This window comes from Psychromonas sp. L1A2 (assembly GCF_009828855.1).
Classification (GTDB): domain Bacteria; phylum Pseudomonadota; class Gammaproteobacteria; order Enterobacterales; family Psychromonadaceae; genus Psychromonas.
In genome coordinates this window covers 1,903,157-1,960,827 of record NZ_WUAG01000001.1, presented here as the reverse complement: position 1 = coordinate 1,960,827, position 57,671 = coordinate 1,903,157, and the positions used below count along the sequence as shown (strand labels likewise).

Annotated in this window: 51 protein-coding genes and 1 other annotated feature (1 of these 52 cut by a window edge); of the genes, 40 read left to right on the top strand and 11 right to left on the bottom strand. The window is 34.1% G+C overall.

Features of this window, described 5'->3' with window-relative positions; all coding sequences use genetic code 11:
• The 8 genes from GQR59_RS08410 to GQR59_RS08375 form a co-directional block, all read left to right on the top strand.
• Positions 1 to 1,139: the 3' portion of a DUF711 family protein gene (locus GQR59_RS08410; protein ID WP_160061584.1), read on the top strand. Its footprint begins 130 nt before the window's first position; 1,139 of the gene's 1,269 nt are visible here — the last part of the coding sequence; its start codon lies beyond the left edge, outside the window; it ends in the stop codon at positions 1,137 to 1,139.
• Between the two features lie 14 nt (positions 1,140 to 1,153).
• The gene (locus GQR59_RS08405) at positions 1,154 to 1,750 is read left to right on the top strand and encodes a glutathione S-transferase family protein (RefSeq protein ID WP_160062512.1); all 597 of its coding nucleotides are present in this window, start codon (positions 1,154 to 1,156) and stop codon (positions 1,748 to 1,750) included.
• Positions 1,751 to 2,209: 459 nt separating this feature from the next.
• Positions 2,210 to 2,968 carry an amino acid ABC transporter substrate-binding protein gene (locus tag GQR59_RS08400; protein WP_160061582.1) on the top strand — a complete coding sequence of 253 codons (759 nt, stop codon included), beginning with the start codon at positions 2,210 to 2,212 and terminating at the stop codon, positions 2,966 to 2,968.
• Between the two features lie 25 nt (positions 2,969 to 2,993).
• Positions 2,994 to 3,665: an amino acid ABC transporter permease gene (locus GQR59_RS08395; protein WP_160061580.1), complete on the top strand. Its 672-nt coding sequence runs from the start codon at positions 2,994 to 2,996 to the stop codon at positions 3,663 to 3,665.
• A gap of 2 nt (positions 3,666 to 3,667) precedes the next feature.
• Complete coding sequence (locus tag GQR59_RS08390) at positions 3,668 to 4,408, top strand: amino acid ABC transporter ATP-binding protein (RefSeq protein WP_160061578.1); 741 nt, start codon at positions 3,668 to 3,670, stop codon at positions 4,406 to 4,408.
• A 132-nt stretch (positions 4,409 to 4,540) separates the two neighbouring features.
• Complete coding sequence (locus GQR59_RS08385; protein ID WP_160061576.1) at positions 4,541 to 5,152, top strand: hypothetical protein; 612 nt, start codon at positions 4,541 to 4,543, stop codon at positions 5,150 to 5,152.
• A gap of 376 nt (positions 5,153 to 5,528) precedes the next feature.
• Positions 5,529 to 6,089: a heme-binding beta-barrel domain-containing protein gene (locus GQR59_RS08380; RefSeq protein ID WP_160061574.1), complete on the top strand. Its 561-nt coding sequence runs from the start codon at positions 5,529 to 5,531 to the stop codon at positions 6,087 to 6,089.
• A gap of 252 nt (positions 6,090 to 6,341) precedes the next feature.
• Positions 6,342 to 7,319, top strand: a complete 978-nt coding sequence (locus tag GQR59_RS08375; RefSeq protein WP_160061572.1) for a collagen-binding domain-containing protein — start codon at positions 6,342 to 6,344, stop codon at positions 7,317 to 7,319.
• Between the two features lie 663 nt (positions 7,320 to 7,982).
• Here the strand turns inward: GQR59_RS08375 and hisIE are convergent.
• Together hisIE and hisF are read right to left on the bottom strand one after the other, a co-directional pair.
• A complete protein-coding gene (gene hisIE, locus GQR59_RS08370) occupies positions 7,983 to 8,621 on the bottom strand; it encodes a bifunctional phosphoribosyl-AMP cyclohydrolase/phosphoribosyl-ATP diphosphatase HisIE (protein WP_025565566.1) in 639 nt (212 codons plus the stop codon).
• Positions 8,618 to 9,391: an imidazole glycerol phosphate synthase subunit HisF gene (gene hisF / locus GQR59_RS08365; RefSeq protein WP_025565565.1), complete on the bottom strand. Its 774-nt coding sequence runs from the start codon at positions 9,389 to 9,391 to the stop codon at positions 8,618 to 8,620. The genes hisIE and hisF overlap by 4 nt, the downstream gene beginning before the upstream one ends.
• A gap of 413 nt (positions 9,392 to 9,804) precedes the next feature.
• On the opposite strand from hisF, the gene GQR59_RS08360 reads away from it, so the two are divergent.
• The 14 genes from GQR59_RS08360 (at position 9,805) to msrA (ending at position 21,861) form a co-directional block, all read left to right on the top strand.
• Entirely contained in the window at positions 9,805 to 10,299 is a 495-nt protein-coding gene (locus tag GQR59_RS08360) for a DUF2878 domain-containing protein (RefSeq protein ID WP_160061570.1), read from the top strand.
• Positions 10,292 to 10,912 carry a chalcone isomerase family protein gene (locus tag GQR59_RS08355; RefSeq protein ID WP_160061568.1) on the top strand — a complete coding sequence of 207 codons (621 nt, stop codon included), beginning with the start codon at positions 10,292 to 10,294 and terminating at the stop codon, positions 10,910 to 10,912. The genes GQR59_RS08360 and GQR59_RS08355 overlap by 8 nt, the downstream gene beginning before the upstream one ends.
• Before the next feature lie 78 nt (positions 10,913 to 10,990).
• On the top strand, positions 10,991 to 11,551 hold the full coding sequence (locus GQR59_RS08350; RefSeq protein ID WP_160061566.1) for a DUF3833 domain-containing protein: 561 nt from the start codon (positions 10,991 to 10,993) through the stop codon (positions 11,549 to 11,551).
• A 267-nt stretch (positions 11,552 to 11,818) separates the two neighbouring features.
• Positions 11,819 to 12,391, top strand: coding sequence for an LON peptidase substrate-binding domain-containing protein (locus tag GQR59_RS08345; RefSeq protein WP_160061564.1), 573 nt, complete (start codon positions 11,819 to 11,821; stop codon positions 12,389 to 12,391).
• 96 nt (positions 12,392 to 12,487) lie between these two features.
• Positions 12,488 to 13,114: a sigma-70 family RNA polymerase sigma factor gene (locus GQR59_RS08340; RefSeq protein WP_160061562.1), complete on the top strand. Its 627-nt coding sequence runs from the start codon at positions 12,488 to 12,490 to the stop codon at positions 13,112 to 13,114.
• Positions 13,107 to 13,811: a ChrR family anti-sigma-E factor gene (locus GQR59_RS08335; protein WP_160061560.1), complete on the top strand. Its 705-nt coding sequence runs from the start codon at positions 13,107 to 13,109 to the stop codon at positions 13,809 to 13,811. Before GQR59_RS08340 ends, GQR59_RS08335 begins: the two co-directional genes overlap by 8 nt.
• 57 nt (positions 13,812 to 13,868) lie before the next feature.
• On the top strand, positions 13,869 to 14,828 hold the full coding sequence (locus GQR59_RS08330) for a YbgA family protein (protein ID WP_160061558.1): 960 nt from the start codon (positions 13,869 to 13,871) through the stop codon (positions 14,826 to 14,828).
• A gap of 88 nt (positions 14,829 to 14,916) precedes the next feature.
• Complete coding sequence (gene phrB, locus GQR59_RS08325) at positions 14,917 to 16,305, top strand: deoxyribodipyrimidine photo-lyase (protein WP_160061556.1); 1,389 nt, start codon at positions 14,917 to 14,919, stop codon at positions 16,303 to 16,305.
• A gap of 90 nt (positions 16,306 to 16,395) precedes the next feature.
• Positions 16,396 to 16,848, top strand: a complete 453-nt coding sequence (locus tag GQR59_RS08320; protein WP_160061554.1) for a nuclear transport factor 2 family protein — start codon at positions 16,396 to 16,398, stop codon at positions 16,846 to 16,848.
• A complete protein-coding gene (locus tag GQR59_RS08315) occupies positions 16,848 to 17,564 on the top strand; it encodes an SDR family NAD(P)-dependent oxidoreductase (RefSeq protein WP_160061552.1) in 717 nt (238 codons plus the stop codon). Before GQR59_RS08320 ends, GQR59_RS08315 begins: the two co-directional genes overlap by 1 nt.
• 5 nt (positions 17,565 to 17,569) lie before the next feature.
• Complete coding sequence (locus GQR59_RS08310) at positions 17,570 to 18,844, top strand: NAD(P)/FAD-dependent oxidoreductase (protein WP_160061550.1); 1,275 nt, start codon at positions 17,570 to 17,572, stop codon at positions 18,842 to 18,844.
• A 5-nt stretch (positions 18,845 to 18,849) separates the two neighbouring features.
• A complete protein-coding gene (locus GQR59_RS08305) occupies positions 18,850 to 19,644 on the top strand; it encodes a DUF1365 domain-containing protein (RefSeq protein WP_160061548.1) in 795 nt (264 codons plus the stop codon).
• Between the two features lie 33 nt (positions 19,645 to 19,677).
• Entirely contained in the window at positions 19,678 to 20,916 is a 1,239-nt protein-coding gene (locus GQR59_RS08300; RefSeq protein ID WP_160061546.1) for an SAM-dependent methyltransferase, read from the top strand.
• Positions 20,917 to 21,360: 444 nt separating this feature from the next.
• On the top strand, positions 21,361 to 21,861 hold the full coding sequence (gene msrA, locus GQR59_RS08295) for a peptide-methionine (S)-S-oxide reductase MsrA (RefSeq protein WP_160061544.1): 501 nt from the start codon (positions 21,361 to 21,363) through the stop codon (positions 21,859 to 21,861).
• Positions 21,862 to 21,970: 109 nt separating this feature from the next.
• On the opposite strand, the gene hisA is transcribed toward msrA, so the two are convergent.
• From hisA to GQR59_RS08260, 7 genes are all read right to left on the bottom strand, one after another.
• Positions 21,971 to 22,708: a 1-(5-phosphoribosyl)-5-[(5-phosphoribosylamino)methylideneamino]imidazole-4-carboxamide isomerase gene (gene hisA, locus GQR59_RS08290; protein WP_160061542.1), complete on the bottom strand. Its 738-nt coding sequence runs from the start codon at positions 22,706 to 22,708 to the stop codon at positions 21,971 to 21,973.
• A 4-nt stretch (positions 22,709 to 22,712) separates the two neighbouring features.
• Positions 22,713 to 23,336: an imidazole glycerol phosphate synthase subunit HisH gene (hisH, locus tag GQR59_RS08285; protein ID WP_160061540.1), complete on the bottom strand. Its 624-nt coding sequence runs from the start codon at positions 23,334 to 23,336 to the stop codon at positions 22,713 to 22,715.
• Positions 23,333 to 24,403, bottom strand: coding sequence for a bifunctional histidinol-phosphatase/imidazoleglycerol-phosphate dehydratase HisB (gene hisB, locus GQR59_RS08280; RefSeq protein WP_160061538.1), 1,071 nt, complete (start codon positions 24,401 to 24,403; stop codon positions 23,333 to 23,335). The genes hisH and hisB overlap by 4 nt, the downstream gene beginning before the upstream one ends.
• Before the next feature lie 9 nt (positions 24,404 to 24,412).
• Positions 24,413 to 25,483 carry a histidinol-phosphate transaminase gene (hisC, locus tag GQR59_RS08275; protein WP_160061536.1) on the bottom strand — a complete coding sequence of 357 codons (1,071 nt, stop codon included), beginning with the start codon at positions 25,481 to 25,483 and terminating at the stop codon, positions 24,413 to 24,415.
• 96 nt (positions 25,484 to 25,579) lie between these two features.
• Entirely contained in the window at positions 25,580 to 26,878 is a 1,299-nt protein-coding gene (gene hisD, locus GQR59_RS08270) for a histidinol dehydrogenase (RefSeq protein WP_160061534.1), read from the bottom strand.
• A 14-nt stretch (positions 26,879 to 26,892) separates the two neighbouring features.
• Positions 26,893 to 27,789, bottom strand: a complete 897-nt coding sequence (gene hisG, locus GQR59_RS08265) for an ATP phosphoribosyltransferase (RefSeq protein ID WP_160061532.1) — start codon at positions 27,787 to 27,789, stop codon at positions 26,893 to 26,895.
• Positions 27,790 to 27,811: 22 nt separating this feature from the next.
• Positions 27,812 to 27,930: a sequence feature (His leader region), on the bottom strand.
• Positions 27,931 to 28,379: 449 nt separating this feature from the next.
• On the bottom strand, positions 28,380 to 28,550 hold the full coding sequence (locus GQR59_RS08260; RefSeq protein WP_160061530.1) for a DUF2986 domain-containing protein: 171 nt from the start codon (positions 28,548 to 28,550) through the stop codon (positions 28,380 to 28,382).
• A gap of 430 nt (positions 28,551 to 28,980) precedes the next feature.
• Here GQR59_RS08260 and GQR59_RS08255 point away from each other — a divergent pair, with 430 nt between their 5' ends.
• The gene (locus tag GQR59_RS08255) at positions 28,981 to 29,226 is read left to right on the top strand and encodes a hypothetical protein (protein ID WP_160061528.1); all 246 of its coding nucleotides are present in this window, start codon (positions 28,981 to 28,983) and stop codon (positions 29,224 to 29,226) included.
• On the opposite strand, the gene GQR59_RS08250 is transcribed toward GQR59_RS08255, so the two are convergent.
• Positions 29,219 to 29,620 carry a nitrous oxide-stimulated promoter family protein gene (locus GQR59_RS08250; protein ID WP_160061526.1) on the bottom strand — a complete coding sequence of 134 codons (402 nt, stop codon included), beginning with the start codon at positions 29,618 to 29,620 and terminating at the stop codon, positions 29,219 to 29,221. The two genes, GQR59_RS08255 and GQR59_RS08250, sit on opposite strands and share 8 nt — an antisense overlap.
• Positions 29,621 to 29,867: 247 nt before the next feature.
• Here GQR59_RS08250 and GQR59_RS08245 point away from each other — a divergent pair, with 247 nt between their 5' ends.
• The 6 genes from GQR59_RS08245 (at position 29,868) to GQR59_RS08220 (ending at position 36,188) form a co-directional block, all read left to right on the top strand.
• Complete coding sequence (locus GQR59_RS08245) at positions 29,868 to 31,790, top strand: ATP-dependent DNA helicase (protein ID WP_160061524.1); 1,923 nt, start codon at positions 29,868 to 29,870, stop codon at positions 31,788 to 31,790.
• Positions 31,791 to 31,888: 98 nt separating this feature from the next.
• On the top strand, positions 31,889 to 32,608 hold the full coding sequence (gene tsaB, locus GQR59_RS08240) for a tRNA (adenosine(37)-N6)-threonylcarbamoyltransferase complex dimerization subunit type 1 TsaB (RefSeq protein ID WP_160061522.1): 720 nt from the start codon (positions 31,889 to 31,891) through the stop codon (positions 32,606 to 32,608).
• 53 nt (positions 32,609 to 32,661) lie between these two features.
• Positions 32,662 to 32,964 carry a hypothetical protein gene (locus tag GQR59_RS08235; RefSeq protein WP_160061520.1) on the top strand — a complete coding sequence of 101 codons (303 nt, stop codon included), beginning with the start codon at positions 32,662 to 32,664 and terminating at the stop codon, positions 32,962 to 32,964.
• A gap of 60 nt (positions 32,965 to 33,024) precedes the next feature.
• Entirely contained in the window at positions 33,025 to 33,831 is an 807-nt protein-coding gene (locus GQR59_RS08230; RefSeq protein WP_236546692.1) for a hypothetical protein, read from the top strand.
• Between the two features lie 638 nt (positions 33,832 to 34,469).
• The gene (gene pyrD, locus GQR59_RS08225) at positions 34,470 to 35,480 is read left to right on the top strand and encodes a quinone-dependent dihydroorotate dehydrogenase (protein ID WP_160061518.1); all 1,011 of its coding nucleotides are present in this window, start codon (positions 34,470 to 34,472) and stop codon (positions 35,478 to 35,480) included.
• Between the two features lie 153 nt (positions 35,481 to 35,633).
• The gene (locus GQR59_RS08220; protein WP_160061516.1) at positions 35,634 to 36,188 is read left to right on the top strand and encodes a cell division protein ZapC domain-containing protein; all 555 of its coding nucleotides are present in this window, start codon (positions 35,634 to 35,636) and stop codon (positions 36,186 to 36,188) included.
• 392 nt (positions 36,189 to 36,580) lie between these two features.
• On the opposite strand, the gene GQR59_RS08215 is transcribed toward GQR59_RS08220, so the two are convergent.
• Positions 36,581 to 36,862 carry a peptidylprolyl isomerase gene (locus GQR59_RS08215; RefSeq protein ID WP_160061514.1) on the bottom strand — a complete coding sequence of 94 codons (282 nt, stop codon included), beginning with the start codon at positions 36,860 to 36,862 and terminating at the stop codon, positions 36,581 to 36,583.
• 161 nt (positions 36,863 to 37,023) lie between these two features.
• On the opposite strand from GQR59_RS08215, the gene htpX reads away from it, so the two are divergent.
• The 11 genes from htpX (at position 37,024) to GQR59_RS08170 (ending at position 57,576) form a co-directional block, all read left to right on the top strand.
• Positions 37,024 to 37,899: a protease HtpX gene (gene htpX / locus GQR59_RS08210; RefSeq protein ID WP_160062508.1), complete on the top strand. Its 876-nt coding sequence runs from the start codon at positions 37,024 to 37,026 to the stop codon at positions 37,897 to 37,899.
• Positions 37,900 to 38,024: 125 nt separating this feature from the next.
• Complete coding sequence (locus GQR59_RS08205) at positions 38,025 to 39,002, top strand: ABC transporter substrate-binding protein (RefSeq protein WP_160061512.1); 978 nt, start codon at positions 38,025 to 38,027, stop codon at positions 39,000 to 39,002.
• Positions 38,995 to 41,469 (top strand): bifunctional diguanylate cyclase/phosphodiesterase, encoded by a 2,475-nt coding sequence (locus GQR59_RS08200; RefSeq protein ID WP_160061510.1) that lies wholly within the window; start codon positions 38,995 to 38,997, stop codon positions 41,467 to 41,469. Before GQR59_RS08205 ends, GQR59_RS08200 begins: the two co-directional genes overlap by 8 nt.
• Before the next feature lie 7 nt (positions 41,470 to 41,476).
• Positions 41,477 to 43,195, top strand: coding sequence for an autotransporter assembly complex protein TamA (locus GQR59_RS08195; RefSeq protein WP_160061508.1), 1,719 nt, complete (start codon positions 41,477 to 41,479; stop codon positions 43,193 to 43,195).
• A complete protein-coding gene (locus tag GQR59_RS08190; protein ID WP_160061506.1) occupies positions 43,192 to 47,124 on the top strand; it encodes a translocation/assembly module TamB domain-containing protein in 3,933 nt (1,310 codons plus the stop codon). The genes GQR59_RS08195 and GQR59_RS08190 overlap by 4 nt, the downstream gene beginning before the upstream one ends.
• A gap of 168 nt (positions 47,125 to 47,292) precedes the next feature.
• The gene (locus GQR59_RS18630) at positions 47,293 to 47,718 is read left to right on the top strand and encodes a helix-turn-helix domain-containing protein (protein ID WP_236546691.1); all 426 of its coding nucleotides are present in this window, start codon (positions 47,293 to 47,295) and stop codon (positions 47,716 to 47,718) included.
• The gene (locus GQR59_RS18625) at positions 47,660 to 48,265 is read left to right on the top strand and encodes an IS30 family transposase (protein ID WP_236546690.1); all 606 of its coding nucleotides are present in this window, start codon (positions 47,660 to 47,662) and stop codon (positions 48,263 to 48,265) included. Before GQR59_RS18630 ends, GQR59_RS18625 begins: the two co-directional genes overlap by 59 nt.
• Before the next feature lie 347 nt (positions 48,266 to 48,612).
• On the top strand, positions 48,613 to 52,941 hold the full coding sequence (locus GQR59_RS08180; protein WP_160061504.1) for a DUF3883 domain-containing protein: 4,329 nt from the start codon (positions 48,613 to 48,615) through the stop codon (positions 52,939 to 52,941).
• A 907-nt stretch (positions 52,942 to 53,848) separates the two neighbouring features.
• Positions 53,849 to 54,805: an ATP-dependent nuclease gene (locus GQR59_RS18470; RefSeq protein ID WP_201288039.1), complete on the top strand. Its 957-nt coding sequence runs from the start codon at positions 53,849 to 53,851 to the stop codon at positions 54,803 to 54,805.
• On the top strand, positions 54,765 to 55,664 hold the full coding sequence (locus GQR59_RS18465) for an ATP-dependent nuclease (protein WP_201288038.1): 900 nt from the start codon (positions 54,765 to 54,767) through the stop codon (positions 55,662 to 55,664). Before GQR59_RS18470 ends, GQR59_RS18465 begins: the two co-directional genes overlap by 41 nt.
• Positions 55,665 to 55,806: 142 nt before the next feature.
• Positions 55,807 to 57,576: an ATP-dependent helicase gene (locus GQR59_RS08170; RefSeq protein ID WP_201288037.1), complete on the top strand. Its 1,770-nt coding sequence runs from the start codon at positions 55,807 to 55,809 to the stop codon at positions 57,574 to 57,576.
• Positions 57,577 to 57,671 lie beyond the last annotated feature (95 nt).

Sequence of the window (57,671 nt, the reverse complement as noted above, 5' to 3'; positions counted from 1 at the left end):
CGTTAGCAGATGATTTCAAAGAAAAGGGCTATACCGTGCAATCTATTCGGATTGTGACTAATGCTTTTGCTGAATATATCGACACAACTAACTTACAAACAGCTCAACAAGATTTACGAACGTTAAATACATTACTCAGCAATAGCCAACAATCAGGTTTAAGACTTCGATTTGCTATTGGCGAAGCGACTACTGCGCATCAACTCAGTCTCATTCCTGAATTAATCCAAGAATTCGGTGATTTATGTAATGTTTGTGTGAATATTCCAATGGATGAACACTTTCTATTGGATAATCAGTTAATTGAAAGTGCAACGAAAGCGGTTAATCGAATTAGTCAAATTACTCCACGTGGAGAAGGTAATTTTAATTTTACGGTTAACTTCAACTGTAAGCCATTAATTCCTTATTTCCCTGCGAGCTATTCTGACAAAACTACTAATAATCATTTTGTTATTGGGTTGGAAACACCTGATCTGTTAGTCGCAACATTAAAAGCATTTAATGCGCAAAACTCAGTGTTAGATCATCAGCAAGCTTTTGATGGTTATTACCAATCTTTAACTCAACAAATACAACTTCACGTTGATCAGTTAAAAACAATCATTGAAGATCGCAGCCTTAACCAACACGTTAATACAGGGTTTAAAAAAGATTTTAAGTTTGCAGGTATAGATAGCTCTGCGGCCCCCTCAAAAAATTGTGCGAGTATGACAGAAGTCTATGAATTAATGGGTGTTGAGTACTTTGGTGCATCTGGAACCGTTGAAGTTTCCTCATTATTAACGCGGGTATTCAAATCAATAAAAAATATGCCGCTGGTGGGCTTTTCAGGGCTAATGTTAGCATTAACTGAAGACAGAGGACTTGCAGCTGGTAGCCAACAAGCACATTTCGATATTCGTGCTTTATTAACCTATAGCTCAGTATGTGGAATCGGTTTAGATACGGTGCCTATTCCCGGTGATACACCGATTGATAAAATTTCAGCCTTAATGCGTGATACTGGTACGATGGCGTTCAGATTAAACAAACCATTAACGGTACGCGTATTTCCAATACCTGGTTTAAAAGCAGGTGATTCAACGTCATTTGAAAGTGACGACTTATGTAACTGTACTGTATTAGCAGTACCTTAAGGAAAAATATGTCGATAATAATTTATGGCGATAGCTTGTCAGGAAACTGTTATAAAATTAAATTGTTATGTTCATTATTACAAATTGAACATCAATGGATTGAAGTGAATATTTTAGAAGGAGAAACTCGCTCTAGTGAGTTTTTGGCAATGAACCCGAATGCTAAAATTCCACTGTTAGTGACAGAAGATAAACAGTTCATTGCTGAATCTAATGCTATTTTGTATTACCTCTCTCAGCAAACCTCATTTTTCCCCACTGATCTATTACAACAATCGATTTGTTTGCAATGGATGTTCTTTGAGCAATATAGCCACGAACCTTATATTGCTGTCGCTCGTTTCATCAATAAATACCTTGGTAGTCCAGCAGACAGACTGGCAGAATTAGAAAGTAAACAAGAAGGAGGGCTTAAAGCATTAGCAGTAATGGAAATTCAATTACAAAAAACAGCTTATTTATTAGGTGATACGATCAGTATTGCTGACCTTTGTTTATTTGCTTATACCCATGTCGCTTATGAAGGTGGATTTGATTTGAATAACTTCCCTGCAATTTTGGGCTGGATTTCTCGAATCGAAAAACAATCAAACTTTATCCATATTGAATAGGTTTTGAACGAATTAATTAATAATTATACGGAATATAATAGATTGGTTTTTATGACACTAATATATAACGTTAAGTTATAAAATCATTAAGGACAGACGCGTTACTTAATGTTTTAATGCGCCTTAATAGAGGATTGAGTTTTTATTATAACTACAATTAAATCAGTGATTTTAGATTATTTAATCATTCATTTTCATGTAGAATTTAACTGTTCTCCTGATAGAAAATAATTTAATTAAATATTGTGCCATTGTGTTTACCATAATTTTTAATGTGAAACTTGATTTGTTATCTTTTTAATAGCTAAAAGGTCCACTTTAATTATTTACAAAACAATTTATTAGCACTGACGTTAAATAATTGAAAAATTATTTGAACATAACAATCTCATCATCAGGTATTTATACAGACTTTGATGACAATTTAATTACACGTCAAACAATTTATATAGGAATAATATGAAAATTCTTTTTAAAAAAGCATTAATTGCATTAGTCGCAGTGAGTAGTTTATTAACTGTACCGGCATTTGCTCAGCAAACCGTTAAAGTAGGTATGTCTGGCCGTTATTTTCCATTCACTTTTTCTAAAAGAGATGTTCTACAAGGTTTTGAAGTAGATGTTTGGAATGAAATCGCTAAGCGTTCTGATTACAAAGTTGAATATGTAACAGCAAGTTTCTCAGGTTTATTTGGCATGTTAGAAGCGGGACACATTGATACGATTGCTAACCAAATAACAATCACTGAAGCACGTACTGCTAAATATGCATTCTCAGTACCGTATGTTATTGATGGTGTTCAAATAACTGTTCGTAAAGGGCGTGATGATATTCAAGGTCTTGAAGATCTAAAAGGCAAAAAAGTCGCTGTCAACTTAGGCAGTAATTTTGAACAAGTGTTAAGAAAGCATGATGTGAATAATGAAATTAACATTGTTACTTATGATACAGGTATTGAGCAAGATGTTGCTTTAGGACGTGCAGATGCATTTATCATGGATCGCGTTTCATCTGTGCAATTAATCAAAGAAGCAGGTTTACCGTTACAACTGGCTGGCCACCCATTTGAAGAAATTCAAAATGCGATGCCATTCTTAAACAAACCATCTCAATTGGTTATTCGTGATCAAGTTAATACTGCATTAGCAGCAATGCGTGCCGATGGTAAATTATCTGAAATTTCTAACAAGTGGTTTGATACAGACATCACTCAGTAATATTAATCCTTAAAGAGTCATTTTTATGCAAAGTTCTTTTGATCTTCAATACATTATTGAATTAATGCCCATTTTATTTAAATATCTTGGGGTGACAATGGAAATGGCACTTTGGGGGTTCTTATTTGCATTAATACTCGCGCTTGGTTTAGCGTTAGTGCGAGTATTTAAAATTGCTTTTATACAACACCTTGCGTCGCTCTATATTTCATTTTTTCGTGGCACGCCGCTATTGGTACAATTGTTCTTATTGTATTACGGTTTCCCACAATTTATGCCTATTTTTGTTGGTATGGATGCATTTACCGCTGCTATTATTGGACTCTCATTACATTTCTCTGCTTATATGGCGGAAAGTATTCGAGCGGCGATTTTAGGAATCGATAAGTCTCAAATGGAAGCATGTTTAAGCTTAGGTATGACGCGTTTACAAGCAATGAAGCGTGTTATTTTACCGCAAGCATCTCGTGTGGCAACGCCATCATTGATGAATTATTTTATCGATATGATTAAAAGTACTTCATTAGCCTTTACGCTTGGTGTTTCTGAGATCATGGCAAAAGCACAAATGGAAGCCGCTTCAAGCTTTAAATTTTTTGAAAGTTTCTTGGCTGTTGCTGTGATTTATTGGGGGGTAGTTATCTTCTTTACTCAAGTCCAACACCTGCTAGAAAAAAGATTGAATAAGGCATATTAATCATGATCAAAGTATCCAATTTAAGTAAGAGATTTGGTGATTTAGCTGTACTGAAAGATATTAGTTTTGAAGTCGCTAAAGGTGAAATTGTTGTGATTATTGGTCCATCTGGCACAGGTAAATCAACATTATTGCGTTGTTTAAATTATCTTGAAACACCTACAACTGGTCAAATTCATATTGGTAATGCAACGATCGATGCTGTTTCTCATAAACCAAAAGAAGTGACTGCATTACGTCAACAAAGTAGCTTTGTGTTTCAAAACTATTCTTTGTTTGCTAATAAAACGGCTTTACAAAATGTAGCAGAAAGTCTCATTACTGTATGGAAAATACCAACACAAGAAGCGTTAGCAACAGCAAAAGCTATTTTAGTCAAAGTGGGCCTAGAAGATAAACTTAATGTTTATCCTTCACAACTTTCAGGTGGTCAACAACAACGCGTTGGTATTGCTAGAGCAATGGCAGCTAAAGGCGAGGTGATTTTATTTGATGAACCCACTTCCGCATTAGATCCTGAATGGGTTGATGAAGTGTTAGCGGTAATGAAACAGCTTGCTTTTGAAAAGCAAACGATGATTGTTGTTACTCATGAAATGCAATTTGCTAAAGAAGTCGCTGACCGAGTGATATTCATGGAGGATGGTTTTATCGTTGAACAAGGCTCTCCAAAAGATGTATTTGATAACCCTAAACACGAACGAACTAAAGCGTTTGTAAAAAGGGCACTTAAGCAACATTAATATGAACATCACTCGTTAATCTATAAAGCTATCTTATTCTAAGATAGCTTATTTAATCTATTTACATTCTATTTTTTATTACTTTAATTATTATTCTATTTATTAACTTACTCTCCATTTAAAGGTTTTCTTATGTTTATTTTTCGTGCATTCATTTATTTAATTGCTCTAGCTGGCGTTGCTTACTTAATTGGTCTTGAAGGTTATGAGTTTAAAACACTTGCCAAGTACAACGAAAATACCTTAACCGAACACATGCAAGATATTTTAACACTTTCGAGTAGTCTGCTATTTTTATATGCAGCTCGCCTTAACGATAAATTAAAAGTCGCGAGTACTATGCTTGCAGCTTTATTAGCCATGATGTTTGTTAGGGAATCTGATTCTCTGTTAGACCAAAACATATATGATGGTGCCTGGGAAACATTGGTTCTTTGTATTGGCATTGTCTTAGCTTTTTTCTTGCGAGGTAAATTTTCAACGATTTATTCCTCTTTGAAAGCTTATTCTGAAACAGCTTGTTATGGTACTTTTTTAGCCGGTTTAGTGGTACTCCTTGCTTTTTCAAGAGTGATGGGTAGAGGATCTTTTTGGACATCTGTTACGGGTGAAAATTATATGCGCATTGTAAAAAATATAGTTGAAGAAGGTACAGAAACACTTGGTTATACCTTGATTTTAATCTCGGCTATCGAGCTTGTTTTTATTTGTAGGAAAAGCAGACATTTAACCACGTCAGTTTAAGTTTTTATATAACTCCATTCATATATAACTATATGCTAATGTTTTTAAATCATTATTAAATTAATACACAAGCAAGATGAAGTTCTGTTAACCACTGAGCTTCAGCTTGCTGATACTATCATTAATGTTTTAATATACTGCTTTATACAGAAGAGGTGGCAAACAATTAAACTTATATAAAAACAGATCAGATATGACAATAACCTAGTAAAAATCAAACCTGAATTAAACTATATTTATAATCTTTCCTACCAATCTTTAATAAAAATCTATTTATATCCAGTAGGTTGCTCTAATAACTTCTATAACGCTATTGATTTTTATATAATACCGTCATTATAAATATACAAAATCCCCCCAATTTAAAGGAACTAAAATGCAAGCGTTAAACTCATTTGATTATGGCCCATTGGCTGGTCTAATAGGAACTTGGTCGGGAAACAAAGGAAAAGATCTTTCTCCTGAAGCAGATGGCAGTACTGAACATAATGAATATTATGAAACCATCGTATTTACTGCTGCTGGTGAAACATCTAATGCCGAAGAAGAAGTATTAAGTGCGGTTCATTACACACAAAAAGTACAAAGAATAAGTAATGACAAAGTTATTCATCAACAAACTGGATATTGGCTTTGGGAGCAAGGTACAGATAATGTGATACATTCTCTGACGATTCCACGTGGGCTTTGTGTACTAGCTGGCGGTAAAGTTACCATTAAAAATTCTATTGTATTTAATGTTGATGCTAGTTTTGATAGCGACAGTTGGCCAATAACTCAATCAGCATTTTTACAGGACAAAGCAATGACAAAAACCTTCAAACAAAAAATGACCTTATCTGGAGATAAACTACAGTATTCTCAACATATGATGCTAGAAATCTATGGAAACAGTTTTGATCACAATGATCACAGTAGTTTAAGACGTCAGCCGTAAAGTTATTATTTTAAAGCCTTTAAATCGACTGACTTTACTCTCTTATTTTCTGTCTCTTATTATGGGGTGTAAAGTTTTTCTATCCTTTTATGAGTACTCAATGAAATATAGTCGAAATTTTTTACGGTAATTAAATTACCTCTAATTGATTACATTTAAATTCATTTAATTACAATAGGTTATAAAACTGGAATAGTAATTGCTTATCTCTTATTAGATAAAAAAATAAATTTTAATTAAGGGTATATATATATGAAAAAAACACATGTAATAGCTGCATTGCTAGTAGGGCTTTATTCCCAATACAGTTTAGCTGGTCCAATTGAAACACTAAGTGAATACAACCTTATTGTTTTAAATGATCTTGCATCAACAAGTGAAGTTGAAGGTAAGACGTTGATAGGTGGTGATTTATCAGGAACTTCAAATTATGGCATTCGTTTACAACAAAATGATCCAACAAATGGTGATGCGTTAGTTATTGCTGGGGACTTAGTTTCCGGTTCAACAGTTAACGCTAATGGACAAAGTGTTGTTATTGCAGGTAATAATAATGGACAAGTTAATGCTCGCTCAGTTACATCTGATGCGTCTGAATATGATTTTGATTTAATTAAATCAGAATTTGTTAATTTTTCAGGTTATTTATCTGAATTAGCAGTTAACTCTATTTTAACAACGTCTACAAATGGACAGCCTGGTCCTGCATCATTTGAAGTTGGTTCTGATATTGATACTGATGTTGCTGTTTTTAATATTACAGCCGAAGATTTCTTCAGTAATAATTCAATTCAACAATATGATGTTGACTTAAATGGTCAATCACCATCAGCAATTGTTATTAATGTATCTGGTGAAGTGATTAATGATGCTAATTTCAATGGTAATGGTGTCGGTAATATTGTTACTGATGCTTTCCGTGAAAATATTATTTGGAATTTTTTCGAAGCAACAGATATCGATCTTATTAAACAATTGAATGGTAGTTTATTAGCACCTTTTGCTGATTTAAGTAATGCAACACCAATTGAAGGTTCTGTTGTAGTTAATAATTTTGATCAAGGCGGTGAAGTTCATGATGCACTTTTCGCAGGAACAATTAATTACGATGCAGCAGATGACTCTCAAGATTCAGTTGTTGATGTGCCAGCACCTTCATCGATGATTATTTTTGCTTCTGCTTTAATAGGTTTAGGTCTATGGAGACGTAAAACTGTTACAGTAAAATAAATTTTTATTTATTTTTTACGTAATGAAGTGCGTTAATAGAAGGTTACCAATAGGTAACCTTTTTTGTATCTATTCCAATATAAGTGTTATTTGATTTATAACTTTTAATCGAAGTTAGATTATAAAAAGAGAGGTTATTAGCTTTAATTTCTCTAAGCATTAAATTATACCAATCATACTAATTAACTGATCTATTTTACTGCATAAGATAATACCAATCATTCTTGCTGGTTAAAATCATCTCTAACTGCGTTGTGAGTTTTGAAGTGAGAACAACTATCTCCTATAACTCACGCCTTATTAGTGTTAATTTTTCCTGCGCAATATTTGATCACTTATTTAATTCCATTAGTATAACTTATTTCTTCATTGTAAATTTCGTAAAGAGAGTAACCATTAAAGTATTAACATCTTATAGTTAATTCATCGATAGACGATTAACGCATTTAATCTTCTAAAGGTTCAATTTACGCCTTGAATTGAACTGTTTTTCCAGCGCAAAATTTAGATAACATATTTAATGTAATCGGTATTACTCGATAGCCTTGAATATGAGCAATAAAAAAGCCGCTAAGTAGGAAACTACTAGCGGCTTTTTATTTTTACTGAACAAATAGTCAGTCTTTAAAGTGTTAATGTCGACTGATTATTAAGTCAGGTAACTTACTTACTATGACGTTCTTTTAGCTTTGCAGCGACGTCTGAAAGTGCAAGACCTTCGTTCTGTAATAAAACAGTTAAGTGATATATTAAATCAGCACTTTCATTGGTTAACTCATCCATATCTTTTGCCATTGCAGCTAAAGCCACTTCAACACCTTCTTCACCTACTTTTTGAGCAATACGTTTAGTACCACGAGCATATAAACTTGCAGTATAACTACTCTTAGGATCCGCACCTTTACGGCTTTTAACTATTTGTTCTAGGTCTGCAATGAAACTCAAAGCAGGATCTTGTGCGCCCTCGAAGCAAGTTTCGTGACCTAAATGACAAGTTGGACCGATAGGATCAACAATGGCCAATAACGTATCGTTATCGCAATCACTAGTGATTTGAACAACATTTAAAAAATGACCTGACTGCTCACCTTTACACCATAAACGCTGTTTAGTACGACTAAAGAAAGTCATTTTACCAGATGTTAATGTTGCAGCTAATGACTCTTCATTAACATAACCTAGCATTAACACTTTCCCTGAAGTACGGTTTTGCACAACTACTGGCATTAAATTATCTACTTTTGCCCAATCTAATGATTGTATTTGTTCTTGTTTCATTAAACTCGTCGTTACTAAATTCATAGTCGGATCTCTACCTTTTCTGTTTTAAGGTAAGATTTTAACTCACCAATATTAATTATTTGTTTGTGGAATACACTTGCAGCTAATGCACCGTCAACGTCAGCTTGATTAAAAACATCAGCGAAATGGCTCATTTCACCAGCGCCTCCTGAAGCGATTAATGGAATATTGCAAATTGCACGAGCTTGGCTTAATTGTGCTATATCATACCCACAACGAACGCCATCTTGGTTCATTACATTCAAAACAACTTCACCAGCACCGCGCGATTGAACTTCTTTTATCCAATCAAAGGTATTCCATTTAGTGGTTACCGTCGCTTTTTCATTACCGGTGAATTGTTTTACTTGGTGTTGACCCGTTTCTTCATCGAAGTATGAATCAATACCAATAACAATACATTGTGTACCAAATTTTTCTGCTAAGCGATTAATTAAACTTGGATCAGCCAGAGCAGGGCTGTTGATTGACACTTTATCGGCACCAAACTCAAGAATACGTTTGGCATCTTCTTCGGTTTTTATTCCACCTGCAACACAAAATGGAATATCAATAACTTCAGCTACACGACTCACCCAACTTTTATCAACTACGCGATCATCTGAACTGGCAGTAATATCGTAAAATACTAACTCGTCTGCGCCTTCTTCAGCATAACGTTTAGCAAGCGGCACAATATCACCTACGATTTCATGGTTGCGAAATTGTACACCTTTTACAACTTGCCCATCTTTTACATCTAAACAAGGGATAATACGTTTTGCTAACATAAAGCCTCGCTATTCTGTGAATTAATATTTTTAAACATTTTTGCAGGCCTTAAAATGATTTGCTCATGTTTTATTAAAATAAACATAAGTGACTGTAAAGATTATTAATTAATTAAGGGCTCATTATATATTTAATACGGGACAGTTTGTAGGCTTTAATTCTATAAAAAATAATTTTTTATTCACTCTACATGAAGGTTTTAACTAATGATAAATCAACTTAGATAAGGTTTGATTGAACTTAACCTCGTATTTCTACTGTTTTAACCTGCTTATTATATGGATATCTAACCTTTAGCAATGCAATGATAGGAATAAAATCATTTATTGATATTCATTTCTATTTACAGATCTAAAAGTGGTTTAAGAACGTATTTATACCTGTACCAATAACTATCATGGAGAGATACATAATGTTAACGAATATGCTGGGGTTTAATTTAGCGTGGTTTGGGCTTATTTATTGGGGGAACGCTTTTATCCCTGTTGCTATTTCAATGATCGCTTTTCATCTGATTAAATTATCTGACATAAAAAATGAAGCTCGATTAGTTTTACTGATAACGGTCATCGGTAGTTCAATTGATTCGCTATTACATTTTTTTACGTTTTTCATGTTCCCGGGTTCTACATTTATGCCTTTTTGGTTAGTTATCCTATGGGCTTGTTTTGCTTGTACCGTTTGCCACAGTTTAACATTTTTAAGTTCATCCAAGGCATTACAAATAACAATTGGCGCGATATTCGCTCCTTTAAGTTATATCGCAGGAGAAAGATTGGAGGCAGTTAGTTTCGGTAATCCATTACTGACGACTTATTTGATTCTTGCTGCTATTTGGGGTGGGTTGTTCATTTTATTTTTCTTTTTAAAGTCAGTAATGACTAATACAAGGTTAGCGCATGCATAAGTTTATTAAACTTCCAATAGATTGGGACCTATTTTCATTAAAAGGTTCACTAGTATTGATGACAAAAACCATCCTGCTGGCGCTGCTTTTTACTGTGTTTCTTAAAAACAGTGCATTTGCAGATGATAGGGTGGCATCAGGTCAATGGGGAAATACATTAGATGAAGTTGAGAAAGAACAACCTGTAAAGCAAATAGGTAAAGCGGTATTTTCAGTTTTCATTTGGGATGTATATGAAAGTGAATTGTCAACGTCTTCTGGGCAGTATCCTGAAATATCAAAGAATGGCACATTAATTTATAAAATTAATTATTTAAGAAGTATTTCGTCGAAAGAATTAATACAACGTACGATAGAGCAGTGGCAACATCTTGGTATTAAAGAATATGTTTATAGTACTTTCACTCCTAAACTTAAGCAAATTTGGCCTGATGTGAAATCAGGCGATAACTTAACGCTTGTTGTTGAACAAAACAGAAGTGCCTTTTATTTTAATAACCAATTTGCGGGTAGTATCGACGACGCGGATTTTGCGCCTTTATTTTTAGATATCTGGTTATCAGAAAACACCAGTGAGCCTAAATTAAGAACAACATTATTAGGCAATCAATAACACACAGACTGATACCAATCTAAGTAATCATTTATTTATCCAGATTGTTATCACATTGACACATCATAGGGAATTGTCATGATTAAATATAATTACACACCTTTAACAGTCGCCGCATGTTTATTGATATCTAGTTGTTCAGCAAACTTAACTGATTATCAACCACAGGCTATTAATTTCGATATTAAAGAATATTTCAATGGCCCTATAACCGCTTGGGGAACTATTCAAGATAGTAGCAATAAAGTGACAAGACGGTTCTGTGTTGAACTTGATGGAAAGTGGGATGGCAATAATGGTGTATTGGCTGAAAAATTTTATTTTAATGACGGTGAAATAAGCTATCGAAATTGGAATCTTGTTAAACAAGAAGATGGAAGTTATCAAGGCAATGCAGAAGATGTGATTGGCACCGCTATTGGAAAGCATCAAGGCTTTGCATTTCAATTTAACTATACATTAAGACTTCCCGTCGACGGTACAACTTATGATGTGAGTATGGATGATTGGATGTATCAAATTGATCAATATAGAGTAATGAATAAAACCTCTATTTCTAAATTTGGATTTAACGTTGCTAACGTTACTTTGTTTTTCGATAAAGAATCGCCTGTTAAAACATGTGCATCCAATATTTAAGTGAATAGCTTTAAGAATACCCGAAAATGAAACAGTTGAAATCGAATTAAAGTCTGAACGAGCTATTTGAACTTTATTACTCAATGCGACGTATATAACAATGTATATAGCAATCTATATAACAAGGTATATAACTATGATGACCATACATACACATGCATCTCCAACTAAGTATATATGACAGACTCTATATAAAAGAAGCTATACCAAGAACAGATATAAAAATAAAACTGACACTCTACGTAACACAAAATAAGAGGGGCCATAATGACCAACAAAACTATTAATCTTCCCATATTCCCACTAGATATCTTTTTATTACCAGGTGGTATTACGCGCTTAAGGATTTTTGAAGCTAAGTATTTAAAAATGGTTGGTTTATCTTCTACGTTGGGCGGTTTTATTATTTCATCTAACAAACAAGATCAAGGTGATTCATCACGTTGGGGTAGTTGGGTTGAAATAGTTAATTTTGATAACGGTGAAGATGGTGTTTTAGAAATTGATGTTAAATGTAAATCACTAGTTCATTTGTCTATTACTGAATCAGATATAGATAATTTACAGTTTGCAGATGTAAATGAAATAAGCCATTGGTCTGAGAAAAATTCAACTTCAGATCTTATTTTATTATCTGAGTCATTATTATCTGTATTTGAAAACAATGCACTATTAAATAATTTATATCCGAATAAGTTAACAAGTAATCCATATTGGGTCGTATCTAGATGGTTAGAGTTGTTACCAATTCCTTTTGATGTGAAAAATGACTTTGTCTTTAATTCTTCTTATATGGAAGCTAAAAAACTCGTTAATTCAATTATTTCTAAAGAAATGTAATTTTATTAAATTATTTTAATAATTAACTATCCATAAGTGATCTAATCAGATTTTGTTTGCGTATTAGTATCCAGAGTCCAAATTTGGGAATAAATTATGGTAGCTGTACAAACTGAATTGCCAACACGAGTTAGTCATGCTAAATCTAACAACATGACAGATAAAATAGACCACACTAAACTTAGTGCATGGCTTAAAGAAGTTGCAGATGCAAGATGTAAAATTGCATTCACTCACTTATTTAAGTTCTTTGCCCCAAAAATACAACGTATCGCACGTAGTAAATTCCCTAATGAAGCGCAATCTCATGAGGTCGTTCAAGAGACGATGAGTAACGTATGGCGTAAAGCTCATTTGTTTGATTCAGACAAAGGTGCAGCCACAACATGGGTTTATACCGTAATGCGTAACGTTACCTTTGACATACTACGAAAAATTAAAAGCAATAAAGAAGATAACTTAAGTGATGATATTTGGCCAATTGCAGAGAGTGCAGTGTCTGAAGAACAGCCTTATGAAGATCATCTTGAAAATAAACAATTATTACGCGTTATTGAAGCGTTACCAGAAACTCAACAAGAAGTTGTAAAAGGCTTTTATCTGATGGAAATGTCACAGGAACAATTGGCTAACCATCTTAATTTACCACTAGGCACAATTAAATCTAGATTACGTTTGGCGTTAGCTAAATTGAAAGTGCACTTAGGAGAAGATAATGATTAAACATCATCCTAAATTTGAGTTAATTGAAGCATTTGTTAATGGTGATTTACCAGCTTCATTATCTATAGCAATTACAATTCACGCTGACATGTGCCCACTTTGCCAACAAAAAATTGTACAATTGACAGAACAGGTTGCAGAACAAAGTTTCGAAGAAGATGTGATTAGCTTAGATGATTTAGATGACTTTAGCTATTTAGAAGCAACTGTCGATGATGGCTTAGATGCTGATGCAATTTTTGACTCAATGATAAGTAATATTACATTCTCTGAAGCGTTAGACGAAATCGCAAAACCCGTTGATAGAAGCATCACATTTAAAGACAAAACTTATGTACTACCAACTGTTTTAAATAATGTAGGTTTTGGTAAAACGGCAAATGTAGGTAAATTGTCTCGTTCTCGTTTACAGTTGAATGAAGATGAAATTCATTCGAATTTGCTTCACATCAATGCTGGAGGTGGCGTTCCGGCGCACACTCATAAAGGTTTTGAGTTAACGGTGTTATTAGACGGGTCATTTAAAGATCATAAAGGTGAATATCACAAGGGCGATTTCATCATGCTTGATGGCACTTTCACTCATACGCCAATGTCTGAAAAAGGCTGCTTATGCTACACAGTTGCTAATGATGCACTACACTTTACTCAAGGAATTAATAAACTATTAAATCCTATTGGTAATTTTATTTATTAATCGATTAAACGTTTATCTATTGATCGGCAGCTGTTTATTTATTCAAGGGAGCGAATAATGATTTATTCGGTAAAAAAAGAAGATATTAAAATTGGTATTAGTGCTTGTTTAATTGGACAAAAAGTCAGATTTGATTCAAGCAATAAACCTTCTAGATTCTGTATAGATGAATTAGGTGAACATGTTGAGTACGAATCTTTTTGCCCTGAAGTTGCGATAGGTTTACCAATACCCCGTCCAACTATACGCTTAATAAAAAAAGATGACTTAATTACTGTTGCAAGACCCGATGGAAGTGGTGATGTAACAGAAGCCTTACATGCTTATGGTAAAAAAGTAGCAGCAATGACTAAACATTTAAGTGGTTATGTTTTTTGTGCTAAAAGTCCAAGTTGTGGTATGGAAAGGGTTAAGGTTTATTCACCTGAGGGTAATTCTTTAACATCAGAAGGGATAGGCGCTTTTGCTAAAGAAATAATGGAAGCTAACCCTTTGTTACCATGTGAAGAAAATGGACGTCTAAATGACATGCATATTCGTGAAAATTTTGTAGCGCGTATTTACGCTTACAAACATTGGCAAAATGTAAGTGAAACTGGTTTAACAAAACATAAGCTAACTACTTTTCATAGTCATTACAAATATACAGTAATGAGTCACAACTTAGTGGCTTACAAAAAGTTAGGGCAGTTGTTAGCAGATGTTGATTTACCATTAGCAGAAAAAGCTTCACAGTATATTTCTGGTTTAATGGAAGCGCTTAAAATCCCGGCTACACGTAAAAACCATGTTAATACTTTAACCCATATTCAAGGGTATTTTTCTAAGCATTTAGTCGCGGCACAACGTAAAGAGTTATGTGAACAGATTGATGGATATCGTTTAGGGTTATTACCTTTGATTGCACCGTTAACCTTGATAAATCATTATTTGATGCAGTATCCAAAAGACTACTTAAAAGGACAATCTTACTTATCGCCTTATCCAGATGAGTTAAGACTAAGATATGCTTATTAATACTGTTAATTAATACTTAATTTGCAAACGCGACTTAACATTGAGTCGCGTTTGTTTAATAAAATGCGAAAGGAAATATTTTAACCTTATGACACAATTAATTTGGTTTCGTAATGATTTAAGAACAAACGATAATCCTGCCTTACAATTTTTTATCAATCAATCTACCTCAGAAAAACCGGCTAAAGCTATATTCTTTATATCAGAACCTCAATGGATAGATCATGATTGGTCTGCTATAAAAATAGATTTTGTTAAACGTCACGCTCAAGCTTTGGTCGATGAATTAGCAGCATTAAGTATTGAGTTATCTATTGTCGAAGTAGATGATTTCACTGCGCAAATTGACTATCTAAAATCATATTGTGAACAACATGATATAAGTAGCGTAATAGCAAATAGCGAGCTTGAATATAACGAAGTCCAACGTGATCGTACCTGTCTAGAACAGGGTATTCCTTTAACATTGTTTGAAGCTGATGTGATTGTACCGAAAGGTAAGATAGTTAATCAGTCAGGTAAAATGTATAAGGTATTTACACCTTTTAAGAAAGCTTGGTTAACTTATGTTCGCGAATTTGGCTTTAATTATCTGGGTAATATAGAACCAATTAATACCACTGCTTCAGATGAGTCAAAGAAAACAACTCAATCAGACTCACTTTCGAGTAAATGGCCTTTAGTTAATGTAGTGATGGATAAAGCAATACCACAATTTTATCGAGATAAAGTCACTCATTATAAAACGGTACGTGATATTCCTTCGATTAAAGGCACCAGTGGCTTTTCTCCTTATCTCGCTGCGGGTGTATTAAGTCCGGGTTATATTTTCAATACGTTACTAAATAAATTTCCTGACATTTTAATCTCTAGTGATAGTGAAGAGTTTTGTTGGTTAAATGAAATTATATGGCGTGAATTTTATCGCCATTTAATGTTCGACCAACCTCGATTATGTAAACATCAATGCTTTAACGAAAAATATCATCAAGCGATGTGGCCTTATGATGAAAAGCTTTTTACTGCATGGTGTGAAGGCAAGACAGGGTATCCACTAGTAGATGCTGCGATGAGACAACTTAACCAAACTGGATGGATGCATAATCGATTACGTATGGTCGTTGCTAGCTTTTTAACAAAGCATCTTTTAATAGATTGGCGCTTAGGTGAGAAGTATTTTATGCAGCATTTAATTGATGGTGATTTAGCCTCAAATAATGGTGGTTGGCAGTGGGCTTCAAGTACTGGTTGTGATGCTCAACCTTACTTTAGAATTTTTAACCCTATTACACAGAGCGAAAGATTTGATCCTAAAGGGATTTTTATTCGTAAATATATACCGGAGCTAAGTAAAATACCTGACAAACAAATTCACTTTCCACATAAATATATTAAGCAACAACACTTATCTATTTATTGGCCTGCGATTGTTGATCACAAAGAAGCCAGATTAAATGCTTTAGCTTTTTATAAATAGGCGTTTGACACTAAAATATTAATTAAGTCCGTTGTTAATGGTTATATTGATAGTGTCACTTTTAGTTTCTCACTGTATATGGCAGGCAATATGAATAATGAATCTTTACATGATAAGTCACCTGATTGGTTAAATGAGTTTAATTCGGTATATCAAAAACTCAACATTAATAATTTAGACTTATTAGACTCAATTTATCATCAGGAAGTGACTTTTATTGATCCTATTCATGAAATAAATGGGTTAACTGACCTGCAACAATACTTTCAAGGTTTGTACCAGAACCTTAATAGTTGTCAGTTTATTATCAGTAATGTTATTGCTCAACCAGATCAAGCAGCCATATATTGGGAGATGATTTATCAGCACCCTAAACTTAATAAAGGTAATGAAGTTTCTGTGTTTGGCAGCTCTCATTTACGCTCTAAAGACGGAAAGGTGATTTATCATCGTGATTTTTTAGATTTAGGCTCTATGCTATATGAGCAACTACCTGTCTTAGGGAAAGTGATCCGTTTAGTTAAAAGTAAGGCGGCTAAATAATGTCGAATAAAACTATTTTAATTACAGGGGCAACGTCTGGTATTGGTTATTCTTTGTTTGAACAGTATAGCGAACAGGGAGAACAAGTCATTGCTTGTGGAAGAAATCAACAACAGCTCTCTTCGATGGGTAATGTCGCTTTTAAAACCTGTTGCTTTGATATTACAGACCAACAAGCCATTGAAGAAGCCTCAAGAACTATAGAATCATTAGATGTGTTAATTTTAAATGCAGGTAACTGCCGGTATATCGATGATGCCAAACATTTTGATGGTGAGTTATTTGCTGATGTTATTCAAACTAATTTAATTTCACTAGGGTGGTTGTTGCAATATCTTTTACCTAAAGTAAAAAAGGGCGGACAAGTCGTGTTTGTTAGTTCAAGCGCAACATTGTTACCTTTTCAAAGAAGTGAAGCCTACGGGGCCTCTAAAGCTGGTGTCGATTATTTAGCAAAAAGTTTAAAATTAGATTTAATAAAAGAAGAAATTGATGTCACATTAATCCATCCTGGATTCATCAAAACACCTCTTACAGACAAAAATGATTTCTCAATGCCATTCTTACTGTCTAGTGATGAAGCTGCTTCTCGTATTATAACGGCGATTGAAAAACGAAGATCATACGCACACTTCCCCAAACGTTTAACCTTACTACTAAAAGCTATCTCATTATTGCCTGATTTTGTTTGGCAGAAAATTATCGTAAAGGATTAACTTTCATGAAAAATATCGCAATTATTGGTTCAGGCATTTCTGGTCTTACATCTGCTTATTTATTATCTAAAAAACATAATGTTACCGTATTCGAAAAAAATGATTATATTGGAGGGCATACTGCTACTGTCGATATAGAAAAAGATGGAATACCTTACGCAATTGATACCGGCTTTATTGTTTTTAATGATAAAACATACCCTAATTACTTAGCATTACTCGATGAAATCGGCATTGGTAAAAAAGCGACTGAGATGAGTTTTTCAGTTCATAATTGCCACACTGGTTTGGAATATAATGGGCATAATCTAAATACATTGTTTGCACAAAGACGAAACTTACTTAACCCTAAATTTTGGTTATTGGTCAAAGAGATATTACGATTCAATAAATTGTGTAAAGGTATTTTCGAAGCTGACGTTTATTTGCCTGGATTAACACTAGGTGAATTTTTAACGGAGCATAAATTCAGTGATTTCTTTGCTGAACATTATATTTTACCAATGGGCGCTGCTATTTGGTCAAGTTCCCTAGAGCAAATGGAAGATTTTGAGTTTCGCTTTTTTGTTCAGTTTTTTCACAATCATGGACTCCTAAACATAGCTGATAGGCCTCAATGGTATGTAATACCGAATGGTTCAAGAAGCTATTTAGCACCACTTTGCGCGCCATTTAAAGATAAAATTCATCTTAATAGTCAAATTATTGGAATTACGCGTAATGACAACCAAATTCAATTACATTTTGATAATGAAGAAGATAAACAAACATTTGATGAAGTGGTCATTGCTTGCCATTCAGATCAAGCTCTAAAGCTATTAAGTGATGCTACTGTAGATGAAGAAATGTTACTTTCAGACATGCCTTACAGCGAGAACTCTGTGATTCTTCATACTGATGTCAGTTTATTGCCAGACAGAGAAACTGCTTGGGCAAGTTGGAATTATCAATTGAGTCAAGATCGCTCTAAACCTGCCAGTGTTACCTACAATATGAATATATTACAGAAATTTTATAGTGACCATACTTTTTGCGTTACATTGAATCAGAAGCAAGATATTGATCCAGATAAAATATTGAAAGAATATAATTATCATCATCCAATTTTCTCTTCAGCATCTATTAGAGCACAACAACAACGAGATCTTATTTGTGGAAAACAGCATACACATTTTGCCGGTGCATATTGGCATAGTGGTTTTCATGAGGACGGAGTAAGAAGTGCTGTTGAAGTAGCGCAGCGATTCGATTGTTTTCTTGATGCATTTGCGAGTAAATAGCTGTCATGTCTTCTGTTAAATCAACCACTACAGTATTTAGTCAAAGTAATATTTACGTGGGTAACGTTGTCCATAAACGGTTTTTTCCTAAAACTCATCGCTTTAACACGACTTTATTTATGTTGGCATTAGATGTTGATGAGGTTGAACAGGCTGATAAGGGGCAAGGGGTGTTCGGTTTTTCTTGGTATCACCCATTACGTTTTGTTGAGAAAGATTACCTAAGAAGTGAACCTAACTCATTATCACAGCGTATAAAAGATAAAGTTAATCTGCTCAACGGTTTTCCTGATATTGAAAGAATATTAATGTTAGTTCAGGTCAGGTGTTTTGGCATCTACTTCAGTCCGGCTAACTTTTATTTTTGTTATGACAAAGACAATAATTGTACGCAAATGCTAGCAGAAGTAAGCAATACGCCTTGGAATGAACGACATTATTATTTAGTCGATTTATTAGAGCATGATAAACCTAAAACAAGTAAGAAGGTTTTTCAGGTATCACCTTTTATGGATCTTGATATGAGTTACATCTGGCATATCAAGGCACCTGAGGTGAATAGTGATAAATTATTAGTGAAAATAGAAAACAAGCGAACTAATGAAGAAGATGGTGAGGTTACCAAGCTATTTGAAGCCAGTTTAATCTTAAAGAAAAAAGCATTCAGTAAACGAAATTTATTTCATGTTTGGGCGCAAATTCCAATTATGACAGGAAAGATAGTTATCGGTATTTATTGGCAAGCATTAAAGTTATTTATTAAAAGAATACCTTTTATCGGCTATCAAAAAATTAATTAAAGCTTTATAGAGTCTACATTCTAGGAGAATTCAATGGAAGAAATACACAATGTTACAGCAGTAGAAACAACAAATTGGTTTGACAAACGCTGTCGTTCATTAGTCCATTCTGTATTTTTAAAACTGAGTTATGGTCAGTTAGAGGTTGTTGAAGGTTCTGAACATCTTTTTTTTCCAGAAAACACATTACAAGATTCAGATGATACTACGCTTAAGGCAAAAATACATATCCATGATATGAGCCTGTATCGTGATTTTGTGAAAGGGGGAAGCATTGGTGTTGCAGAAGCATTCATTGCAGGAAAGTGGAGCAGTCCTAACTTAACACATGTGATCCGCATTTTTGCTAAAGCACAGCAGCAAACGGATAAATTAGATTCAAATAGATCATTACTTAATAAAATTAAGAATACAATTAGTCACTGGCAGAACCGTAATACCCAATCGGGTTCGAAGCGTAATATACTAGCGCATTATGATCTCGGCAATGAACTTTACACTCGCTTTCTTGATCCTCAAATGATGTATTCTTCGGCTATCTATCCTTCTGAAACAACGTCATTAGAATACGCACAGTTATATAAACTTAAAACTATTTGTGACAGATTAGCATTAACAAAAGACGATCACTTATTAGAAATTGGAACCGGTTGGGGTGGCTTAGCCATTTATGCGGCCCAGCATTACGGTTGTAAAGTGACAACGACAACTATCTCTGATGCGCAATTCGACTATGCACAACAACGAGTTAAAGCATTAAAGTTAGAAGAAAAAATTACTTTATTGAAAAAAGATTATCGAGATTTAACTGGGACTTTTGACAAGGTCGTCTCAATTGAGATGATTGAAGCCGTTGGATATGAGTTTTTACCAAGCTTTTTTGAACAGTGTAATGCACGTTTAAAAGAGGGGGGGAAGCTGCTTATCCAATCGATTACTATTGCAGACCAACGCTTTAATCACTATAAAAATAATGTTGATTTTATACAACGTTATATATTCCCTGGTGGTTTTTTACCGTCGGTAAATATTCTTTCTCAACAGTTAACAACAAGTAGTGACTTAGTGATAGAAGGTTTGCACGATATCGGTTTAGATTACGCTAAGACTTTAGCCGATTGGCGTTCTAACTTCCTTGCTTCTTGGAGTGAGTTAACACGACATGGTTACGATGAAGAGTTTAAACGACTTTGGTTATATTACTTTGCTTATTGTGAAGGCGCTTTTTTAGAACGTTCTATTAGTACGGTTCATTTAGTCGCAAGAAAATAGCGTTAATTGAGCATAATAAGATAGCCATAAAAAGCCGAATATTAATTCGGCTTTTTATTTATAGCAATGGCATAACGATTGAATTTTTATGCTACATATTTTAGTTATTGATATATAGACTTTACCGTTTAAGGTGCTTTGTTCAGTCATTAACTTGAACTCCAATTCAAGGCCCAACATCATTACAATGGTAAGTATTTATTGAAGGTGCCACAAAGTGTAGGTAGGTTCTCAAGCGAACGGCCTAGAAGGCAAGCGATCAAGTAAATATCTTGTTGTTAGAAAGTATCGATTTAATCAGTTAGATCCTTCTCTTTCTACCCGGTATCTGTTCACTTCAACGCATGCTAAATTTTGTACCTTGAATGGTAACGGGTATCATCTAATTTAAAGTTTATGTATATTCATAAACTTAATAATATTCAGCACAATTGAGGAATTATAATGAGTAAAGAAATTGCAGTATTAGCAGGTGGTTGTTTTTGGGGAATGCAGGATTTAATCCGTAAATTACCTGGGGTAGAAACCACTAGGGTTGGTTATACCGGTGGTGACGTTGCTAATGCAACTTATAGAGATCACGGGACACATGCTGAAGGTATTGAAATTACATTTGATAATCATGAAATTAGTTTCAGAAAGTTACTTGAGTTCTTTTTTCAAATACACGATCCCTCTACCAAGTTAAGACAAGGTAATGATCTAGGTGCGTCTTATCGTTCAGCTATTTATTACACTTCGGAAAGTCAGTTACAAGAATCAATAAAAACCATCTCTGATGTTAATGCATCAGGCATATGGCCAGGTGTGGTTGTGACAGAATTAGAACCAGCCGGGGACTTCTGGGAAGCTGAGCCTGAACATCAGGATTATTTACAACGATTACCTAATGGCTACACTTGTCATTTTGCACGCAAAGATTGGGTTTTACCGTCGAGCAGTTAATATTTCGACTATAGATTAAAATAATTACGACCGAATATATAAATATTCAGTCGTAATCATTTATTTAATTTTTATTTAGTTATAAGCTTTTTAGATTAAAACAGGCTTATTAAGCATTCTGCCAGCAGTTAATCGCTTCTTCTACTGTGAACTTGCCTTCAAGTAATGCACGTCCTACGATCATTCCTTGAGCACCTGAACGAGCAACATCTGCAATATCAGCTAACGAGCCGATCCCACCCGACGCTTGCCAAGAAACACTTGGAAAAGCGACTACCATTTCTTTGTATAGATCAACGTTTGAGCCAGTTAATGTGCCGTCTTTAGAAATATCAGTACATAATACGTGTTTTAAACCTACTTTCATGTAGATCTCTAATAGCGACTCAATCGTTTGACCGCTAGCTTCTTGCCAACCTGAAACCGCAACGATTTTGTTACCTTTAGCATCAATATTGATGTCTAAGGCTAACACGATATGCTCTGGGCCGTATTTTTCCATCCAACCTGCAACCATCTCTGGCTCTTTAACCGCCGTTGAACCGATAACAACACGATGAGCACCTGCGTCTAGTAAACCTTTTACGTCAGCTTCTGTACGCACGCCGCCACCAACTTGTACTTTAGCAGGGGTGTTTTTGATTAAACCTTCAATCACGCCTAGTTGGCGTTTTGTAATATCTTTTGCGCCATCTAAATCAACAAGGTGTAACCAGTTAGCGCCTTGTTCATTGTAAATAGTGTATAAGCTTTGTGGATCATCGCTGTAAACTGTTTTTTGATCGTAATCGCCTTGGTATAAACGAACAACTTTACCGTCGATCAAGTCAAGTGCTGGGATAATCATAGTATTAAAGCTCCAAAAAGTTTTTGATTAGCTGCGCGCCGGCTTTGCCTGAACGCTCAGGGTGAAATTGAACCCCGTAAAAGTTGTCTTTATTAACAGCGGCTGTAAAAGGCGTGCCGTATTCACAACTTGCAATAGTATTTTCATTAACGGGTAATGCGTAACTATGTACAAAATAGAAATAGGTGCCTGCAGGAATATCTTTAAATAAAGGTTCATCTAGCTTAGGCGTGATTTGATTCCAGCCCATGTGCGGTGAGCGTAATGGGGCAACGTCCATTTTCTCAACAAACCCATCGACCAAACCTAATGTTTTAATCACTTCACTTTCAGCGTCGTCTGAAGCCGCTTCTTCTGCAAACACTTCTTCACTGCCTTCGGCTAACATTTGCATACCTAAGCAAATACCTAAAACAGGTTGTGTGAGTTTTTTGATTTCTTCAACTAGGTTGCGCTCGATTAAGTTCGCCATCGCTTCTTTAGCTGTACCTACGCCCGGTAAAAACAATTTAGTCGCTTGTTGTAGAATGGCTGGATCTTTACTCACAACCACTTCATAACCTAAACGTTCAATAGCAAAACGTACTGACGATAGGTTAGCGCAACCTGTATCAATAATAACTATCATAAAACACCTTTACTTGAAGGAAGATCCGTTCCGATAATTTGTATACTTTGACGTAATGTACGACCGAATGTTTTAAATAAACCCTCAACCATATGATGTGCATTACCATTTTCAACTTCTAAATGAATCGTGGCACGCATAGCTTGTGCTAATGAATAGAAGAAATGCTCAACCATTTCAGTTGACATAGTGCCAACCAATTCACGTGGAAAGTTAGCTTTAAATTTAAGAAAAGGGCGGCCTGATAAGTCTAAAGTACAACTTGCTTTAGTTTCATCCATTGGTAGTACAAAACCAAAGCGGCCAATACCACGTTTATCACCTAATGCTTTATCTAAGGCATCACCTAGAGCTAACGCAGTATCTTCTACACTATGGTGGTCATCAATGTGTAAATCACCTTTAACACTAACATTTAATTGGAATCCAGCATGTGTTGCGATTTGATCTAACATGTGGTCAAAGAAACCCATACCGGTATCAATTTTATTCTCACCTGTCGTATCTAAATCAACAAATACATTAATATCAGTTTCTTTAGTAGTACGAGTTACTGAAGCGGTACGACCTGAGGTTGTTAACTGCTTCACTATTTGTTTCCAGCCTAGTGATTCTTTATTATATAGAATGCCAGTAATCGCCATATTATCAGCTAAACCAATATCAGTATGACGGTCACCAATCACGTAAGAGTTAGCGTGGTCGATACGGCCAGACTGTAAATATTCTTTCACCATGCCTAAGTGTGGCTTACGACAGCTACAGTTATCTTCTGGGAAATGGGGGCATAATAAGGTTGCTTCGAATTTAACACCTTGTGACGCAAATATTTCCATCATTTTGTTTTGTGGAATATCAAAATCACTTTGCGGGTAGCTTTCTGTGCCTAAACCATCTTGGTTAGATACGATCACTAAGATGAATCCAGCATCTTGTAAGGCTAATAAGCTTGGGATCACGTAAGGTTCAAAAACTAACTTCTCAAGACTATCTACTTGTTTATCACTAATAGGTTCATCGATTAATGTGCCGTCTCGGTCGATGAATAGAAATTTTTGTGTGCTCATTTTAGGTTCCTACAGTGAATTTAAGGTATTTAATGTTCTGTTCATTTCAGCACTGTTACCAATGGTGATACGAACGCAATTTTCTAAACGCGGTTTATTAGCAAAATCTCGCATAATAATACCGTCGTCAGCAAAAGCGTTGAATACTTTCGCTGAATCTTTAAAGCGAACTAATAAGAAGTTGCCCGTTGTTGGGAAGATATCCACAACACACTCTATTTTAGTCAACGCATTAGCTAATACGAGTCGATTATTGTTTAACACAACAACACGGTCACGCATGACTTCTAATCCATCAGCGGATAATGCTTGCTCTGCAATTTGTGCCACAGGTGCTGGTACTGGATAAGGTGCAATCACTTTACTCATCATCTCAATTACAGACGATTGCGCTAGAGTGAAGCCACAACGTATGGATGCAAGTGCAAACGCTTTTGAAAGGGTTCTTGTGATCACTAGATTCTCGTGATCTGCAATTAAATCTGTTTGTGTGAATTCAGGACAAAATTCGATATAAGCTTCATCGGCTACGATTAATGCTTTACCTGCTGTTGCTGTTAATAAATCAGCAAGCTTGTTTTTGTCTAACATATTACCAGTCGGGTTATTTGGCGCACATAAGAAGACGATTTTTATTTTACCATTAGATTCTAATACTGCTTTTTTAACTGCTTCGTAATCTACATCAAAGTTAGCTTGTAACTGTACTTCTTCAATGGCAACACCACAGGTTTCTGCGCTAATTGCGTACATACCATAAGTAGGAGGGCAGATTAAAATACTATCAAGACTAGGTTCGCAAAAAGTTCTAATTAAAATTTCGATACTTTCATCTGCACCACGTGTCGTTAACACTTGGTCTGCGTTTAGTTTTGCATAAGCTGCGTAGGCATTGATAATTTGAGGCGGTTGGAATTCTGGGTAACGGTGTAATTTTGATGAATCAAGTTGATAAGTACTGCAATCGGGAGCTTCATTGGCATTTAACCAAACATCTCCATTACCGCCAATACGGCGCGCGGAAAGATAAGGTGTTAATGCTTGAACTGTTTTTCTAGCCAGCTTTTTGATGTTACTCATCGTGTTTCATCCCTAACGAATGCCTGAGCAACTCAATGCTCAGGTCAATTATTGAACTTATATTTAGTACGACTTTTTAACTATTATTTTTTATTGTTACTTATTTAAGCTTTCAAGTTTTTCCATACGAATAGTCACTGCACGTTTATGAGCCGTTAACCCTTCAGCAGCGGCAAGACAAGTTACAGCTGGCGCAAGGTTTCTTAATCCTTCCTGCGTTAACTCTTGTACCGTATAGCGTTTTACAAAATCAGCTAAACCCAAACTTGAATAGGTTTTTGTGTAACCGTATGTTGGTAACACGTGGTTTGTTCCACTTGCGTAATCGCCTACCGATTCAGGCGTCCAAGCACCTAAAAAGATTGAACCTGCATTTTTAAGCAAAGGTTGTAACAAACGAGGTTGCTCAGTTTGTACAATCAAATGCTCTGGCGCATAACGATTTGAAATCATTATTGCTTGATCAATATCTTTACACACAATGCTTACGCTATTGGCAATGGCTTTTTCGGCAATCTCACGACGCTCTAACACAGCAAGTTGACTTGCTATTTCAAGTGCAGTTTGTTCGGCAACCTTTGCAGAAGGAGTTACTAGTATTGTTTGCGAATCATGGCCATGTTCAGCTTGAGATAATAAGTCTGAGGCAATAAAAGCAGGATCGGCATCTTCATCGGCAATCACTAATACTTCTGAAGGACCAGCAGGCATGTCAATTGCAGCACCAGAAAAATCATTACTGACTTGGCGCTTTGCTTCAGTTACAAATGAGTTACCTGGGCCAAATATTTTATCCACTGATTTAATTGTTTCTGTGCCATAAGCTAGAGCAGCAATAGCTTGTGCACCACCTACAGAATAAATTTCATCCACGCCACATAGTGATGCCGCATATAGAATTTCATCTGCAAGTGGTGGCGGCGAACATAACACTAAACGTGAACAACCTGCTATTTGAGCAGGTGCACCTGTCATTATCACCGTTGATGGTAATGGCGCGCTGCCACCAGGAATGTATAAGCCAACTGATTCAATTGCTTGTGTATGCATTTCACATACAACACCTGGCATTGTTTCTACACGTATAACATCTTGTTGTTGTGCTTTATGAAATTTCACAACCTGTTCATATGCAACTTTAATTGCATCTTTTATATCAGCACCAAGGCGTTTTGTTGCCGCTTCGATATCTGTGTTTGTTAACGTGAAGTTATCACCATCTAATTTATCAAAACGTTTTGTGTATTCAAGTAAGGCTTGATCACCGTTTTCACGAATATTAGTAATAATATCTGAAACTGTCGCAGTAAGACCTGATGAATCGGCCATTGCAGGGCGACTCAACAATTCAGTTTGCTGTTCAGGTGTTAATTGTTCCCAGTTGACTGTTTTCATTCCCATGATCTGGACTACTCCATCATTTTTTCAATTGGTAAAACCAGAATTGAACTTGCACCTAATGCTTTTAATTGTTCCATTGTTTCCCAGAACAGATTTTCTTTACTAACTACATGTAGTGCAACATGGTCATCGCTACCCGCTAAATCCATCACTGTCGGTAAATCAGACCCCGGTAATAGGTTAGTGATTGCAGCTAGGTTTGCTTTTGGTGCATTAAGCATGATGTATTTTGATTCTTTAGCCGTTTGAACACCGTCGATTCGCGTTAAAATGCGGTCAACTAAAGCTTGTTTGTCACCTGTTAATGGTTCGTCACGTTGCATTAATACAGCTGTAGAGCGGTAAATAACTTCCACTTCTTTCAATCCATTTGCTTCTAATGTCGCACCTGTTGACACTAAATCACAAATCGCATCAGCTAAACCAGCACGTGGAGCAACTTCAACTGATCCCGTTAACATACAAGATGTGTAAGGTACTTTAGCTTCAGCCATAAAACGCTTAAGGATATGTACGTATGTTGTTGCAATACGTAGGTTTGCTAGAGATTGTACGCCTTGGTAATCAAAGTCGTTATCAACGGCTAGTGAGAAACGACATTCACCAAATGCTAATTCTTTTACGACTTTATGCGCAGTAGGTTCGTTCGCTACTTTACGCATCATGTTTTCTTCTTCTAATACGTTTTGACCAATAAAACCAAGGTCAACAACACCGTCCATTACTAGACCTGGAATATCGTCATCGCGCACGCGAAGGATATCAATTGGCATATTTTCACTGTGCGCAATTAAACGTTGTGTATTAAGGTTTACCTTAACGCCACAGGCTTTTAGTAGTTTAACTGTATCGTCACTTAAACGACCTTTTTTCTGAATTGCGATTCTTAAACGTTGTTCTGGCATTCTTATTTTCCTTGCATTTAAAACTAAAAAACCCTCGGGAGATTTACTTCCGAGGGTTTATATTTGGGTAACCACTGGAAGCACATAAAAACTCTTCCAAGAAACATCCTGAAAGATTAAGTAATATGATGATGGTAATGTGCTTTCAGGCTTATCTTCTTCATGGTAAATAATACTCTATAATTTAATTGCGTTAAGAATATCAATCTAAACTTTAAATGTGAACTGTTTTTTGTATATATATAAGATGTTTTTAGCATAGATAAATAAGTAGAAAAAAGTGTTCACAATTTTATTTAATTATTTCGTGATTTTTTAATAGGGTATTTTACAAAAACACCTAAATATTATTCACTTCAGTTGATATAGAGAGATTCGTTTACAACAGATTCATATTTTGTGTCGTTTTTTCATTTGCAATAATAGCTATCACTTTATAATACAAGTTCAAATATTTTCTTTTGATTATTATTCATAGAACTTGTTGAAGTATTTACAGTGTTAAATTCATCTAATATCAACTGTTATATCTATAAAATCTAGTAAATAGAAAATTTAATCTAAAGTCCCAAAAAAAAATTTTAGCTTTATTATTTATTTACTATAATTGATTCGTTTAATAATTCTTGTTGCTTTTCTTCAGCTATTTTGGCTCTTTCTGCTTTTGAAATATATTTTTCTTTTGTCCCAGGTGCTACTTTTGCATTTATCTTTTTCAAACGTTTTTGCAAGATACTATTTATTTTCTTTTTACGATTCATGTGAAGCCCTTATTTATATAAGGCGTATTGTAAAGATTAAAGTCATAAATTCAAAGTTGAATTTAGTAAGGTCTGAATTTTTTTATCAACGAATATTATTCGTCCTACAACACAATGAAATAACTTTATACTCATCATCAATCAAGATGCATACATCAGCAAGTCGAAGGATAAACAGATTCTAGGTATAATGATAAATATCTACGGGTTAAATCAAGATGTTATAACAACAAAAGTAATTACCTCAATACTTGCTCTTCGGATCGTCAGCTCAAAACCAATATGCGAGCCATTGTCATCATTTTAAGCATTGTGTTGGTGTCCGAGTTAGCGACTGAATAATGTATTTTGATTGGTAACGGGTATATAATTAAAAGATTAACAATCTGCCATATTACGTTCGTATACTTTAATTTAAAAGGAACTATTTATGAGCCAACACTTAATTAATGACTTTATTCATCGAACTTATTTATTCAAACCTTTTGATAAAAAATTAATAACGGGCAAAACTGTTAAATATCAAAAATCGAATCGTCATAACCATAGTTCACCTGAAGATATTGAAGAAAGTATACATAATTTAAAGCCCATTAAGTCAGTAAGAAACGACGAATCACAAAAAGGTAAATCACAAACAGTACAGCAGGTAAAGCATGTGGATATTACTATTTAATATTTTTACGTTTTTGTTGATTTGATAATCCTACCGGTATTTTATTAGGAAATTTTTTCCTTCCTTTCATTAAATGAATAATTGTTAAAATAGGATGTTTAAAAAGCATCTTAGGGCCTGCATATTTCATAATCACTTTAGTTTGCTCCCTATAAATAGGCTTATAACAATGAATTGGACAATCCTTACAAGCAGGTTTGTCTTGACCGTAAACACATCGATCTAGTTTTTTCTCTGCATGGGAGATTAAAGACTGGCAACCTGTACAGTTCAGATCTTGGTGATGTGTTTGACAATATATCCCAGTCATTAATGTAATTGTTTTTAATTCTGTTGCTAATTTTCCAGAGAGTAAATTTGATTTGTTTTGCAATAATTGGTGTCTGGTATTCATGTTTATGCCTCTCTTTTGGATAACTCTGTAATTATAGAGAACTAACTCATGTCCAGTTTCTATTAATTAACGTAGAATATTAATTATTTATAGCATTTCAATTTTTCATCGATTCTGATGTGGCGCAAATAAAATGATCATTTATTCATATTGCAAATAATTAATATGAGATAAATCTTCAATTTGTGGCAGTAATGAATCAAGCGTTTTATTAAAATGTAATTACCTAACTTAAGAGTTTATTAACTTGATTGCTTCATTCTTTTCCTCAACAGGTGCACTCGCAGAACTCATTCCTCACTTCAGAGGACGAGAAGCACAGGTCAAAATGGCAGAATCCGTTGACTTAGCCATTAAAAAAAAATCATCATTAGTGGTTGAAGCAGAGACCGGGACAGGTAAAACTTTTGCTTATTTGGCTCCAGCGTTGTTAAATTTAGATAAAAGCTTGGGCCAAAAGTTAATTATATCGACAGGAAGTAAAGCACTCCAAGAACAACTTTACTTAAAAGACTTACCTTTATTACTTAAAGCAACAAATTTTACTGGGCTTTGTACGTTATTAAAGGGACGTAGTAATTACCTATGTACTGAACGTTTAAATCGTTACATGTTAGAAACCCGATTTAAACAACCTAATTTACATACTGAATTAGTCACCATTAAAGACTGGTCAGTGAGTACTGCAACAGGTGATATAGCAGAAGTAGATAATTTACCTGAAGATGCTTTGATCATTCCTTCTATTACCAGTACTAACGATAATTGCTTAGGTCGAGAATGTCCTAGTTATGAAGATTGCTTTGTCGTGAAAGCAAGAAATAAAGCCATGGATGCGGATGTTATTGTTATTAATCACCATTTATTTTTTGCCGATCTTGCCGTTAAAGAAACTGGTTTTGGTAAGTTAATTCCAGAGGCTGATACTTATGTATTTGATGAAGCACATCAATTACCCGATATCGCCAGCCAATATTTTGGTGAAGTTTTTTCAAGTAAACAATTAACCGAGTTAGCTAAAGAAATCGATTTTGTGTATCGAACGGAACTAAAAGAAGCTAAACAAATGGCAAAAGCAGCAGAACAACTTAGAGCCGCATCATTAGATTTCAGACTAGCATTTGCGATGGAAAAAGGGTCGGGAAGCTGGCGAGATAAAAGTAAAGATCGTGCGATGCAAATGCATGTAACCCGTCTAAGACAAGTACTGACATTCCTAAAACAAGTAGTAACAGAGCGCCTAGGTAAGAGTGAAGTATTAGATCATGCTTTTGAGAAAATTAACCAATACAGCTTATTATTTGAAAGATTAAATAATGTCCAGGAAAGTGGCTTTAGTTATTGGTACGAATGTACAAAACAACACTTTTCATTGAATATTACCCCATTGAGTGTCGCAACGCGCTTTCAAACTGAATGTCAGAAAAAACAAGCAAGTTGGATATTTACCTCTGCTACTTTATCAGTGAAAGGGGAGTTTAAACATTTTACGCAGCTATTAGGCTTAACTAACTCAGATTGTTTACAACTCAATAGTCCATTTGATTATGCTAAACAAAGCTTATTTGTTGTTCCAAGGTTATTACCTGAACCTGGCACTCCTGGGTTAGCCATTAAATTAGTAGAAGCATTAACCCCAGTAATAAAAGCCAGTAAAGGGCGCTGTTTCTTTCTTTGCACTAGTCATTCAATGATGAATCAACTTGCACAAGCGTTTAGAGAATCATTAACGTTACCTGTTCTTTTACAGGGAGAAAAAAGTAAACAAGCTCTACTTGATGAGTTCATCAGTCACGGTAATGCACTTTTAGTTGCAACAGGTAGCTTTTGGGAAGGTGTTGATGTTAGAGGACAAACCTTGTCCTGTGTCATTATTGATAAAATTCCTTTTACCTCTCCTGAAGAGCCGTTATTAAAAGCACGCATGGAGGATGCTGAGTTAAAAGGAGGTGATCCCTTTTTTGATGTGCAATTACCGCAAGCTGTTATTACGCTTAAACAAGGGGTTGGTCGTTTAATTCGTGCGGAGCAAGATAAAGGCGTACTAATCGTCTGTGATACAAGATTAGTCAGCCGTAAATATGGCAATCTGTTTCTGAATAGTTTACCTTGCATGCCTCGTACACGAGACCTCAATAAAGCCATCGATTTTCTGACTTTAATTGATTAATCAGATCGAATAAAATATTCAGTAAGCATTAATGAAAACACCCAATGACGGTAAATATCATTAATAAAAACTTATAACTCTCATTAAATAGGCGATTTATGTCATCTTCATTAAATATTCTGTGCATTGATTCTTCAACAGAAGCTTGCTCAGTTGCGTTATTAACAAAAGACGCGACTACTTATCAACGTTTTATGTTCGCTCCAAGAGAACATACACAGAAAATCTTACCAACCGTTGATGAGGTCGTTAAAGAAGCTAAGTTAACCTTGGCAGATATTGATGTGATTGCATACGGGCAAGGCCCTGGTAGCTTTACTGGTGTGCGTATAGGAATCAGTATTGCGCAAGGGTTAGCATTTGGTTTAGAAAAAAAGATGGTGGGAATTTCGACTTTACAAGCAATGGCACAACAAGCATTACACAGTGATAAAGACTGTAACAGTGTTTATGCTGCTATCGATGCACGAATGGGAGAAGTTTACTTTGCACATTATATTAATGAAAATGGTGTCATGGTTTTACAGGATAAAGAAGTTGTCATAAAGCCTGAAGAATTAATAGATCAGCAACAAAATAACGGCATTATCATCCAACAAAGTAGTCAACTAGTTGGTACTGGTTGGGCTGCGTACCCTGAATTAATAGCTTTTTATCAAACATGTTCTGTATCTGATATTCTTTATCCAAGTGCCGAATTTATGCTTAATTCAGCATCATTATTAATTGAAAACGATAAAGCAGTAGAGCCTGAATTAGCGATACCTGTTTATTTACGTGACACAGTGACATGGAAAAAGCTTCCAGGAAGAGAATAATTGTCTATAATAAAGACATAATTAATATGTGATTAGGAAAAAACAACTTACAAATGGCCATTTATAATAATATATCGATGACAAATATCCCCATTAATACGGGTAATGTGTCACAGGTTAAAAAGAATGATAATGCGCCACACGTTAGCGAAGTTTCCCCTGTCACGAAAAAAGCGGATAGCACTGAATTTTCTTTAGTGCTTTCATCGCAACAAGAAGAGTCTATAAATGATACGTTAGGTTATGATCAGCCTTCTGCAAAAGGACGCGGAGCACTAGACGCTTATCAACAAGTTGCAACACAAGAAAGGCGTGATCAATTAATTGAAAGTATGAGTTTTCATTTCGTCGTTTAAAATGAACCTTTCAACCTCCTAGACGTCTATTCACTTCATTTGGATGATTCAGGTTTCGCTATGTCACGTATTATTTTTTCAACACTTTCAATAACAACTCTATTATTTTCCCTTCTTTTTAATCATGTTTCTGCGCAGAATTACCCGATTAACCTATCAGATAAACAAACTAATACACTCGCTACTCTTATTTGGCAGAACGAAGGGGCAGGTAAAACTGAATTTCTTACGGTATGGAATAAGAAGGAAGACTTTCCATCATTGGGAATAGGGCATTTTATCTGGTATCCAACGTCAAAAAAAGGCCCTTATATTGAACAATTTCCTCAGTTATTAAACTATCTGATAGAGAATAATATTGACGTTCCACAATGGTTAATAGAAACACAGATTGCTCCATGGAAAAGCAGAGAAATGTTTTATGACGCGTTTGAAAGTGCTCAATTAAAACAGCTAAGAGCACTGCTTCATTCAACTGTTGGTTTACAAGCTAGATTTATTATTAAACGCTTAGAGCGTGGTATACCTGCCATTTTAAAATCCAGTAATGACATTCAAAAAATCAAGATCAACAAAAACTTAAGATTGTTAACGTCAACACCTGAAGGCATCTTTGTATTGTTAGATTATGTTAATTTTAAAGGTGAAGGTATTGCAACTAATGAGCAATATCAGGGTTATGGTTGGGGATTAAAGCAAGTGTTATTAGCGATGCCTGAGCAATCAAATAATGTACTATTAAGTTTTGCTTTAGCCGCTGATGAAATGCTTACTAGACGTGTTAAAAATGCACCAAGAGATGAAATTCAATGGTTAAAAGGGTGGAGAGTTCGTATCCATAAATATCCTTCATTAATTATTGAATAAGAAATTATAAATGCTAAGTACTCAATAGCTAAATAATGAATACACATATAGCAATATAAATAGTCTGTGAACTGGTCAACTGAATTCAGTCGCCCTAGTTAGGTTAATAAATTTTTTAAATCCATGATTTATTTAATTAACCTTATTAACCTTAATTTTTATAGTTCTATTTTAAGAATTTAATACTAATTCTTGAAATATCGCCTTTATTTAACCTATTCAACCTAAGTTCTAGATAAGCAAAGCGATACAACATCGCTATTTTAGCGGGTTTCTGCGTTAAATTATCTCTCAATAACCCGTTATTGCTTCAATAATTCGTCTTGAACTACGCAAAATTAACGGCACTGTATAAGCTGTAATATAACCTTATGAATTTAATTGTAATTCCGCTTTCATTAGCCAAAATAGAGGTTATTTAAATTCTCTTCCTACATCAATCATAATCTGATTAATCAGTTTATAGCGCTAGTCCATTTATCTCGCTTATTTATTACTCTCTATTGTGATGATAATGACAGATAATGATATACTTGGTTTTTTAAGCTTTTGTTATTATTACAGTATTGATTTTTACGCTTTTTCTATACAATAGCGTAAAATTCATTCGGCAATGCCCATTTAAATAAGGTCTTATTATGTTATATCGAATTATGCGTAGTTTTTTATTCAAAATGAATCCAGAAAAAGCGCACGATCTTTCAATCAAGCAGTTGAAATTAACTCACGGTACCGTGTTAGACCTTTTTTACCGTCAAAAAGTACAGCAACGTCCAGTACAGGTGATGGGATTAACTTTTCCTAATTCATTGGGGTTAGCGGCAGGCTTAGATAAGAATGCTGAATGTATTGACGCTTTTGGTGCGATGGGCTTTGGACATATCGAAGTTGGTACCGTAACACCTGTTGGACAACCTGGTAACCCTTCACCACGTATATTTCGTGTATTAGAAGGCGAAGGGATCATTAATAGAATGGGATTCAATAATGATGGTGTTGATAATCTCATTGAAAATGTAAAAAGTAGTAATTTCAAAGGCGTGATTGGTATTAATATTGGTAAAAACATCAATACACCTGTTGAACAAGGTAAAGAAGATTACATCATTTGTATGGAAAAGGTTTACCCTCACGCAGGTTATATAGCCGTCAACATTTCATCGCCAAATACACCTGGATTACGTTCTTTACAGTATGGCGAAGCACTAGATGATTTATTATCTTCATTAAAAGAACGCCAACAAGCACTTGCTAAAAAACACGATAAATATGTTCCTATTGCTTTAAAAGTGGCTCCAGATTTAAGTGATGAAGAAATTGAGTCAATTGCTCAATCTTTACTAAAATATAAAATAGATGGATTAATCGCAACTAATACAACACTTGATCGTGAAATAATTAAAGGCATGTCTCATGCTTCCGAGGCAGGTGGTTTAAGTGGCCGTCCTGTACAGAGTAAAAGCACTGCAGTTATCGCTAAATTTTCACAACATTTGAAAGGTGAAATACCAATTATTGGTGTCGGTGGTATCGATAGTGTGATTGCTGCTAAAGAAAAAATTGCAGCGGGTGCTAGCCTAGTACAAATATACTCTGGTTTTATCTACCAAGGGCCGCCATTAGTAAAAAATATTGTAAATCATATTTAAAATCGACTAACTCGCAACTATTGTAAATAGATGCACGTAAACATAACTAGATTCATGGAAAAATATAACAATATAGTGATTTAAAAAACAATAGTACACAGACAAAACAGTAAAACTGTACACAAATAAAATGATTTTAAACGGGGAAAAGTGATGGATTTTATTCCAAAAGCACAATGGCAATGGGTCTTTGATCATCAACAAGGTAAGTTATCTGTTGTGGGTCTCGAACGCACTATTCCTATCGTATATGAATCAAATATGTTGCGTTTATGTGAGAGTCAAACACTCTCCTTTACTGTTGAAGACGTTACTCGTTATATTGAATTATTTGAAAGTGAATCATTAAGCCATTTCGAAGAGTTTTTACGTTGTAAAATAATATTACACCTCTTAGCAATCGACATTTTTCATAAACCAATTATGCCTAAAAGTTGGTTATTTCAAGCATCAGAAGAGCCTAAAGAGCAATTTGATAATGGCGAATTAGCTATGTTGATAACGACAGGTGACCTTGAGTCTGCAAAATATATGGTGTTAGAGCAACAAGATAACTTTTGTTTATGTATGTTATTTGATGAAAGCCATCTATTTCCAAATAATAAAACCTTTAAACAGTTTCAAATCATCAAAGTAACAGTAGATAAATTGACTCCATGTTTACAGCCTCAACCACAAGAATGGATATCTTTTCAAAATGCAGGGTAACACTAGAACCTCAACTTTCGATAAGTAATTCGATACTGTTTGGTTATTTATAAGTGATATTTATAAGTGATATTGATATCTAAAAGAACTTAAGTTGTAATTGTATCCATTATATTAAATATATGACCTAAATTTTGTATAGGAGAAATGGTTTAGTCTAGAGTATAAGTGGAGGACTTTCGAAGATTAACTTCCTTAATCGTCTGTTGGGTAATTAATCTAAAGATGTTAATACTTAAATGGTGACTCCCTTAACAAAACCTACAACGAAGAATTAATCCGTTTAACAAGTACAATAGAACAGTTAATGAATAGGATTAGTATTACTGTAATTTCTATTTTTAACATAAAAAAACCGCTCTTTGAGCGGTTTTTTAGTTTACGACAAAAAATTAATCGTTACGTTTAGTTACTTCTAGTAAATGATAACCAAATTGAGTTTTTACTGGGCCTTGTACTTCACCAATTGGCGCAGAAAATACGACTTTATCGAACTCAGGAACCATCATTCCTGGACCAAATTCACCTAAATCTCCACCTTGTGCACCAGAAGGGCATGAAGAGTGTTGTTTAGCAACTGATGCAAAATCAGTTCCTGATTCTATGTCGCTTTTTAATGTTAGACATTGTTCTTCTGAACTTACTAAAATGTGACGTGCTTGAGCTAAAGCCATGATAATTCCTTAAATAATAAAAGTCAGGGGATTGTAACGGTAGATTCTCAAGGGTGCAAATTAGACTTATTGAACTGGTAAATTTTATTGATTATTTACTTGCATCTTTACAATAAAGTCATATTATGTCGAAATATTATTATTTATTAGTTGAGGTTTATATGAAACGTATTGCATTATTTCTATTAACTAACCTAGCTGTTGTATTAGTGTTAGGCATTGTCTTAAGTATTGTTTTTTCTGTCACAGGAATGGACTCTAGAAGCATTGGTGGTTTATTAATACTAGCCACTGTTTTTGGTTTTGGTGGTTCATTTATTTCTTTAGCAATATCTAAATGGATGGCGAAAAGAAGTACAGGTGCAGTTGTTATAACGACCCCAAGTAACGCAACTGAACGCTGGTTATTAGAAACAGTTAAAAAACAAGCCGATAAAGTCGGTATAAACATGCCAGAAGTTGCAATTTATCAAGCTCAAGATATGAATGCCTTTGCAACGGGTATGAAAAAGAACAGTGCGCTGGTTGCAGTGAGTACAGGTTTACTTGAACAAATGACACAAGATGAAGCTGAAGCCGTTTTAGCTCATGAAGTTAGCCATATTGCGAATGGTGACATGGTGACACTTGCACTTATACAAGGCGTTGTTAATACATTTGTGATCTTCTTAGCACGTGTTATTGGTGGGTTTATTGATAATGCTATGCGTGGTAATAACGATAATGATTCCGGTCGAGGTTTTTCGTATTTTATTATCGTTTTTGCTTTAGAAATGGTGTTCGGTATTTTAGCGAGTACGATTGTTATGTATTACTCAAGAAAACGTGAGTTTAGTGCCGATTCAGGATCTGCTTCATTGGTCGGTAAAGCGAAAATGATTGCAGCACTGAAACGCCTTCAAATGACATCTGAACCTAAACTTGAAGGGAGCTTGATGGCATTTGGTATTTCGGGGAAAAAGAAAAGTAGCTTATTTATGTCGCATCCACCATTAGAGGATCGTATTAAAGCCTTACAAAATAGCCAAATGATGTAAATTTAAGTCATTTAACTCTCAATAACTCAAAAAATAGCATGTATATTCCTACATGCTATTTTTTTATCTGCTTAACTCTGTAAAATCAATTAACCTCTTATTAACATCTGTATTGCTAGCTAGTTATGAATCTTTGTATTAATAAATTCCTTAAAACGATAACTGCAGTCTCTCTTTTTTTATCTGTAATGAGCTGTACTCCATATCAAAAACCTTTAACTATAGGTGCAGCCCCTTGGCCTAATTTTGAATTTGCTTTTTTAGCGAATGAATTAGGCTATTTAAATAAAGATAACTATTCATTATTAGAGCTCACTTCATCAACAAGTGTTATTCAAGCTTTTCAAACAGCTAAACTAGATGTTGCATTTCTATCATTAGATGAAGTTTTGACGTTAGTGGCGCTAGGAATCGATTTAAAAATAATATCAGTAATCGATCGTTCAAAAGGTGGTGATGCATTAATGGCAAAACCTGAAATTAAGACACTAGAAGACTTAAAGTGGCATTCAATTGGCTATGAAAATAAAGCTTCAGGTGCATTGTTACTTGATGAAGTGTTTACGTTAACGGACTTAAATAATCAAACAGTACAACTGCATGAAGTAAAACAAAATGAAGTAAAAGATGCTTACTTGAAAGGGAATATTGATGCTTTAATTGTTAGAGAGCCTGTAAAACAGCAATTATTAGCATTAGGTGCGCGCGAGTTAATTAACTCAACTGCATTAGGCCTACCTATTATTAATGTATTAGTTGTACGTGGTGATTTATATCTAGAAAAAGAACAACAAATAGCCCATTTTTTAAGGTCATATTACCGAGCCCATCGTTTCTATGAAAAAAATACAGCGGAAGCATTAACCAGTATGTCAGTTCGCTTACAGCTTTATCCCTATTTTCTTGAAAAAGCGATATTAAATTCACAATTTATTAACCCTAAGCAAGCATTGATGCGCTTATCTGGTTCTCCTTCTAATATAGAATTGCAAGCAGAGCAATTAAGCATTCTAATGAGTGAAAAGCGTATGCTGGGTCAAATTCAAACAGACCTATCAAGTCTCATCTCAACACGCATTTTAGAACGGGCTATTTATGAATAAATTACGTCAAACTTCATTAATTGTCCTTTTACCTTCAGTATTGTTTATCGTTTTTATTATATTACAAGGCAGTGTGTTTTTACTCGATTATGACAAAAAACAACACCAACTTTATATTGAATCAGAGCAAGATATAAAGGGCCTAGCAGGGCAGTTACAAACTTCATTATCAAATTCTTTAATGCGTTTAGAGAAAGCAAGAGCTCAAGACTTCGTTTCAACAGCAGCTTTAAATGAAAATGTAAAAACCGTTGCAGTTGTTGATAATAACCAGCAAGTTGTTTTAAGTAATAATTTTCGTGAAAAATATATGTTTGCCAAATTACAGTTAGAAAGATATGAAGGGCAATTATTAGATCGTGTGATTAATCAAAATGAAATCGTCGTTAAATATTTTAAAGACAGTAAAGAGTTAGTTGTCTATGCACCTTTACAAATGATTTCTAAAGGTAACAGTCTCAACCGCAAATTTAATGGTGTTATTTTCATTCGCTATTCTTTAACGAGTGCTTATAGTGAACTGATGCATGATAGTTTATTCATGTTAATTAACTTTTCATTAATTCTTTTAGTTACCATGGCTTTATTTGTTTACTTCATTAACCGTTCATTAGTTTTACCCTTAAAACGCCTCGCTCAGTCAGTTAATATTACCGATATTACTAATCAACCTAAAATACAGCAATCAGGATTAGGTGAGGTTGGTTTATTACAGCGAGCCTTTGCTAACTTAATCTCTGATGTTTCAAATAATATTAATCAACTAGCAGCAAGTGAAGAGCGTTGGTTATATGCCATTAATGCGGCAAGAGATGGAGTATGGGATTGGGATGTTGCAGCGGGTCAAGTTTATTATTCTAATCAATGGAAAGAAATGTTGGGTTACCAACAAGAAAGTATCAGTAATGACATACTGGAATGGGAAAGCCGAATCCACCTTGATGATGTGTTCCAAGTTACAGACGCTCTAGGCTCGCATTTTTCTGGGCGAACTTCTTTTTTTGAAAGTACCCATAGAATTAAATGTAATAACGAAGAATATCTATGGGTATTGAGCCGTGGACAAACGGTATCTTGGGATACGGAAGGAAATCCATTACGTGTCATAGGAACAGTTACAGATGTTTCCTCCTATAAAAAATCGCATGAACAAGCCAAGACTGAGGCACAACTAGACAAAATCACAGAACTACCTAACCAAGTCCAGCTGGTCTCTTATATTTCCAAAGAAATAATTAGGTTACAAAATAAAAAGCTACAAGGTGCGTTAATCACACTTGATTGTGAGCAGTTTAAATTGGCCGGTCAATATCAAAGTGATGAACTTTTGTATTTAATTGCACGCAGATTAGAAAGAAATAAACTCAGCCCAGATTTTGTTTGCCATAAACAAGATGCTGTATTTGTTATTGTTTTACCTGATCTTCATGTATGTCAAGAACAGACAGCAGAGCTTGCATTAACATTTACTAAAAAATTAGATGTAGCATTAACGGCACCATTTGAAATCCATAATAAGGAACTAACATTAAGTTTTGTTTTTGGTATTACTTTGTTTCCAGTAGAAGACATTCAACCAGATGAGTTATTAGAACAATCGTCGAAAGCAATGAAAACTGAAAATAGTCAGTTTGGTAATATAAGTTTTTATTCTAAAAATATAGGAGAAAAACTACATTTAAAACATAGTTTACGAACGAAGATACAAAAAGGTCTTGAAAATGAAGAGTTTTCTTTATTCTTTCAACAGCGAGTTGATACTGACGGTCATTTAGTTGGTGTTGAAGCATTATGTCATTGGCAACATGGACAACAAGGTTGGATTGATTCAACTGATTTTTTACCTGTTGCTGAAGAGTCAGGTTTAATTATCCCTTTAGGAGATTGGGTCATTAGACATGCTTTCTTAGAACTACAAGGATGGATTAAGCAAGGTTTACCAACATATTTTAAAACTTTATCAATGAACGTAAGTCCAAAACAGTTATTGCAACAAGAGTTTATCGCTTCATTAGAAAAATATTTATTAGAAACGGGTATTGATGCAAACTTAATTGAATTAGAAATTACTGAAACGGTTTTAGTTTCACACACAGAATTAGTCATTAATAAATTAAACGAACTACGTAAACTTGGGTTTAAATTTGCGATTGATGACTTTGGTACAGGATATTCATCATTTTCGTACCTCAGTGTATTACCTGTTTCGACATTGAAAATTGATCAGTCTTTTATTATTAATTTATTACAACAGGAAAACCAACAAGTTATTGTGAGTGCCATTATTAATATGGGGAAATCTCTAAACTTAGATATAGTTGCTGAAGGCATTGAAAATGTAGATGAACTTGATTTCTTAATTAATAAAGGGTGCAATCAGTTTCAGGGGGCTTTTATTGGAGAACCTTTATCAGCCTACGATTTTCAACATATTCTTTTAAATGAAACCGTCAAACCAAAAAGTTAGAGAGTTAATGAATAAACTTTATAGAATTTGTATTTGCTGTGTACTAACATGTGCCTCCTTTAGTGTTACTGCTGCCATTAGCTATGCTATAAAAGGCACAGATAATGAAAAAGCTATCGCCAACTTAAACGTTTATCTAAGTGGTCTTTCTGCACCTGATAATGCAGATAATGAGAATTATTTAAATGAAGTCATTATTACTGGTAAAGAAAGCTTAGTTGCTTTAGGTTTTTATCAAGCAAAAATAACAACCTCTATTAGTGGTGAAGAGAGTAAACAAGTTGTAACGCTAGATGTCGATTTAGGTCCGAGAACAACCATCATAAAGGTTGATTTGAAGCTAACAGGTGAAGCGTTAGATGATCGTAATTTCCAAGCCTTGTTACTTGATTTCCCATTAAAAGAGGGGCAATTTTTAGATCATGGAGAATACGAATCAGCTAAAAGTCGTTTCAAAAGCTTAGCGCAACGTTATGGATATTTTGATTCCGTTTATACAAAGTCTTCCGTTGAAGTGACACAAAAAGACAATACTGCCATCATTCATTTATGGTTTGACAGTGGTATCCGTTATCAATTTGGTGAACTTATATTCGATATAGATACCCCTGCAGAAAAATTTATCCGTTCATTGATTAACTTTAAAGTAAATGACCCATTCGATACTTCAACATTAAATGCGTTTAATCAAAGTTTAAATCAAACAGGTTATTTTAAGAGCATTACGATTTTACCTAATATGGAAAAACAACAAGGTCGATTAATTCCATTACATGTTATTACTTACATGCGTCCTGAAGATTCATTTAACACCGGTTTAGGATTTAGTACTGATGAAGGTATCCGCGGTAAATTTCGTTGGTTTAGACCATGGGTAAATCAATATGGCCACTCAATAGATGCAAATATAATTGCATCAGTTCCAAAACAAGAAGCTTCAATTACCTATAAAATTCCGATTGAAGATCCAATCAATAACTATTTTTCTATTCAAGGTGGTTATAAGATGCTTGACCAAAACGATACGGATACAGACCAATATGTTCTAAGCTTCAATCGACATTGGTTATTAGATAATAATTGGTTACGCACTATTTATATTCGCTACGATAAAGAATCGGGAGTTCAAGGACAACAAGTATTCTCTACAGCTTTAATACTGCCGGGCATTAGCTTTAGTAGAACTCGAAGTCGAGGAGGTATCAATGTGGATTGGGGTGATAAACAGTTAGCCTATGTTGAATTTGCTAATGAGAGCTTATTTTCAACAGATGATGTTGTTAAAGTTTATGCCCAAGCTAAAATTATTCGTACTTACAATGAACACCAGTTTGTTGCATCGGCAGAAGCTGGGGCAATCTTTGCTGACTCTATTACTAATGTCCCTTCTTCTATGCGTTTTTTCACTGGCGGAGACCAAAGCATTCGAGGTTATGACTTTGAAGAAGTCGCTCCAAGAGATTCTTTAAATGATTTAATTGGTGGTAAATATTTAGCAACAACCAGTTTGGAATATCGTTATCCTATTACACAAAATTGGAAGTTTGCTGTCTTTTCGGATGTTGGTACAGCAACCGATGATTTTTCTGAAGAATTATCAATGAGTACAGGAGCTGGTGTGGTGTGGGCTTCACCTGTCGGACCAATACGTTTTTATGTTGCAAAACCACTAACGGATACCGATGACTCTTATAAAATTCACTTAATGATTGGGCCCGAATTATGAGGTTTTTTGTATCACTCGCTAAGTTTACAAAGCGTTTATTATTTGTTCTTTTTGTCCTTGTCGTATTAGTTATTTGGCTGACGAATACCCATACAGGTAATTCACTTATTATCAGTGTATTAGAAAAAATTGAACCACGTTTAAATATTAGTTTAACTGAGGGTAGCCTATTTTATTCGCCTATCTATGAAAGTATTCGTTGGCAAGATGGTGATACTTTAATTGAGCTTAATAATGTGAGTTATCAGTTTGACTGGGGTTGTATAGTAGAAGAATTCTGCCTTGATTCTCTAATCGTCAACAATGCGAACATTCATATTCCTCAAAGTGAAGAACCAGCAGCAGAGGAAGAAAGTGAACCTTTTATATTAGAATTTCCACTGCCGGTACATATCAGACACCTTGATATTAATAACACTCATATCAATGTTGCTGGTATTGATATTGATTTAAAAAAATTATTACTTTCTGCTGACGGAGAAGGCAATGATTTAACCTTAAATACGAGTATAAGTGGATTGACGGTTGTATTAGCTGATGCTGAAGCTCAACCTGCGCAGGTACAAAAAACAACGCCTAAACATAACAACCAGAGCACTTCTTTCCCTGCAATTCTAACGGATCAAACCTTACCTGAAGTTGTATTGCCATTTAATCTTATTGCAAATAAATTAAATATTAATAATTTTAAACTAATCCAAAATAAAGAAAATATTAGTGTTATTAATGACTTAAAAAGTAAGTTTACCTTTATTGGTTCAGAAGTGAAAATTGATAACTTTGAATTAGATATACCTGAAGCCAATGTAGATATAAAAGGCTATATTGATTTAAGCAAACGCTACCCAATGGATATCGAAGTCGTTGTTAACGTAAAAGAAGTTAAAGAGTTAGAGCCTAGTACTTTATTAAAAGGTCAAAAAATAAAATTAATGAGTAAAGGTGACTTAGCTGACTTGCATTCAGAAATAACATTAAGTCAGTTAATTAATGCCAAAATTAATAATAAAATTGATCTCTATAGTGAGAATTTACCACATCAACTAACTATTCAATGGGACAAATTTACATGGCCTTTAACGGGTACTGAACAAGTAAGTACGAGTAAAGGTAACGTATCTAGTCGTGGGGATCTTAATAATTATACGTTAGATGTTCAAACTCATTATGCATTACCCGATCTACCTGATGGAGATATAAGTATTCAAGGGCAGGGGGATCTTCAGTCTTTGGCATTAAAAAAATTATTAATCAATACACTGCAAGGTAAAATACTATTAACAGGAAAACTTAATTGGGTAAACAATATTACTTGGTTGGGCGATTTAAATATCAATAATATAGACTTCAAAGAACTTAGTGACACTTACCCTGCAACACTTAATGGACACATTAAACAATCAGTTACAGTCCCATTAAGTGATAATAATAAACCAGCATGGGCATTTAGTTTCCCTATTATTGACTTAAAAGGCTCTTTTTTAGATAAGCCATTGATTGTTAATGGTTCAGTTAATGGAGATGAAAAATCTGGGTTTAATGTCAACAACCTCAACATCATTAATGGTAAAAATATTATTGAAGTTAACGGAAAAGTTGCAGACAAAAATGATCTTGTTTTAGATTTAAATATTCAAGATTTAAGTAAAATTGTTGTTGAAACGACTGGTAAAATTATCGGCAAAGTAACGCTAGCTGGCAGTTTAGAAAAGATGCAAGTTAATACTAGTTTAGAGGCCTCTAATATTAGTTACCTGGAAAGCAGTGTTGAACGCTTAAGTTTAACTGGAAAAGCAACTATTGCTGATATTCCTTTTGCAGATTTAAATGTTGATGCTAAAAATATAATCGCCAATAAACAAAAAATTGAATCTCTATCCGTCTCTATCAATCCAGAAGATGTATCAACTAAGAAAGTTGAACATAACGTAAACATTTCATTAAAAAGTGATCTAGCCAGTAGTGATTTAGATATATTATTTACCCAAGAATTAAAGAATTGGCAAGCAAAACTCAATAAAGGCTTAATAAAAACTACACAGGGATTACTTGTTTTAGAAAAACCTTTCACTGTAACAATGGAAAAAGAAACAATCAATTTAACGGAACATTGTTGGTCTGTGACTAACGATAATAATGCCAAGAATGGTCAACTTTGTATTAATAAATTCAGTGCTGGTGATAATGGTAATATTAACATTAATGTTAATGACTTTTTAATTGCCTCGTTATCACCATTTATTCCCAAAACACTTTCACTAGAAGGCGCTTTGGATGCTGATATTAAAATGGCATGGACGAAAAACCAGAAGCCAAGTATTGATCTCACAGTAGATGGCAAAGATATTGCTCTTAATATAATGGCAGATGAGAATGCTCAAAAACCGATAAATTATCCAGTTGAAGCGTTCCATATTGAAATGCAAACAGATCAACAAAAAGCTAATTTTGCTTTAAAAGCCATATCTGATGGTTTATTAAATACGAATTTAAAAGGGCAGATAAAGCCCTATAAAACGACACCAGAAATTGAGGCTAATCTAGATTTATCATTACCAAATTTTGATGCGTTTTCTGTTCTTATTCCTCAAATAGATAAATTAGCAGGTTATCTCAAAGCAGATATTAATATTAGTGGGCGACTTGATAAACCCTCTGTTAAAGGACAAGTAGTCATTGCAGATGTTTCAATGAAGGCACCTAGTTCACCAGTCCAAGTTTCTGATTTGAATACTAAAATTAGTATCGATAATAACACTGCAACCGTTAATGGTTTTTTCTTTACTAATAGTAAAAAAGAATCGAAGAAAAAGCGTAAGTCATTTGTAGATAAATTGATATCATTTAAAGACACCGCGATTAGTACTGTAAGTATCCCACAACGAATGGCGAATCTAGTAAACGATACGAAGAAAGATGTCGATACGGATGGACGTGTTGATATCACTGGTATGATCGATTGGGCAAATGAGCTTAAAGCGACGATTCAGCTACAAGCAGATCAAATGCGGATTGAAGATTATGGGAAAATAGAACTTTATGTTAGCCCAAATATAGACATAATTTATGATCAACATATCAGTGTTGAAGGTATTATAAAAGTCGATAAAGGTAATATTACCGTTAAAGAATTACCTGTCGGTGCAGTAAATGTATCAAAAGATATTATCGTAGTAGATGCTGAACAACAAACTGATAGTGCTGATTTACCAATTAAGATGAATGTTAAAGTATCTTTAGGTGACAGTTTACGTATAAAAGCTATCGGTTTAGATTCATACATCCATGGTGATTTATTAGTAAGAAAAGAATTAATAAAAGAACTAACAGTAAATGGTGAATTGACGTTTTCTGAGGGAAGCTACCGTGCTTTATCGCAACAATTAGTATTGCAAAATAGTCGAATTATTTTCCAGGGCCAAGCAGACGCTCCTTACTTGAATATTGAAGCTATACGTGATCCAACTAACATTGAAGATAATGTAACGGCTGGTGTACGTGTAACCGGTACTCCGGATCAAATACAATTAACCATATTTTCTGATCCTGCTATGTCACAACAAAATGCTCTTTCATATATAACCCGTGGGCATTCAATTGCTAATGACTCTGGTGATGGTAATACGAGTCAACTTGCCGCTATTTTAATTGACTTAGGAGCAGGGCAGACTGATGGTGTTATAAATGATATTGGTGATAAAGTAGGAATTAAAGATTTGTCATTAGCTTCAAATGGTCAAGGTAGTGAGCAATCTGTAGGTATTAAAGGAACAATAGCACCCGGTGTTGAAGTAAGTTATGGCGTTGGTGTTTTTGATTCATTTACTATTTTTGCTATTCGCTATGAATTGTTTAAAAAATTCTACATAGAAGCATCAAGCGGATTATACCAAGCAGTTGATGCTTACTATGAATGGGATTGGGACTAGTAGTTTCTTTATTTTCTGCCTCATAAAAGTAATTCAATTTCCTTTTATGAGGTTTTTTATCTCTATTACTTACTTGGATTCAGATCATAAGTGCATAACTTGAATTGGTAGAAAAGACGATCAGCTGAATATATGCTTATCGCTTTTTCTCCGGCAAGAGATGCAACAATGAAAACATATAAACAACTGACCTATGCGCAACGATGCCAGATTTACGCACTAAAGAAAATAGGCATGAGTCAAAATAAAATAGCTAAACAATTGAATGTGAATCAATCGACGCTTAGTAGAGAGTTTGCTCGCAATACAGGCAAGCGAGGTTACCGTATTAATCAAGCTCAACAAGCAACAATTAAACGCCGTATTGATGCCCGTAAAGCAATAAAAATGACATCTATTCTGATTGCATTAATAAATATAAAGCTAGATGATAAATGGAGCCCTGAACAAATTTCAGGATGGCTTAAGAAAGAGCGTGGCATCAGTATTAGCTATGAAACTATTTACCAACATATTTACTCCGATAAGCGGAATGGTGGTCAATTATTCCAACATCTACGCCGAAAAGGCAAGGCTTACCCAAGCGCGCAATAAAGATAAGCAAGCTGGTCGAGGTTTTATCAATAACCGCGTCAGTATCGATGAGCGACCTAGTATCGTTGACACACGTAGCCGAGTTGGTGATTGGGAAATAGATTTAGTCATTGGTAAAGGACACAGCGGCGCATTGGTGACTATTGTTGAGCGTAAAATGCGTTTTACTGTATCGATACGTATTGATGATAAATCAGCAAAGACTGTCACTGCGGCCACTCTTGCATTATTAAAACCATTTGAAGATGCAGTATTAACCATTACCGCTGATAACAGTAAAGAGTTCGCTTATCACAAAGAGTTAACCAAAAATTTAAAGTGTGCAGTTTATTTTGCAGATCCATACTGTTCATGGCAACGCGGTTTGAATGAAAATACAAATGGTTTATTAAGACAATATTGGCCCAAATCTATCGACTTTAAAAAAGTATCGAATTGGGCAGTAAAAGATGTAATAGTGAAACTCAATGAAAGACCAAGAAAGAAATTAGATTACAATACGCCAGCCAAATTAATGGCTGAACATATGGCAGCTGTAGCTGCTTAGTCGTTATGCACTTCAGACTTGAATCTGCCATATTAATTAGTGTAGCCATTACATATTACAAAAAATGGGTCTAAAAGCAGCTAAATCCTGATTTTTTGAAACAATAATCATTATTTAGTGGACTAGATACGGTCTTGGTCCTTCTTTAACCATATGTGCCAAAAGCGACTTACATAAAACCTATTCTAATTACTCAAATGATCAAAGTGGGTAGTTGATGTGATATATGTAAGTTACATTTTTAGTTAATTACTACTTATCTAATACTGAAGGATTTAGCTATCAAATCTTTAATACTCGAAAAAATTAACAATCGAAAAGAGGTTTATCAAACGTCTCCTGCTGATATGGTTTCTGCATATAATCGAGAAGTTGAGACTGAAAAAGAATATAACGGCAGGCAATTATTAGAGTTGTTACAGAATGCTGATGATGAGTGTTCAAAAGAAGTCAGAATTGAATTAAATACGACTAATAATACTTTAACTATTTCAAATCGAGGGGAAAAAGAAAAGTGTACTCCATTTAGTTTCAAAGGTATTGAGTCATTAATGATTTCAAATTTGAGCCCTAAAACTTCAAAAAAGTATATTGGAAATAAGGGATTGGGATTTCGTTCAATTATTAATTGGAGTGAGAAAATATCAATAAACAGCAAAGGGTTAAATATTGAATTTTCTAATGCAATAGTTAACCAAGTATTTGATGAGTTATTCACGCCAGAAGAACGTGCTGAAATAAGAGAGGATCAAAATTTACCAGAAAGTGTTTATCCGATACCCTTCCTATCAATTCCTAAAATTTCAGATAAAGCTAATAACGACTGGGTTACAAGTATAAGAATAAATTATAAACCTAAATTTCTAAAAGATATCAAAAAGCAAATTAGTGGTTTAAAAAATGAAATATTACTATTTTTAAATTCGATACAAACTCTTGAAGTATATATTGATGAAGATCCAGTTCTATCTATTAACAAAGCTGATTTGTCAAAAAAGTGGACTGTTTTTGAAAAGAAAGAAAGGTTACCCTCAAAGTATTGGGATAAAGAAAATGAAGAAGAGTTTTATGATTTAAAAATTGCTCTTCAAGATGATTTAAGCTGTCATATTAAAGAACTTTTTGCATACTTTCCCACAAAATTAATTATTGATCTTCCTTTTATTGTGCATGGAACATTTGAACTCAATAGTTCTCGAAATGAAATAAACAATAGCCCTAAAAATCGATTTATTTTAGAAAAGCTAGTTGAATTAATAATATCCACAGCAAAGAAGCTAACTCAAACTAGTGTCAACTTTAAAGCGCTGGAAATGCTTTCATATTCAAATCCTAATAATGTATTGTTGGATCTAGGGTTTTATGATGCTATTGATGAAGCAATTGAAAATTTAGATATATTTCCATGTTTAGACGGTAGATATAGAAGTAAATCAGAAGTCTTATTCATTAACGATCTTTCAGTATTTGTTCAAAGTGTAAAGAAGGAGTATTTGTTTAAGAATCTAATAATTCCTTCGGATGGATCAATTGATGTTGCAACGTTTGATATAAAAAAAAGTATTAGTACAAAGCCTTTGACAGAGTTAAGTAAAAGTATTTCTTGTCTTAAAGAAAGAGCCTCATTGATTTTTATGTTTCATAAGTCGTTCAAACACAAAACTAAACTAGAATTTTTAGTTGATAGTAATAATGATGTAATTTCACTAGACGATGACGTATACACTCCCTCAACTCAAAATTTCTCTCTTCCTGAATATGTAAACATAAAGTTTATGCATAGAGAATTGTTTGCCCAGCTAGTAATTAAGTTTGATATTGAATCAAGTGATAAAACTAGGGAGCTACAAAAACTTTTAAATGAAATTACAAATATTCAACAATATCAGCCGGTTCCAGTAATACAAAAAATAATATCTAGCACAAACAAGTTAATAACTGATGACCCATCTACTAACGCTGAATTAATTAGTAAAATGGTTTTATCCTTATATGAGAATTATTTAAAATTCGATAAAACTCAGATACCTAATGTTACTAAAGTTCAGTTATTAAATAAAAGGGGGCTTATCTCAGAAACAAAGGATTTATATTTATCTAGCAGTTACCCATCTGGAAAACTGACTGAGTTTCTATTTGATGGGATACTTGATGATGTAAATTACCTTTCTGATTTTCATTCATTTAGTTTTACCGACCAGGATTTAGAAAGTGTTGAACAATTTTTTTTGTGGTTAGGTGTAAACAAATACACTAAGTTCATTACGCATAAAGACATTCAAAAGTATAAATATAGTAATTTTGTTTTTGAACATTATAAAAAGCCCATTAATTATAGAGGAAACTCTCATTCATATACTGAAATCTCAAAGTTCACTGAAATTATTGAAAAAATCACACTAGAGAAATTAGTAATTTGGTTTTGTTTAGATCCCTTAATCTATAAACAATTAGATAACTTTAGTAATGATGATATCTTTAAGTACTCCAAGGTTGGAGAGTCCACTACCAGTTATCAACATATAATTATTACAAAACCTTCCTTCATTATTTATAAAGTGAAATCAAAAGGAATTTTTAAAGATTTCTTTGTTGGTAACAATAACTGGAGTCCGTTAATTAATGAGCTAAAGTTTAATTTTGAATATAAAGGCTTTGAAAAATATGGTTTAAATCGAGCAGACATTGAAAGTGTACTAATAAAGCTTGGTTCTGTAGATAAATTTGAAAAGTTATCAATCGAGGCTGTTAATAGGATCGTTGACTCTTTGAAGAAGAACTCTTCTGAAGGTAAACAAACACAAGTAATTTATAAGCTCTGTATTAAACATTTCGAAAAAAACTCACAGGTTTTAGAAACTTCTAATACTGAATTATTTGCCATTAAAGATGATGTAAAAAAATATTTCCCTGTTAAAGATGTTTATTACAATGGCAACATAAAACTACCTAAACAAATAACCTCTTCGAAAGCCATTTTTAACTACCCTAGAAGGCAAAGCACTCCCAAAGTAATTGAATTTTTTGGTATAAATAATTTAAGCTCTCTAAAAATAGAAATTAAACAGAAAACGATATTAGAAGCTTTAAATGAAGAGTTTTCTACCTTCCTAGGGAAGATAACACAATATATTTTAGTATATAGAATTCAAAATATTGAAAAAGATAAAGAAGCAAAAGATGAGCTTTCGAAGTTAAAAAACATCTCAATTAATATTTGTGATTATGTACTGTATACAATTGATGAAGAGACATTTGAACTTGATAATAATGATTATGTAAAAGATAACAAAAACTATTTTATAAAAGTTGATAAATATTCTTCATTGGAAGAGCTAAGGCACTGTTTTGAATTTCAGGAGTGCTTTGCTGATATTATTGGCTTAGTTTTTGATATTCAAGAAACTAAAATATTTCGGGACATGATTAAGGAAGAAGATTCATATATAGAACAAACAATTCGCAATGATATTGGCGCAGATGAGCTTTCGAGAACCAGAGAACTATTAGGTATAACTGATGAATATTATTCATTTTGGAAAACTGTATATACATTGATTTGCAATGAATATGAGTTTGCTACTGATGAAGAGCTATTAGTAAGTGTTGTAAATGACTTACAGGTTGAAAGCGATATCACTGGCATTGTTTACTCAAACTTAAATAATTTTGATAGTTGTAAAAGTATCGCCTGTTTGTTTGAAGAGCTAAAAATAGATATAGCTGAATTTAATAATTGCAGATTTTCTTATTATGAAATTGATTTTTTTGAGTTTCATAAAATAAACTTGAAACAAGCCTTTGAAAGCAATTTATATGATTTTAAGAAAAAACTGTATTCTTGGTGCATAGATAACCATGAAGAAAAAAACTTCACTAGAATAATTAACAACTATGAATATAACAATAACTACATTAATAAAATTGCAGAGGCCAATAAACTAACCTTAAGTGTTGATTACAGTAAAGCTGTTCAGGTCTTTATAAGTAATAACTTTTCTTTAGATGGAGTAAATGCAACTGAAGTCGACTTCATTTCAATAGTTCAGCAGAACGAAATGAAAATTGATGTTGATAGCCTAGAAGGAAATATAGACTATCTAAGCCTCCTCTATTTTTCTCATAAAATAGAAGTAATAACAGATCATATTGCTGCGAATTTAGCTAAGAAGCAAGAAGCTAAATCCGAGCAAGAGGGTAGTGATTCAAAAGCTAAGAAGCCAATCAAAAAAGCGAAAGAAGCTACACTAGGCCTCCCAAATAAACCGAATAACCCTCGTGGGAAAAGTAAAAAACCATATAAGCATTCTTCGTCTAATGATAATCGTAAGAAAGAAATTGGAGATAGTTCTGAAGAATATGCTTATGAATACTTGGAAGATAAGTATGGTAAAGGCAAAGTTACTTGGATTTCGAAGGATGATGATAGTTATGGTTGCGATATTAAATACACAAATAGTGACGGTATTACTAAATATGTAGAAGTTAAGACCCTCTCTGGTAATAAGTTTCACATAACAAAAAATGAACTTAGTTTTTCAAAAGAAAAAGCTGACCTTTATGAGTTATTTCTGGTGGGAGAAAATATACATATTCTTAAAGATATTGATTTTGAAGATAAAAAACAATTTCATGTCGAAGGAAAAGAATTTATCGTTTCTTATAATATTGCCTAGTGGAAATGTACTGGTTCGAAATTTGAAAGCTGATGAATAGGTTTGCTTTCTGTTACTAACAATATATATCTTTTTTACTTTGTTATAAGACTAAATCGATTTATGTTTTGTCCCCGTTACGTTTGATAATTCAACTACCCAAATACACAAAATGTGCATTCGGGTTTACTTCGTTACTGGAGTAAAGCCAGAATACTAAACCCCCAGTTCAACGGAATCCCAATCATCATCTTTAGATATACCGCTACACATAAAGGCTATTTCAAGGACTGGTGAAATAGAATAAAAAATGATCCTCAAGCTTTGAAAAGAGTATTGAAAATGGATTAGAAGCAGGTAAATATGTGTTAAATAATTTATATGCATTAAGAGCAAAAGAAGCGTTTAAAAACAATGATTTACTGGTTAAAGCTGTTCAACATAATGACAACGCATTAACTACTGTTTTTGCTCTTTAAAAGAACTCTTCAAAGGCATTCGCTACAATAGTTGATTTAGGCAATCCATATTTAATTCAAATTTCTGAATCTGATATGAAACTATTTAATGAAGTGATAAGCGATAAATCACTAATCAATGACAAAGACCGCGAGAATTATCAGATAAATTAAAACTCGATTTACAGAAATACTCAAAGGAAAAAGTTGAAATAAGTCGTGTTCAGCTTCGAGAGAAAGAGCAAGTTCGTAAATTGAGTCAAGAACAGGTATTAGATAAAAAATGATAAAGGGCCATAAATAAAATAAGAATTTAAGGCATACTAAATATGGTGCATAATCTAATTATCAATTTGAGTAAAATAGTTGCAAGTTATTTCTATTTACATAAAGATTACACCTTCATTAGAAGTGAAATATAGATAACAAAAAAATAACAATTAAAGTGCTCTCTACAAAGGTAAAGTTAAATGGCTATTCTAATTAATGAAGTAAGAATTTCAGGTTTTAGGGGGATTGCAAACTTAGAGATGTCTTTACCAAAAGTCGCTGTTCTTATAGGGCAAAATAATGCAGGTAAAACATCTATTATCAAAGCATTACAGCTATCTTTAGGCGATTACTCTCGGCATTTAACTGATGAGGACTTTTACATTGATAATAATGATGCTGCTCAACTAGAAATAATTATAGATATTTTGATTGTACCTGTCGATGAAAGCAGTAAACGAATAAATGCTTTTTTGGACGAGTGGGTAGAGGTATTTGGTGAATTGGTTCAAGCAGATATTGAAGGGAATGACTTTGTTGGGATTAGAACTATCTGCGAGAAAGATAGCATAAAAGGTGGCTTTAAAGTTACTCGTTATCCGTTGTCTCGTTGGGGGGGATTTGAATACTGGACTGATGATAGCGCAAAAATAAATAATAAAATACTCAAACGAATTGACGTTATGCCATTTATAGCTATTGATGCCCAGAGAGATATTCACCTAGAATTACGTGAAAAAACATCATACATTGGCAAAGTATTATCGGACATAAATTTTGAAAGTGATGATAAAGATGCACTTGAAGAATTAATCGCAGAACTTAATGAAAGTGCTATAGATAAAAGTACAGTGTTAAGCGATCTCAAGACTCATCTTGATACTTTAAGCCAATCCTTTGAGGGACAAGGGCAAGCAGATATCACTCCTTTTCCTAAAAAAATTAGAGATTTGGCAAAAAGGTTTTCTATTCATTTTGGTGAAGATGCTACTAACTCTTTCTCTATGGAATATCATGGGATGGGGACAAGAAGTTGGGCATCAATGTTAACTGTTAAAGCGTTTATTGAGGTTTTAGAAAAGAAACATATCGCTGAAGAGGAGTGTTTTTTCCCTATTGTTGCAGCAGAAGAACCTGAAGCACATCTACACCCTTAAACAACTTACTGACATTAAAGGCCAAACTATAATAAGCTCACATTCCCCTTATTTAGCTGCACTGGCAAACCAACAAGATCTAAGAGTCATAGCAAAAGTTAATGGGCAAGGTACAAGTGTATTTTCTCTTAAGGAGGGCTTGCCGCCAGAAGAATTAAGAAAAATTCATCGTGAAGTTATACATTCCAAGGGTGAATTATTATTTGCTACAGCAGTAGTATTATCTGAAGGGGAGACTGAAGCTCAGGCACTTCCTTTGCTTTTTGAAACGTATTTTAAGAAAGCTCCGTTTATCTTAGGAGTTAACTTTATTGGAGTTGGAGGGTCGGGCTCTAAATATAAACCTTATCTAACTTTTGCTAGAGATTTTAATATTCCAGTCTTTATTTTCACTGATGGGGAAGATAAACCGATCAAGGGCTTACAGAAAGTTTACAGCGAAGTGTATGGAGAAACTGATATCACCACTGCATCCAATATAACAATATTAGAGGGGACTGATTTTGAAGGGTACTTGTTAGATGATGGATTTCAGGGGGAAGTTGAAACGGCAATAAAGGCTCATGATGGTGATGATCGTATTTCTAAATACATTGCAAAAAAACAAGGAAAGCAAACTAAAGCTGTCTTATCGGATAAACCAGCATGTGAAACTTGTTCACAACCTATCTATGAATGTGGTGTTTACGACTATTTAGGAGATGCTGGTTATAGAAAGGCAATTTTGGAAATTTTAGATTCTGATAAAACCAAATATGCGAAAGTTGTTGCTGACCATTTATGCAGTTTACAACCTGATGCTTTACCACCAAAAATAATCGCATTGTTTGAGCAAATTAAGGCAGGTATAAAAATATGATTTCTCTTTCCAATTTGCAGCAAGAAATAGTCGAGTTTGATCTAAAAACACCAATACAAATATTAGCATCGGCTGGTTCAGGTAAACAAGGGTATTAACAGAAAGAATTAGATACATCCTTAAGAATACTAAAAAAGATAAAGTGTTAGCTCTCACGTTCACTAATCAAGCTGCTTATGAGATGCAAGCGCGTCTTGCTGATTTTGATGGTGTTGAAGAGAGAACTTGGGTATCAACAATTCATTCAGTTGCCCAAACTATTATAGAAAGTTATGGGCATACTATCGGTTTGTCTAATGATTTGCATATCTATGAGCGTGATCAAGATCGAATGGAGCTTTTTTTACAATCGTTAAGAGACAGCAATATTGATATAGATGAATACTTGAACATAAATGATTCTGCCGAAAAACGTAAGCGTAATCAGGTCATGCAAGGATATATGGATGCTTTTTCTGAAATTAAACGGGAGCTATTAACTGAACGCTTAGAAATTGAAGAGCGCTATCCAAGTGAACAAAGATTTTATGATATATACCAAGACTACCAGCAAGCATTATTAAACAGTGGCGGTATCGACTTTAATGATATTTTATTCTTGGCATATAAAATATTGAATGAGCATTCAAATATAGCAAGAACATATCAAATTATGTACAAGCATGTCTGTGTCGACGAAGCCCAAGATTTAAATAAAGCCCAATATGAATTAATAAAAATCTTCTGTGGGGAACGAATAAAAAGCCTTCTAATGGTAGGAGATCCTAATCAGATGATTTATGGGTTTAATGGTTCGAAAGATTATTTTGAAAATGACTTTCTGAATGATTTCAATCCAAAAACTTTCTCGTTAAAAGAGAATTACCGTAGCAGTAAAGCTGTTATTAATGTAGCTAATTCCATTAAACCTAATTCCCAAATTAATCATGAAATGGCTTATGAAGGAGGTGTCACAATTCAGCCTTGCTTCAATGAGTCTATTGAAGCTAATTGGGTCACTAATACTATTGAATATTTGATGAAGTTAAAATCTCATAAAGACATAGAAGGTGAAATTACCCTAGACAAAGTGGTAGTTATTGGAAGAAATAAATTTGTATTCAAAAAGCTCCAAGAAAAGCTGGATGAAAAAAACATTATGTACCATTTCAATAAAGGTGAGCGACAAGCCGAACCCGATTCTTTATTTGGCAAAATTTTAGATTATGCAATTAGGTTAAAGTTAAATCCTAAAGATTGGATTGATGGTAAAAAACTCTGTTCTTTACTTCAAGTTGAACAACCTAAACAATGGGATGATGAGAATCTTTTACAAGAATGGTCAAATGTTGTTGAATTATCAGACTTACCTTTGGCAAGGGTTCAAGCTTTTCTATTAATGAAGATTAGCAGTCTTAATATTGAAGCTCCAAACATTCCGAAGTTTTGTAAAAATATTAGAGATAATATTGAAGAATATAAAGCAGATGATTTATCTGACTCAGATATAAATGAATTGGATATTAGTATTCAAGAACTTGATGAATTTAGAGGCCGATGGACTGCTTTCAAAGCTGATGGTCTAGGATCTAGCCTCAAATCGTTCAGAAATGCTATGACATTAGGAAAACTGGACTCTAAAACGCAAGGAAAAGGGTTAACACTAAGCACTGTACATACTATGAAGGGGTTAGAGAAAGATATCGTTTTTTTAATTGGTATGTGTGATGGAGTTTTTCCTGATTATCGTGCAACGAGTCCAAAAGAATTAAACGAAGAGAAAAACAATGCTTTTGTAGCTGTTACACGTGCAAAGAGGTGGTTATATATAAGCTATCCACAAAATAGAATGATGCCTTGGGGTAGTGAAAAATATCACCAAGCATCAAGATTTATAAGAGCATTATCTAGTAATACTATGATTAATGAATAGAATGACAAACTTTATCGTCTGATAAATTATGATAACGGCGCATAAATTATGGCCTTGAGAAGTTTAATATTTAGTTAAAGCAGAAGCTTACTATT

What these genes read in the sequence shown, in the direction of transcription:
- GQR59_RS08400 (WP_160061582.1), top strand. Translation starts at nt 2,210, where the DNA reads ATGAAAATTCTTTTTAAAAAAGCATTAATTGCATTAGTCGCAGTGAGT.
- GQR59_RS08395 (WP_160061580.1), top strand. Translation starts at nt 2,994, where the DNA reads ATGCAAAGTTCTTTTGATCTTCAATACATTATTGAATTAATGCCCATT.
- GQR59_RS08390 (WP_160061578.1), top strand. Translation starts at nt 3,668, where the DNA reads ATGATCAAAGTATCCAATTTAAGTAAGAGATTTGGTGATTTAGCTGTA.
- GQR59_RS08385 (WP_160061576.1), top strand. Translation starts at nt 4,541, where the DNA reads ATGTTTATTTTTCGTGCATTCATTTATTTAATTGCTCTAGCTGGCGTT.
- GQR59_RS08380 (WP_160061574.1), top strand. Translation starts at nt 5,529, where the DNA reads ATGCAAGCGTTAAACTCATTTGATTATGGCCCATTGGCTGGTCTAATA.
- GQR59_RS08375 (WP_160061572.1), top strand. Translation starts at nt 6,342, where the DNA reads ATGAAAAAAACACATGTAATAGCTGCATTGCTAGTAGGGCTTTATTCC.
- hisIE (WP_025565566.1), bottom strand. Translation starts at nt 8,621, where the DNA reads ATGAATTTAGTAACGACGAGTTTAATGAAACAAGAACAAATACAATCA.
- hisF (WP_025565565.1), bottom strand. Translation starts at nt 9,391, where the DNA reads ATGTTAGCAAAACGTATTATCCCTTGTTTAGATGTAAAAGATGGGCAA.
- GQR59_RS08360 (WP_160061570.1), top strand. Translation starts at nt 9,805, where the DNA reads ATGTTAACGAATATGCTGGGGTTTAATTTAGCGTGGTTTGGGCTTATT.
- GQR59_RS08355 (WP_160061568.1), top strand. Translation starts at nt 10,292, where the DNA reads ATGCATAAGTTTATTAAACTTCCAATAGATTGGGACCTATTTTCATTA.
- GQR59_RS08350 (WP_160061566.1), top strand. Translation starts at nt 10,991, where the DNA reads ATGATTAAATATAATTACACACCTTTAACAGTCGCCGCATGTTTATTG.
- GQR59_RS08345 (WP_160061564.1), top strand. Translation starts at nt 11,819, where the DNA reads ATGACCAACAAAACTATTAATCTTCCCATATTCCCACTAGATATCTTT.
- GQR59_RS08340 (WP_160061562.1), top strand. Translation starts at nt 12,488, where the DNA reads ATGGTAGCTGTACAAACTGAATTGCCAACACGAGTTAGTCATGCTAAA.
- GQR59_RS08335 (WP_160061560.1), top strand. Translation starts at nt 13,107, where the DNA reads ATGATTAAACATCATCCTAAATTTGAGTTAATTGAAGCATTTGTTAAT.
- GQR59_RS08330 (WP_160061558.1), top strand. Translation starts at nt 13,869, where the DNA reads ATGATTTATTCGGTAAAAAAAGAAGATATTAAAATTGGTATTAGTGCT.
- phrB (WP_160061556.1), top strand. Translation starts at nt 14,917, where the DNA reads ATGACACAATTAATTTGGTTTCGTAATGATTTAAGAACAAACGATAAT.
- GQR59_RS08320 (WP_160061554.1), top strand. Translation starts at nt 16,396, where the DNA reads ATGAATAATGAATCTTTACATGATAAGTCACCTGATTGGTTAAATGAG.
- GQR59_RS08315 (WP_160061552.1), top strand. Translation starts at nt 16,848, where the DNA reads ATGTCGAATAAAACTATTTTAATTACAGGGGCAACGTCTGGTATTGGT.
- GQR59_RS08310 (WP_160061550.1), top strand. Translation starts at nt 17,570, where the DNA reads ATGAAAAATATCGCAATTATTGGTTCAGGCATTTCTGGTCTTACATCT.
- GQR59_RS08305 (WP_160061548.1), top strand. Translation starts at nt 18,850, where the DNA reads ATGTCTTCTGTTAAATCAACCACTACAGTATTTAGTCAAAGTAATATT.
- GQR59_RS08300 (WP_160061546.1), top strand. Translation starts at nt 19,678, where the DNA reads ATGGAAGAAATACACAATGTTACAGCAGTAGAAACAACAAATTGGTTT.
- msrA (WP_160061544.1), top strand. Translation starts at nt 21,361, where the DNA reads ATGAGTAAAGAAATTGCAGTATTAGCAGGTGGTTGTTTTTGGGGAATG.
- hisA (WP_160061542.1), bottom strand. Translation starts at nt 22,708, where the DNA reads ATGATTATCCCAGCACTTGACTTGATCGACGGTAAAGTTGTTCGTTTA.
- hisH (WP_160061540.1), bottom strand. Translation starts at nt 23,336, where the DNA reads ATGATAGTTATTATTGATACAGGTTGCGCTAACCTATCGTCAGTACGT.
- hisB (WP_160061538.1), bottom strand. Translation starts at nt 24,403, where the DNA reads ATGAGCACACAAAAATTTCTATTCATCGACCGAGACGGCACATTAATC.
- hisC (WP_160061536.1), bottom strand. Translation starts at nt 25,483, where the DNA reads ATGAGTAACATCAAAAAGCTGGCTAGAAAAACAGTTCAAGCATTAACA.
- hisD (WP_160061534.1), bottom strand. Translation starts at nt 26,878, where the DNA reads ATGAAAACAGTCAACTGGGAACAATTAACACCTGAACAGCAAACTGAA.
- hisG (WP_160061532.1), bottom strand. Translation starts at nt 27,789, where the DNA reads ATGCCAGAACAACGTTTAAGAATCGCAATTCAGAAAAAAGGTCGTTTA.
- GQR59_RS08260 (WP_160061530.1), bottom strand. Translation starts at nt 28,550, where the DNA reads ATGAATCGTAAAAAGAAAATAAATAGTATCTTGCAAAAACGTTTGAAA.
- GQR59_RS08255 (WP_160061528.1), top strand. Translation starts at nt 28,981, where the DNA reads ATGAGCCAACACTTAATTAATGACTTTATTCATCGAACTTATTTATTC.
- GQR59_RS08250 (WP_160061526.1), bottom strand. Translation starts at nt 29,620, where the DNA reads ATGAATACCAGACACCAATTATTGCAAAACAAATCAAATTTACTCTCT.
- tsaB (WP_160061522.1), top strand. Translation starts at nt 31,889, where the DNA reads ATGTCATCTTCATTAAATATTCTGTGCATTGATTCTTCAACAGAAGCT.
- GQR59_RS08235 (WP_160061520.1), top strand. Translation starts at nt 32,662, where the DNA reads ATGGCCATTTATAATAATATATCGATGACAAATATCCCCATTAATACG.
- GQR59_RS08230 (WP_236546692.1), top strand. Translation starts at nt 33,025, where the DNA reads ATGTCACGTATTATTTTTTCAACACTTTCAATAACAACTCTATTATTT.
- pyrD (WP_160061518.1), top strand. Translation starts at nt 34,470, where the DNA reads ATGTTATATCGAATTATGCGTAGTTTTTTATTCAAAATGAATCCAGAA.
- GQR59_RS08220 (WP_160061516.1), top strand. Translation starts at nt 35,634, where the DNA reads ATGGATTTTATTCCAAAAGCACAATGGCAATGGGTCTTTGATCATCAA.
- GQR59_RS08215 (WP_160061514.1), bottom strand. Translation starts at nt 36,862, where the DNA reads ATGGCTTTAGCTCAAGCACGTCACATTTTAGTAAGTTCAGAAGAACAA.
- htpX (WP_160062508.1), top strand. Translation starts at nt 37,024, where the DNA reads ATGAAACGTATTGCATTATTTCTATTAACTAACCTAGCTGTTGTATTA.
- GQR59_RS08205 (WP_160061512.1), top strand. Translation starts at nt 38,025, where the DNA reads ATGAATCTTTGTATTAATAAATTCCTTAAAACGATAACTGCAGTCTCT.
- GQR59_RS08200 (WP_160061510.1), top strand. Translation starts at nt 38,995, where the DNA reads ATGAATAAATTACGTCAAACTTCATTAATTGTCCTTTTACCTTCAGTA.
- GQR59_RS08195 (WP_160061508.1), top strand. Translation starts at nt 41,477, where the DNA reads ATGAATAAACTTTATAGAATTTGTATTTGCTGTGTACTAACATGTGCC.
- GQR59_RS08190 (WP_160061506.1), top strand. Translation starts at nt 43,192, where the DNA reads ATGAGGTTTTTTGTATCACTCGCTAAGTTTACAAAGCGTTTATTATTT.
- GQR59_RS18630 (WP_236546691.1), top strand. Translation starts at nt 47,293, where the DNA reads ATGAAAACATATAAACAACTGACCTATGCGCAACGATGCCAGATTTAC.
- GQR59_RS08180 (WP_160061504.1), top strand. Translation starts at nt 48,613, where the DNA reads ATGGTTTCTGCATATAATCGAGAAGTTGAGACTGAAAAAGAATATAAC.
- GQR59_RS18470 (WP_201288039.1), top strand. Translation starts at nt 53,849, where the DNA reads ATGGCTATTCTAATTAATGAAGTAAGAATTTCAGGTTTTAGGGGGATT.